The following is a 55,498-nucleotide window of genomic DNA, read 5'->3' as shown; positions in this document are numbered from 1 at the left end:
CGGCCCGCTGCTCTGCCGAGGACTCGCGTTCGGCCAGCGCGATGTGCAGCCGCGCGCGCGACGAGATGCCGAGCTTCCGGAACGCCTTCCGCAGGTGGTAGTCGACGGTGCTCGCGCTGAGGTGCATGCGAGTGGCGATCGCCGCGTTCGACAGGCCCTCGCTCGCGAGGCGGGCTACGACGATCTCCTGCGTCGAGAGCTCGCCCGACTCGGTCGCGGCCGGCGCGGCGGCGCCGAGCGCGGCGAGCTCTCCCTCCACGCGCCGTCGGAAGGCGTGTGCCCCCATCTCGGCGAACGCCGCGTGGGCGCGGTCGAGGTGCACGCGCGCGTCGGCACGGCGGCGTTGACGTCGGAGCCACTCGCCGTAGAGCAGCTCGCCCCTCGCCTGCTCCGCACGCAGTCCGGTTCGCAAGAGGCGGTCGATCGCCTCCAGATGCAGGCGCTCGGCCTCCTCCGGGCGGTCCGCGAGCAGTGCCGCCGACCGAGCGCGGACGCCGAGCGCCCAGTCGGACCCCGACGCCTCCGTCGACACGGCGAGGCGTTGCATCGCCTGCTCGGCCGCCGCCCGGTCGCCCCCGCGCGCCCCGGACTCCACGGCCTCGACGAGCGCCCAGGTGGAGTACACGATGACGAGGGGATAGCGCGTCGCGGCCAGCGCGTGGGTCAGGCCCTCGTCGTACCGCATACCGCCGACGGCATGCAGCGCGCGTGCCCAGTGCACGAACGGTCGTACCATGCCCTCGCCGCGCTGCTCACCGTCGTCCAGTGCCGCGCGGAGCAGGTCCTCGCCCTCGGGTTCGCCCTCCCACGCGGCGATGGCCCCCACCCCGTATGCCGCACGTGGAATCGCGATCGAGTCCCAGATCTCCAGCGCCTCGTCGGCGAGCTCCCGCGCACGCGCGCCACGCCCGCGGAGCAACTCGAGCGACACCCCGGTCGTGATCGTCGCCGCCACCGCCGTGAGCGCGCCCGCTGCGCGAGCTGTCGCGGCGCCCTCGTCGATGAAGGCGCTCCAGCGGGCGTCGTCCCAGCCGATCGCCGCCAGTCGGCTCGCGATCCAGAGCCAGCGCGCCCGGATGCCCGGCTCCTCGGAGACGTCCGAGAACTCGAGCAGGTGGCGGCGCAGCAGGGGCAGGGATGCCGCGGGCTCGGCGACGACGAGGTCGCGCATCACGTCGAGGAGCCGGTCGACGGTCCGGCGCTCCCCCGGCGCCGGCGGAGGCGCCGCCCGAGTGCCTTCGGCGATCGAGCGGATGCCACTGCCGTCCTCGCCCGATGCGGCGAGCGTCGCCGCCGACAGCGCGTCGAGGTAGGCCTCGCGCGAGGCCGCCCGGTCGAACTCGGCGAGCGTTCGGGCGGCGGAGAGGAAGAGCTCCACGGGGCGCTCGCTGCGCTCCAGCGTGAAGAGGAGCCGGCCCCGTACGACGTCGAGGCGGGCCCGGTCCGCGGGATCGTCGGCATCCCGGCGCGCCTCGGTCAGCATCCGGAGCGCCCGCGGCTGCGCTCCGGCCAGCTCGAGCGCCGTCGCGCCCGCGACCGCGCATCGCAGCCGGGTCGCGGGCGACTCCGCGAGGTGCACCGCGCGCTCGTAGAACGCGGCGGCGGCGAGGAAGCCGCCGCGGGCCCCTGCACGGCCCGCTGACTGCTCGAGCGCGGCGGCCGCCGTCTCCGACAGCCCGAACGTGCCCAACGCCTGGTGCCATGCCCTGCGATCCGGGTCGCGCTGCCGGTCGGTCGCCTCGGCGAGTGCGGCGTGCACACGGCGCAGTTCCTCGGGGCTCGCGCGCCCGTAGGCTGCCGAGCGCACGAGCGGGTGCTCGAACGTCAGCCGCCGGCCGATGCGGACGAGGCCCGCCGCCTCGGCGGCCTCGAGGTCGTCGATGGACCTTCCGATGCCGTTCGCCGCCCGGGCGATGAGCCGGGGATCGCCGGTGGGGTCCGCGGCTGCGAGCAGCAGCACGACCGCGGCGGGCTCGGGAAGCTGCGCGATCCGCGAACCGAAGGCCTGCTCCAGTCGGTTCACCACCGGCAGCGCGCGCGCGTCCGGGCCCGGCTCGCGCTCGAGCCCGTGCACGAGGCTCGCCCTGGTCCCCTCCTGGATCATGAGCGGGTTTCCCCCGGACTCGGCGAGGATTCGGGCCATCACCTCCTCGTCCATCGGACCACCGGCGATCGAACGCAGCAGCACTCGCGAGTCCGTCTCGTCGAGGCCGCCGAGGGCGAGCGTCGGGATGCCGTCCACGCCCGCGACGTCGAGTCCGGCTCGCTTGACGAAGAGCATCGCGACCGGCAGCCGCTCCACGCGGCGAGCGACGAAGCCGAGCACCTGGACGCTCGACGCGTCGAGCCAGTGCACGTCGTCGACGGCGCAGAGCACGGGCCCGTCGCGTGCCGCCTCGCGCAGCAGCCCGAGCACGGCCATCCCGAGCACGAACGGCCGCGGCGCCGGCTGGTCGGCGCCGCCGAGCGCGACGCGGATCGCGTCGCCCTGCGATTCGGGCAGTCGGTCGGCCGCGTCCGGGACGGCGCTGAGGACCCGTTGCAGCCCGGCGAAGGGGAGCTCACGCTCGGCCTGCACGCCGGTCGCCGTCGCCACCCTGAACCCCACGGCGGCGCCGACGCCGTGGTCGAGCAGCACCGTCTTCCCGATCCCCGGGTCGCCCGTGATGACCAGGGCTCCACCGGCACCCTTCCGGGTCCGCTCGAGCAGCCCCTCGACGAGCGACCGCTCGCGGGCGCGACCGAGCACTCGCATCACCCCCGGGAGCTCAGACCATACGGCCCGGCCGATGCGAACCGGACCCTGCGAGAAGACTACGCATTCCCGTGATTCGCCGACACCCTCGTGTCCTTACCGTGGGCGAGTAGGGACCGACGATCGTTCGGGAGGTGCTCATGGGCGGGAGCCACTGGACACCCGACGTGCTCGGGACGCCGTACGAGCGCCTCGAGCTCGAGTTGGCGCCCGACGCCGAGGGCCCCGTCGTGGCGACGCTCGTCCGCCGGGTGCGCGACGAGGTCATCGACGGCCCCGGCCGGTTCGACGTCCTCTACGTGCACGGGTGGTCGGACTACTTCTTCCAGCGCGAGCTCGCCGAGTACTGGGTGCGCCGGGGCGCGCGCTTCCACGCCCTCGACCTGCGCAAGTACGGTCGGAGCCTGCGGCCGCACCAGACGCCCGGCTACGTCGACGACCTCGCGGCCTACGACGAGGAGCTCGACGCGGCGATCGACGTGATCCGCACACGGGGCGTCGAACCGCTCGTGCTCATGGGGCACTCCACCGGCGGCCTCACGCTGAGCCTGTGGGCGGCACGGCATCCGGACGTCGCGGACGGGCTCGTGCTCAACGCCCCGTGGCTCGAGTTCCAGACCCGCGCGGTGGGCCGCGCCATCCTGGAGCCGATGGTGCAGGTGGGCGCGGTCATCCATCCGCACGCGCCGTTCCCCGAGGTCGACCTCGGCTTCTACAGCCGCACCGTCTCCGCGGAGCTCGGCGGCGAGTGGACCTACGAGCGCGAGTGGCGCCCGGAGCACGGCTTCCGCACGAGCCGGGGATGGCTCAACGCGGTGCTCCGCGGACATGCCACCGTGGCGAAGGGGCTCGGCATCCGCATCCCGGTGCTCGTTCTCCTCTCGGCGCGGAGCATGCTGCAGCCCGTCTGGTCGGAGCAGATGCGGTTCGCCGACACCGCGATCGACGTCGGCGGCGTCGCGAGGCGGGCCGCCGACCTCGGCTCCGACGTCTGGATCCGCCGCATCGAGGGCGCGCTCCACGACGTCACGCTTTCGGCCGCGCCCGCCCGCGCGGCGGTGTGGGAGTCGCTCGACCGATGGCTTCCGGCGGTCATTCGCGCGGCGTCACCGGCCGGTTCGGGCGTGTCCGGGTAGGGGTGGCGAGGAGCGGACATGGACATCCTGTCGATCGTCTCGACCGTGATCCAGGCGACCGTCGCCATCACGGTCTTCGGGTACGGCCTCTCCGCACAGCCCGACGACCTCCTGTCGGTGCTGCGTCGTCCTCGGGCCCTGTTCGTCTCACTCGTGGCGATGTTCGTCGTGATGCCCGTTCTCGCCCTCGCGGCCCATGTCTACCTCGACTTCCCGCATGCGGCCGAGGTGGCGCTCGTCGTGATCGCGCTCACGCCGATCCCGGCGCTCCTGCCGCGCACCGAGATCGGCTCCGGCGGCCGGGCCCGCTACGCCTACGGGCTCGCGTTCGCGGTCGCGCTGGTCTCGCCCGTCCTCATCCCGATCCTCTCCGACCTCATCGGGCGCCTCATGGACCGCCCGTTCGGCCTCTCGCCGCTCACCATCGCGAGCGCGATGCTCGTCCAGGTGCTGCTGCCGCTCGCGGTCGGATTCGTCGTGGGGCGCCTGTGGCCGGTCTTCGGGGAGCGGTTCGGCGGCCGGCTCGTCGGCGTCGCGAACAGCCTGATGCTCGTCGCGCTGCTCGCCCTGCTCGTGCTGGTCTTCCCCGCGGTCCTCAGCGCGCTCTCGCTCGTGACCCTTGTGGTCATGTTCGCGTTCACGGCCTCGGGACTCGCGGTCGGCCACGCGCTCGGCGGCCCCGACCGCACCGACGCCGTCGTGCTCGCGATCGCCTGCGCGAACCGCAATCCCGGCCTGGCGATCGGACTGGCCGCCTCGATCTTCCCGGCCGAGAGCTTCGCCGGCACGGCGATCATCTATGCACTCGTCTCGAACGTCGCCGTGACGCTGTACACGCGCGTGCAACGCCGCCGTGCCGCGGAGACCGGCGAGCGGGCCCCCGCCTCCGAGGAGCACGCATGACGAACAGGATCGAGACGTGGTTCGCCCGCCTTCCGCGGTGGGTCCGCGGCGTCATCGGCATCGTGGCCGTGCTCCTCGGCGCGGTCATCCTGACCCGGCCGACGACGTCGCTGGGGGTCCTCGCGATCCTCATCGGCGCGGGCCTGATCCTGAGCGGCATCCTCGAGCTCGCCGGTGGGGGCGATCCCGACGACGAGGAGCGGATGCCGCGGTGGCGAGTGGTCACGGCGATCCTGTGGATCCTGGCGGGCCTGTTCGTCCTCGTGTTCCCCGGCCTCACCGTGCGCACGGTCGCGCTCGTCGTCGCCGTCGCCCTGGTCGTGAACGGCGTGCTGTCTCTGGTCGCGGCGTTCCGGCGCGGCGCGACCTGGGACGCCCGGATCGCCGCGAGCCTGCTCGGCGTCGCCGGGATCGCGTTCGGCTTGCTCGCGCTCCTCTGGCCCGACATCACCCTGCTCGTCGTCGCCGTGGTCTTCGGCGCGCGGCTCATCATCATCGGCCTGCTGCTCGTGTGGCACGCGGTCCGGGGCACGCGACCGAAGCCCCGGGACGCCGCTGAGCCGACGGGGCTCCGCCGCTGGACTCGGACGATCGCGGCGGTCGTCGCCGTGCTCCTGGCCGTGATCGCGGGATCCGTGAGCGCGACCCTCCGTGGCGGCTCCCCGGTCGTCGACGACTTCTACGCGGCACCGCGCGATGTGCCCGGCGAGCCCGGGCGCCTCATCCGGGCCGAGCCGTTCGAGCGCGGGGTGCCCGAGAACGCCGTCGCCTGGCGCATCCTCTACACCACCACCGATGAGGAGGGCGAGCCCGCGGTCGCCAGCGGGATCGTCGTCGTGCCCGCCGAGGGCGAGGACTTCCCGGTCATCGACTGGACGCACGGCACGACCGGGTTCGCGCAGCCCTGTGCGCCGTCGCTCGCCGAGGAACCGTTCGAGTCGGGTGCGCTGTTCCTGCTCCCGGACGTGATCGACAACGGCTGGGCGCTCGTCGCGACCGACTACCTCGGGCTCGGGACGCCCGGCCCGCACCCGTACCTCATCGGCCGGCCGAGCGCGCACGCGGCGATCGACGCCCGCCGCGCGGCATCCGAACTGGAGGAGGCGAAGCTCGGCGAGCAGACCGTCGTCTGGGGGCACTCGCAGGGCGGCGGCGCGGCGCTCTGGACGGGGGCGCTGGCCGACGCGTACGCACCCGAGCTCGACCTCGCGGGCGTCGCAGCCCTGGCGCCGGCGTCGAACCTCGCCGGGCTCATCGAGAACCTCCCGAACGTCACGGGCGGGTCGATCTTCGAGGCGTTCGTCATCGCCGCCTACACCGCGATCTACCCGGATGTCACCTACCGGGAGTACGTGCGCCCGGGCGCCGAGGTCACGGTGCGGCGGATGGCCGAGCGCTGCCTCGCCGAACCCAGCAGCTTCGTGTCGGTGCTGAACGTGCTGGGCCTCTCGCGCGACCCGGAGATCGGATCGGCCGACCCGACCACCGGCCCCTTCGGCGAGCGCCTCGTCGAGAACACGCCGCCGCCCACGATCAGCGCCCCGCTCCTGCTGGGCCAGGGCGCGGCCGACCAGCTCGTCGTGCGCGCGGCGCAGGACGCCTACGTCGAGGACCTCTGCGCGGCCGGCCAGCAGGTCGACTACCGCGTGTACGCGGGTCGCGACCACGTGCCGCTCGTCGAGCCGGACTCGCCGCTCGTGCCCGAGCTGATCGAGTGGACCGCGGCGCGGTTCGCGGGCGAGCCGGTCGAGCCCGGCTGCGTCACGTCCGAGCGCTGAGGCCCATCAGCGTCAGCAGTTCCCACGCGGCGTGGGCGGCGGCGAGGCCCGTGATGCCCGCGTGGTCGTAGGCCGGGGCGACCTCGACGACGTCGGCGCCGACGACGGGCAGCTCCGCGAGGCCCCGGAGCACGGCGAACAGCTCGCGCGTCGTGATGCCTGCGACCTCGGGCGTGCCCGTGCCGGGCGCCTGCGACGGGTCGAGCACGTCGATGTCGATCGAGACGTAGACGGGCCGGGAGCCGACACGGCGTCGGATGTCCGCCGCGATGTCCTCCATCGGGCGCCGCTGGAACTCCTCGCTGCGGATGAGCTCGAAGCCCGCGCGCCGGTCGTCGTCGAGCTCGTCCGGCCCGTAGACGCCGCTCCGGATCCCCACGTGCTGGCAGTGCTCGAGGTCGAGCAGCCCCTCCTCGGCGGCGCGCCGGAACGGCGAGCCGTGCCAGAGGCTCGCGCCGTGCAGCACGTCCCAGGTGTCGAGGTGCGCGTCGAAGTGGACGACGGCGAGCGGGCCATGCGCTGCCGCCGCCGCGCGCAGGAGCGGCAGCGCGACCGTGTGGTCGCCGCCGAGCGCGAGGACCCTCGTACCCTGCCGCACCAGTCGGTCGGCCCCCGCGTGGATGCGCTCGACCGCCTGCGCGATGTCGTACGGACCCACCGCGAGATCGCCCGCGTCGACGACCTGCTGGTCGCCGAAGGGGTACGTCTCGTGGAACTGGTGGTACGGATGCAGCTGGCGCGAGTGCTCGCGGATGTGCGCCGGGCCGAACCGCGCGCCGGGCCGGAAGCTCGTGCCCGAGTCGAACGGGATGCCGACCACCGCGAGGTCGGCGTGCTCGACCTCCTCGAGCCGCGGCAGCAGCGCGAACGTGGCGATGCCGGCGTACCTCGGCATCTCGGGATCGTTCCGCTGGCCGATGATCTCGCGCTTCGCCACGGTCGGCTCCTCCTCGCCTCGTCGGTCGACCGGGCTCACGCGGCCCGGCCGTCACCGCATCGTGTCACAGGCGGGTCCCGCGCCATCGGAATTCCGATGGCCCGCATCGACCGTCCGGTTGGTTCCGGATGGCGCCGCCTCCGTACCGTCGACATGTCCATCCAGAACCGAAGCGAACGAGGGAGACAGTCCGATGACCGAGAAGCGAGTGCTGCTGGTGCTGACGAGCCACGACGACCTGGGCGGCATCCGGAGGACCGGATACCACGCCGGCGAGGCGGCGCACCCCTGGCGGGAGTTCGCGAACGCCGGGTTCGCCGTCGACATCGCGTCGATCGCCGGCGGCATGCCCCCGCAGGTCGGCCGTGACGAGTCGGACGCCGCGCAGAACGAGTTCTTCGCCGACGCGTCGATCGCCGCCCAGCTGGCCGACACCCCGAAGCTCGCCGACGTCGACGCGTCGCGCTACGACGCCGTGCTCTTCGTGGGCGGGCACGGCACGATGTGGGACTTCCCGGACGACGCGGCCGTGAACGCGGTCGGCCGCGCCGTGTACGAGCAGGGCGGCGTGGTCGCCGCGGTCTGCCACGGCCCCGCGGCGCTCGTCGGCATCACGCTCGGCGACGGCACGCCGCTCGTCGCCGGGAAGCGCGTGGCCGGGTTCACCAACGCCGAGGAGGCCGCGGTCGAGCTCACCGAGGTGGTCCCGTTCCTCCTCGCCGAGGAACTCGAGGCGAAGGGCGCCACGCACGTCCCCGGTCCGGACTTCACCGAGCAGGTCGTCGTCGACGAGCGGCTCGTGACGGGCCAGAACCCGCAGTCGGCGACCGGGGTCGGCCGCGAGGTCGTGGCGCTCCTGTCGGCCTGACCTCTGCCGGTCAGGCGCGCAGCATGGCGTGGAGTCGCTGCGCCGCGGCATCCGTCGCGGGGTTCGCCCCCGGACGCGACCGGCGCCTGGCGAGGTACACCGTGTTGAGCGGCGGGTCGGCCGGTCCGACGGGATCGACGAGCCGGCCCGCCGCGAGGTACGGATCGGCGAGGTAGGTCGGCAGCACGGTCATGCCCACGCCGTCGGCCGCGAGTCCCGCGAGCACCCGCAGGTCGGGCACGATCGCGGCCGGCCGCAGGCCGGACGGGCGCCGGTCGAACACGGAGCGCCAGTACCGTCGGATGATCGGCAGCTGCTCGCCGTACGCGACGACCGGTACTGCGTCGGGATCGTCGCGGAACGCCCCGAGGAGGGCGGGCGGCACGACGAGCACGAACCGCTCGTCGAACAGTGGCGCGAACTCGATCCCGCGGATGCGCGGCTGCGTGGTGCTCACGACCAGGTCCAGCTCCGCGGCTTCCAGCGCGGCCAGGAGCTCCGGCGTCTCGCCGAACCGCACCCGCACGTCGAGCTCGGGATCCGCCCACTCGCGCAGCCGCGGCAGCACCACCGTCGAGAGGAACTCGGCCGGGCCGCCGAGGACGACGGTGTGCGCGCCCGCTCCGGCACCGGTCGCATCCGACGCCGCCTCCACGGCGGCGTCCATCGCGCCGCCGATGCGGGCCAGCAGCGCCCGGCCGCGGCTCGTGGGCGTCACCCCGCGCGGCGTGCGGTCGAACACGCGATAGCCCAGTTCGCGCTCGAGCGCCTGCAACTGGGCGGAGACCGTCGACTGGGTCAGGCCGAGCTCGTCGGCTCCGCCGGTGACCGACCCGGCGCGCGCCACGGCGACGAACGTCGCCAGTGCGTCGAGCGACGTCCTCCGGATCGGCGGCATGTCGTGATCCTACGGCTCGGCCGCTGGCTCGGCGCGGCTCAGCGTCGCGGGGTCCACCCGAACGGCAGGGGCCCGTCGATCGCGGCGCGCTCGAGGTCGGCCTGCGCGGACCAGCCCTGCGCGGCATCCGTCGCGTCGAACCCGCCGCGCGCGACCCGCACGCCGACGTCCTCGTGGTGCATGCGCGGCGCACCGCCCCGTCGCGTCGACGCGCGGACGCTCCACGCGTCGTCGGCGAAGCCGCCGCCGCGGAAGACCCGGTAGTCGTCGTACCGTGCGGGGTCGAGCAGGTCCCAGCACCACTCCCACACGTTGCCGAGCGTGTCGAACAGGCCGTTGAGGTTCGGCAGCCTGCCGCCCACATCCTGGGGCGTCGACACGCCGTCGGCGCTGGTCCATGCGATGTCGGGCAGCGGCCCGTAGTGCGGCCCGGTCGAGCCCGCCCGGCACGCGAACTCCCACTCGGCCTCGGTCGGCAGTCGGTACCCGTCGGCGTCGACGTGCCAGGTGACCTCCTCGCCCTCGAACGTGTACGCCGGGTCGAGTCCCTCCCACTCCGACGCGGCGTTGCAGAAGCGGATGGCGCGCAGCCAGCTCACCCCGGTCGCGGGCCGCCGCGGGTGCGTCGCCGTCTCGCCGATGAGCTCGGCGAGCTGCTCCTGCGTGACGGCGTACACCCCGATCTCGAACGGCTCGAGCTCGACGGTCCAGCGCACCTTGCGGCGGGCGTCGTGCAGGGCCACCGTGCCCCCGGCGATGCGCGCGAGCTCCAGGTCGGTCATCGGGGCAGTCTGGCACGGCGAGCGGGTGCGGCGCCCGATGCTATGGTTCGGCCATGCTGGGGCGCTGGTACTTCGCCGCGCAGGCGGTCGCCGGCGGCGCCTGGTGGATCGCGGTGTTCGCCTCGCCGGTCGTGCGCGAGGCCACTCTCGGTCGACTGGATCCCGTCCTCGTCGCGGTGCTCGACGTCCCGCTCTTCGTCCTCGCCTCCGCGGTGGCGGCCTTCGGCGTGCGGTCCGCCGCGGCCGTCGCCACCGCTTGGACCGTGCTCGTGACGGCGGGCCTGACGATCTACGGCGCGCTCACCGGGGAGGCGGGCTGGGGCATCCTGCTCATGGCCGCCGCCACGGGCGGATCCACGATCGCGCTGTGCCTGATGGCCTGGGGCCGGGTGCCGACCGAGTGGATCACGTCCCGCGGGCCGTTCGCGTTCCGGCCCGCGGACTCGCGGGCGCCCACCGCCGCGCACGTCCTGGCCACGGCCGCCCAGATCGTGGTGTTCTGGGGCTTCTTCCTGGCGGTCGTGCCCCTCGTGCTGAGCGCCGCGGAGCAGCATCTGCGGCTGGCGGTGCCCTTCCCCCCGGGGGCGCGAGCGGCGGGCGTCGTCGTGTTCCTCCTTGCGAGTGCGCTCGGAGTGTGGTCGGCGGCGGTGATGTCGACGCGCGGCGGCGGCACCCCCCTGCCCGCGGCCATGACGAACCGGCTGGTGATCGCCGGCCCCTACCGCTCCGTGCGGAACCCCATGGCGTTGGCGGGGATCGTGCAGGGCGCCGCGGTCGGGCCGATGCTCTCGTCGTGGCTGGTGATCGCGTACGCGGTCGCCGGGTCGCTCGTGTGGAACTTCGCGGTGCGGCCACTCGAGGAGTCCGACCTCGAGGCGCGCTTCGGCGACGACTACCGGCGCTACCGCGCCGCGGTCCGCTGCTGGTGGCCCCGGCTTCCGCTCGCGACGGTTCGCCAGCATGGCGAATAGGGCGCCCGCAGTTTCGACACCGTGTCGGTCCTGTCGGCCGCGCCGGTGACGTAGCGTCACCCCGCTCGACAATGGCGACGACAGGATCCACCATGACCACTTCCGCACTCGCGGCCCACCCCACCCGGCTCCGGCGCTCACTCGGCCTCTGGTCCATCGTCGGCCTCGGCCTCGGCTACATGACGCCCATGACGGTGTTCGACACGTTCGGCTACGTCTCCGACGAGAGCGGCGGCGTCGTGCCGCTCGCCTACCTCTTCGCGCTCGTGGTGATGCTCTTCACCGCGATCAGCTACGGCCGGATGACGCGGGTCTACCCCTCCGCGGGGTCGGCGTACACCTACGCGTCCGAGACGATCCACCCGAACGTCGGCTTCCTCGTCGGCTGGACGGCGCTCCTCGACTACCTGCTCCTCCCGCTCGTGAACGCGCTGCTCGTTCGCCAGTACTTCGAGTCGTTCTTCCCCGACGTCTCCGGCTGGGTCTGGGTCGGCGGCTACGTCGCGCTCATCACGCTGCTGAACCTGTGGAGCATCACGTCGACCTCGCGCGTCAACGCCGCGCTCCTCGTCTTCCAGGTCGTGCTCATCGGCGTGTTCGTGATCCTCGCGTGGGGCGCGCTGCAGCAGGGCGCGGGCAACGGCACCGCCTTCAGCATCGAGCCGCTGTACCACGCGAACGTGCAGATCGCGACCGTCATCAGCGCGGCCACGATCGTCTGCTTCTCCTTCATCGGGTTCGACGCGATCACGATGTACACCGAGGAGGCGAAGGACGCGCACACCGTGCCGAAGGCGATCGTGCTCGCGCTGCTCCTCGGCGGCCTGATCTTCTTCACCGCCGGGTGGTTCGCCCAGTCGCTCTTCCCCGCCACGGAGGGCTTCACCGAGGGCACCGCGCTGCCGGAGATCGCGTTCTCGGTGGGCGGCATGCTGTTCCAGATCTTCTTCGTGTCGGCGGCGATCGCCGCGGCGGCCGCGTCGAGCCTCGCCTCGCACGCGAGCGTCTCGCGCATGATCTACGTCATGGGCCGCAACGGCACGGGCCCGATCTCGCGCCGCCTCTCGTACGTGCACCCCCGCTTCCGCACGCCGGCGGTCGCCGTCGTGCTCGTCGGCATCGTGTCGCTCGGCGCCGCGATGGCCGACCTCGACTTCGTCTTCTCCCTCATCAACTTCGGGGCGCTCATCGCCTTCACGGTCGTGAACCTCGCCGTGATCATCCACTTCGCGATCCGTCGCCGCGAGGTGACGACCGTGAAGCAGGTCGTGCGGAACATCGTGCTCCCCGCCATCGGCGTGGTGCTCACGATCGTGCTCTGGCTCAACGTGAGCGGCGACGCGATGACGTACGGCCTGCTCTGGCTGGGGATCGGCGTCGTCGCGCTGCTCGTCATGACGCGCCTGTTCCGCCGCCGGCTCCGGATGTCGCTGGAGGAGGACGCCGTCATCGCCGAGGGCGACGAGGGCGCCGACGCGCTGCTCGAGGAGGACCGGCAGCGGCTCGCCGCAGGCGAGTAGCCGCGGATCGGGAGGCGCCGTCCGCGTGTCGACGCGGGCGGCGCCGTCGCCGTGCACGCCGTGGCGGAACGACCTAGCCGATCGCCGCCGCGTACTCGTTCGCGACCCGCGCCACGTCGTCGACGTAGTCGTCGTCGTGGTTGTACGAGAAGACGGCGGCGCGCCACCCCTCGGAGCTCCGCATGGGGCCGGACGCGCACAGGTAGCGCGCCGTGGTCTGGGCGGCGTCGTCGATCTGGTGCGGGTCGGCGAGCCCGTCGCCGTTGCCGTCGGTGCCCCATTCGGCCCACGTCGACGGGATGAACTGCATCGGCCCCACCGCGCGATCCCACGTGGCGTCCCCGTCCAGCAGGCCGCCGTCCGTGTCCTCGATGCGCGCGACGCCGTCGCCGTCGAGCGCTCGCCCGATGATCGCCGGCAGCGCGGTGCCGTCCTCGCCGAGCGTGGCGTCGCCGTGGCGCCCGTGGTCCGACTCGATCGCTCCGATGGCGGCGATCGTCGCCCAGTCGACCCCGCAGTCGGGGTCGGCCTGCGCGACCAGGCCGTGCGCGAGGGCGTACGCCGACAGCGCCCGTTGCGGGATGCCCGTGGCCGCCGCGGTCTCGGCCGTCCAGTCCGGGTCGATCGGGCCGGTGTCGGTCCCCGTGACGACCGGCGGCCCCGTGACGTCGGCCTGGGCGTCGTCGGCCGGAGGACCCGGCGGTTCCGCCGCGGCATCCGGTTCGAGCGGTTCGACCAGCGGCGGCATGGCCACCCGCGGGCCGTGCGCCGGCCCCGAGGCGAATCCGCCCGGGTTCGCGGCGGTGCCGAACACGCCGGAGAAGGCGATCACGCCGACGATCAGCGCGACGACGCCAACCACGAGTCCGACGTAGGCGCCCACGTGCACCGCGACCTGCCACGCGGTGGGGCGGGCGCGGCCGGGATGACGCTCGCCGAAGTCATCGGCGAAGGAATCGTCATCCCAGGTCATGGGTCGGCCGCTCCGGTGTTGGCACAGGTTCCGAGGCGGCGACGTCGGTGGACGCTCGACGCCTCGGCGGCGACGCGTGAGCGCCACCGGGTCTCAGGCTACCCCCGCCGCGCTCAGCGGGGAACCGGCCGGTTCATCGCATCGGGCACCTTCGGGAAGCGGCGCTCGACGTGGTCGCGCAGCGAGGTGGCGTCGTCGCGCTCGAGCCATTCGTGGAGTGCGCCCGTGTACAGGGCGAAGCCGATGGCCGCGAGGATCTCGGCGTCGTCGCGGTCGAATCCCCGGTCGCGCAGCGCGTCGACGACCGCGCCCTGCCACCGCGCCTGCTTCGCGAGCTCGCGGCCCGTGAGGCCGACATCCCGTTCGATGATGCGCTGCCGCTGCTGCAGCCGGGGGCGCCCGGGTTCCATCCGATCCGCGAGGGCGCCGAGCGCTGCGCGCATCATGCCTCCCGCGTCGGCGGCGGTGCTGTCGGCGATCGACGAGACGAGGGCCGGCAGCAGTTCGTCGTCGTCGGCGAAGAGCACCTCGTCTCATGACACACTCTGACATCAATCCGCCCACGGTGCTGCTGACCGGTCCCACGAGCGGGATCGGAGCGAGCATGCTCCGCCACCTCGTCCGCCATCCGTCCCGGCCCCGCCTCGTGCTGCTCGGCCGCGATCCGGCGCGACTGGATGCCGCGACCGCCGTCGCGCGCGAGGCCGGCCTGACGGCGCACGGCGTTCCGGCCGACCTCGGCGACCTCGATTCGGTGGGCCGCGCCCTCGACGAGGCCCGGCGCCTGATCGACGACCGGAGCGCCGGGGCCGTCGACGCGGCCGTCCTCAACGCGGGCGCGCAGTACACCGACCGCCGACGCCACGGCGCGCAGGGCTGGGAGCTCACGTTCACCGTGAACGTCATCGCGCAGCACCTCCTCCTGCGCGGCACCCGGCCGCTGCTCGCGCCCGGCGCCCACGTCGTGCTGCTCGGCTCATCGACGCACCGCGGCAAGCGCGCGTCGTTCAACCTCGTGCCCGACCCCGTCTGGCAGACGCCCGCCGACCTCGCCACCGCTGCGCCGCCCGCGACCGGCGCCGAGCGGTTCGCCGACGAGCGCGAACAGGGCGGCATCGCGTACGCGTCGAGCAAGCTCGCGCTGGTCACCCTTTCGCATCGCTGGGCCGAGCGACTCGGCGCCGAGGGGCGACGGCTCAACACCTACGACCCGGGCCTCGTCGCCGGCACGGGGCTCGGCCGCGACATGCCCGGATACATGTACTGGGGGTGGCGTCGGCTCATGCCGGCGATGAGCATCCTGCCCGGGGCGACGACGCCGACCACGACGGGCCGGCACGCGGTCGAGCTGGCGCTCGGCGACGTGCACCCCGACCTGCACGGCGGCTACGTCGAGATCGGCCGGGTCACGACCGCGGCGCCGAGCACGCGGCTGCCGGCCCGCCAGGCGGAGCTGTGGTCGTGGCTCGAGCAGGTGACCTCGCCGTTCGTGCCGCGATGGGCGATCGACGAGGTGGCGCGGTGAGCCCGGCCGGGGCCCGGCGCCCGGCGTGCCGAGCCGAGATCACAGCAGCGACGCGGCCCGTCGGAGGGTCGGTGCCGTCTCCGTCGCCCACCGGGCGACGATGCGTCCGGCCCGGTCCGACTCGCGGCGGTCGAGCCGCGCCAGGAGCGGCCCGACGACGTCGTGCACCAGCGGATCGACCAGTTCCGGCACCCGGGCATCCCGCAGGAACCCCTCGAGGCGGGTCAGGTCGCTGACACGGAGCAGGCCCACGCGCCCCTGAAGCAGCACGACGGCCGCGAGCCGACGCTCGTAGACGGGCTCCGACCAGAGCTCGGATGCCAGGGCGGTCACGTCGTCGTGTCCGAGGCCGGGATGCCGGCGGTGCAGGTCGCGGACCGTGCCGCGAACCGCTCCGACCGAGGCGCCCACGAAGCGCAACCCACCGCCGATCCGACCCGCGTGCTCGGCGGCGCGCTCCTCCGACCCCTCGGCGTGGAGGGTGCGGTCGACGAACTCGGCGGCCGGTGAGGGCATGCTCCGATTCTGCCCATACGGATCCCTAACGCATCCCGGCCGATCGCTCACGGACCTCGTGCGCCTGCGGCGGCGCGGCCGCACCGGGCCGGTGCGAGGATCATCCGGTCGGCTGGAACGTCGAGGACGGGAGGGATGCCGGATGCCGGTGGTGGAGTGGGATCGGTTCGTGTTCCCGGCGAGCGTGCCGGGCCCGCAGCCCTCCCGACCGACGGCGCCGTTCACGCGCTGGCTGTTCGAGCACACCGTGCCGCCCGCGGGGCCGGAGACGGCCGAGCGGACCGCCGAGCAGAGTCCCTGGTGGAAGGTCATGTGCCTCACCGGCGTCGACTACTTCTCGACCCTCTCGTACCTGCCGTCGATCGCGGTGCTCGCCGCCGGGGCCGTCTCGCCGATCGCGACGCTGCTGATCGTCGCGCTCACCCTGCTCGGCATGCTGCCCATGTACCGTCGCGTCGCGAAGGAGAGCCCGCACGGGCAGGGCTCGGTCGCCATGCTCGAACGGCTCCTGCCGTTCTGGCAGGGCAAGATCTTCGTGCTCGTGCTGCTGGGCTTCGTGGCGACCTCGTGGATCGTCACGATCACGCTCTCGTCGGCGGACGCGACGGTGCACCTGCTCGAGAACCCGCTGGCTCCCGAGTTCCTGGACGGGCAGGCCGTCCCCGTGACCGTCGTCCTCCTGCTCATCCTCGGCGGGGTGTTCCTGCTCGGCTTCCGCGAGGCGGTCGGGGTCGCCGTCCCGCTCGTGCTGGTCTTCCTCGGGCTGAACGCGATCATCATCGTCGAAGGGATGGCACGTCTGGTCGCCGACCCGGTCTCGGTCGAGCAGTGGTGGTCGGCGCTGACCTCCAGCGGTGCCGGATGGGGCGGGATGATCGTGCCGGCGCTGCTCGCGTTCCCGCTGCTCGTGCTGGGCCTGTCCGGGTTCGAGACGGGCGTCAGCATGATGCCGCTCGTCGCGGCGAAGGGCGACACTCCCGTGCGACGTCAGGCGTCGCGCATCGGGAACACCCGCAGGCTGCTGACGACCGCCGCGGTCATCATGAGCGCCTACCTCATCAGCAGCAGCCTGGTGACGACCGTCCTGATCCCGAGTGAGGCGTTCCAGCCCGGCGGCGAGGCGAACGGCCGCGCGCTCGCCTACCTCGCGCACGAGTTCCACGGCGAGGCGTTCGGCACGATCTACGACCTCAGCAGCGTGCTGATCCTCTGGTTCGCCGGGGCCTCGGCGATGGCGGGGCTGATCAACATCGTGCCGCGGTACCTTCCCGCCTACGGGATGGCACCGGAATGGAGCCGTTCGGTCCGTCCGGTCGTGCTCGTCTACACCGCCATCAGCATCGTCATCACGATCGTCTTCAAGGCCGACGTCGATGCGCAGGCCGGCGCCTACGCGACGGGCATCCTGGCGATGATGGTCTCGGCGTCGTTCGCGGTGCTCGTGTCCGCCATCCGGAAGCGGCAGCGGGCCGCGTCCGTCGGATTCGCCGCGCTCACCGCGATCCTCGGCTACGCGCTCATCGCCAACGAGATCGAGAAGCCCGAGGGGATCGTCATCTCGCTGTGCTTCGTCCTCGGCATCGTGGTCGTCTCGGTCGTCTCACGACTGTCGCGGACGACCGAGATCCGCGCCGACCGCATCGAGTTCGACGACGCCGCACGCCGCTTCATCCAGGACTCGCTCGCCTACGACTCCCGCCTCAACATCATCGCCAAGCGGCCCGGTGCCGGCGACGACGCCGAGTACCGCGAGAAGGAGGCCACGCAGCGTCGGCTCAATCCGGTGCCGGGGCCCGCGGACGTGCTGTTCCTCGAGATCGACATCGTCGATCCGTCGGAGTTCCGCGAGCACCTCCACGTCCGCGGCGTCGAGGTCGACGGCCACCGGGTGCTGCGGGCCCAGAGCCCGGCGGCGCCGAACGCGATCGCGGCGATCCTGCTGGCGATGCGGGATGCCGCACGCATCCGGCCGCACGCCTACTTCGAGTGGTCGGAGGGCAATCCGCTCCTGCACATGCTCCGGTACATCCTGCTCGGCCGCGGCGACACGGCTCCGGTCGTCCGCGAGATCCTCCGCGAGGCCGAGGTCGATCCCGAGGCGCGGCCGGTCATCCACGTCGGCGGGTAGCGCGCCGACGCGGCCCTCCGCTGGTCGGCGCGCCGACGCCGCTGCGGATGCCGCTGGGCGCTCGATTCGGGCCGTCGCCGGGTCAGGGGCGGAGCCGCACCCCGCGGGATCGCAGGTCGTCGGTGAAGGCCTGTCGGAGGTCGTCGTCGACGGCGAGCCCTGCCGCGGCGAGCGAGTCGAGCACCGACTCCACGCGCGTGGATCCGATCACCGGCCAGGCGCCGGGCATCGCGTCGAGCATCGCGGCGAGCGCCGCTCGGTGCACGGAGACGTCGCGTGCCCGGGCGAGGGCGGCGACGCGGGGCACGTGCGTGGCGAGCGGGTCCGCCCGGGGTCCGCCGAACGGGGCGTATGCGAGGAAGGGGATGCCCGCGTCGATGCAGTAGCGGTACTCGGCGGCGGGGTCGATCCCGAGGGCGAAGCGGTTCTCGACGGCGTCGAGCGCCGTGATGGCGCGGGCGCGGTCGAGTTGCTCGATCGAGGCGTTCGAGAGCCCGATCGCCTCGACGACGCCCTCGTCGCGCAGGGCTGCGAGTTCGCGCACCGAGGCGTCGAGGTCGTCGACCCGGTCGGCGCGGTGCAGGAGCAGGAGCGAGGGCGGGGCGCCCAGGACCTCGCGACTGCGCAACGCGTCGGCGCGCACGCGCTCGGCGCTGCCGTCCGAGTCCCAGGCGGCGCGCCCCAGGCGGAAGTGCCCGGCCTTGGTGATGATCGGCAGGCCCGGGGACTGCGCCCGGGCCGCCTGCGCGATCCGCTCGCCCGCAGCGTCGTCGTCGACCGTCGCGTAGGCGCGGGCGGTGTCGATCGCCGCCACCCCGGCGCCGACCGCCGCGCGGACCACCTCGAGCGCTCCCTCGAGCGTGGCGCCCTCCTTGAGCACCAGGGAGGCCACGCCGAGCACGACGCCGGGGGCGTGCAGGACGAACCCCATCAGCCCGCGCCCTCCGCCGGCGCACGGGACGACCGCTGCGTTGTCGTCATGATCCGAGGGTAGGGGAACCCGGGTCGGATCGGCCGGGCGGGGCGCTACCAGGTGACGGTGAGCGTGGTGCCCTGCCCCGGCTGGGAATCGATCCGCATCGCGCCGGGGAGCTCCCTCGCCCGGTCCCGCATGCTCACCAGGCCGTAGCCGCCCGACGCGGCGCTCGATCCCACCGCGAAGCCCGAGCCGTCGTCCTCGATGGTCAGGCGCTGCTCGAGCTCGTCCTGCGAGAGGCGCACGCGGATGTGCCGGGCGCGGCCGTGCCGCACCGCGTTGACGACCGCCTCCCGCATGATCCGCAGCAGGTCGTGCCGCTGTTCGGGGTCGACGACGATCGAGTCGTCCACGTCGACCTCGAGGTCGACGTCGTGCCGCTCCGCGAGCTCGCGCGCCGCGCGGTGCAGGACGAATCCGAGCGGTTCGTCGTCGAGGCTGCCGAGCGCGTTCACGGCGGCCCTCGCCTCGTCGAGCGCGCGCATCGCGGCATCCGTGATCTCGCCCTTCGCCCTCGTCTCGCCCGGGAGCATCGACGACGCGATGCGGATGAAGGTGAGCTCCTGCAGCAGGCCGTCGTGCAGTTCGCGGGCGAGGCGGCGGCGATCCTCGGTGACCGCCATGTGCGCCTGCGCGCGCCAGTAGATCCGCAACTCGCGCAGGGCGCCGACGAGCAGGAGCGCGTAGCCCGCGGTCCGGAGGAGGTCGCCCGTGTACAGCCAGTCCGTGTACAGCGACGGGTAGAGCAGGTAGTTGAGCCGCGCGAAGCCGGCGAGGACGCTCGCCGGGGCCAGCCATCGCAGGAGCTCGTCGTCGTTCCGGGCGGCCTGCCTGGTCACGACGAGCGAGGCGGCCAGGAAGCAGACGGCCGCGATCGAGAGCCCGGCGAGGAAGGCCGGGTGTCCCTCGAGCATGGGCGCGGATCCGGAGTCGCCGGCGAGCTCCTGCGGGAGGGCGACCGGCAGCACGCCCTCCATCGCCCAGAGCACGGTCGCCACGAGGACGATGAGGAGCACCGGTGCGGCGACCGACCAGCGACGGAGCCATCGGGGACCCGGGCGATCCCCGACGAGCGCCGCGACGAGCACCACGATCGAGCCGATCACGCGCAGGGCCAGCGGCAGCCAGACGTCGAGCCGGCCGTCCCGGATGCCGAGGATCTCCTGGACGGCGTAGGTGACCACGAGGCTCGCCAGGCCGAGGATCACGAGCCCCACGCAGAGGAGCCAGTCCTGGAGCCGCTGGCGTCGGACGTAGCGATTGTGCAGCAGGTAGGCGACGAGGAGGGCGATGCACGCGTCGACCGAGTCCAGCACGAGGTGCAGCGATCGGTTGGGGTACCCGACCGCGAGGGACGGGTTCAGGAGCACCCAGGCGGTGATCGCGATGCAGGCCACCCACGTCGCCGCGGTCAGCGCCGGCCAGGAGAATGCGTTCGGTCGTGAGGAGGCGGATGCGGTGGATGCGGCCGCGCGCTCGGGTCCCGGCGTGCGCGGCGCGTCGCCATGAGGTGTGGACGCCTCGACGTCGTCACTCACGAACGTACCCCCCGGTTCGCTCGGTCGCGGCGGCGACGCCGCGTACTGGGGCGAGTCTACTGCCGGGTGCGCCGGGAGCGATCGGACGGCGCGCGCTGCCGAACGTCTTCGGGTCGCGGGGCCCGGGCCGGCCGAGGACGGCCCGGTCCCGCGGCGACGTCTCCGCTCAGGGGAGGAGGAGCGCCTCGAACGGCGCGACCGCGACGACGCCCTCGGCGTGGCGCGCGAGGCCCGGGTCGAGGGCGACGAGGGCGTCGGCCTGCAGCCTGGCCACGGCGAGGAACTCGGCGTCCGCCGTGTCATCGAGGTCGAGCTGCTCCGCGAGTTCCCAGGCCACCGCCCGTGAGACGCGATCGCCGAGCAGCCGCATACGGAGCGACGCGAGCCGCTCGAGCCGGACGCGAGCGGCATCGCGGCTCAGGTCGCCGCGACGGACGGCGCGGTACAGGAGCGAGAGCACCTGCGATCGCAGCACGTTCGGCGCGACGAGCTCGTGGCCCTCGGCGACCGCCACGTCGTCGGCGACGAGCCGCAGTGCCGTGTGGGCGTCGATCGCGAACCGGGTCATGACACGCTCCGTCGGGGGCGGCCGCCCTATGGACCGGGCTCGCGCCGGCGGCGCGTCGACGCCTCCGGCAGGGTCGAGGCGCGCTCGTGGTACTCGAGGTCGAGCATCTCCGTGAGCGGCCCGCCCTCCGCCGCCCGCGGGACGCCCCCGTCGAGGAGGGAGACGAGCAGTCGGCCGGCGCGCAGGCCGGCCTCCCGGGGCCGCAGGTCGAGTGCGCTGATCGGCGGCTGGACGATGGGGAGCGTCGCGCCGTCGACGTACGAGACGATCTGGATGTCCTCGGGCACGGCGCGGCCGAGTTCGCGGAGCGTCGAGAGGATGCCGACCGCGAGCCCGTCGGGAACGCAGACGATGGCGTCGACGTCGGGTCGGGCCGCGAGGAGCCCGTCGACGATGCGGTGCAGCTCGGTCGCGGCGGGCACGCCGACGAGGGGCAGGAACGACAGCCCCACGCCCTCCGCGGCGGACCAGGCCGCGGTCGCGTCGTGCACGGCGCTGACCCAGGTCTGGTCGATGTCGGGGATCAGGACGACGATCGACTCGGCGCCGCCGCGGCGGAGGCGGTCGAGGAGCAGCCGGGTCGCGGCGGCGTGGTCGGCGGTCACCGAGGCGGTGGGCGCCGGCACGCCGGGCGGCACGAGCTCGGACGTGACGACGGGTCGTCCGGTCGTGAGGATCGCCCGAGCGAGCTCGTCGTGACCGTCGACGTCGGCCATCACGAAGCCGTCGACGTGGAGGCTTCGCGCCTTGCCCGGCGGGAAGTCGCCCGGGATGAGCGAGACGGTGAGCTCGCGGTCGTTGGTCGCCTCGACGACGCCGAACGTGAAGTTCATGTAGTAGTCCATGAAGCGCAGCCCCTGGGGCAACCAGAGCCCGATCGACCCGGCGCGAGCGCGGCGGAGGTTCCGCGCGCCGCTGTTGGTCGTGAAGTCCAGCTCCGCCGCCGCGGCGGCGACGCGTGCTCGCGTCTCGGCCGAGACGCGACCCCCTCCGGAGAGCGCCCGCGAGGCGGTCCCCCGTGAGACTCCCGATCGGTCGGCGACGTCCTGCAGCGTCGCCGGGCGTGTGACGGCCATCGGCGCCTCCCCTCCGGCTCGATCCTAGTGATGGGAATCACGGTACGGACATCTTTGCACAATCGATTGCGCATTCGTCCGGGATGAGGCAGACTCAGCGCAGTCACCCCGTCGCCCACGTCGGTCGGCACGGGTCAGCATTCAACGAAGGAGTTGCTCGTGACCCTGGATTCGACCCTCCTCGACGACGAACCGAAGACGGGAACGCTCAAGACGGCGGCACTCGGCACCTGGGGGGTCGTCTTCCTCGTGGTCTCGGCCGCGGCGCCGCTCAGCGTGCTCGCCGGGATCGGACCGCTCGCCGTCCTCATCGGCGGCGTCTCGGCGCCGCTGGTCTACGCGATCGCGGGCGTCGTGCTCGCGGTGTTCTCGATCGGGTTCCTCTTCACCGCCCGCAACCTCGCACCGATGGGCGGCTTCTACACCTACATCGCGGTCGGGCTCGGCAAGGTCGTCGGGCTCGGCGCCGGCTTCCTCGCCTGGGCGTCGTACAACCTGCTGCAGATCGGCCTGTGGGGCCTGTTCGGCGTGATGGCCGAGGGCATGCTCGCCCAGGTGTTCGGCGTCCTGCTGCCGTGGTGGGTGCTCGCCGTCGTCGGCGCGGTGCTCGTCTTCGGGCTCGCCGCGGCCGGGGTGGATGTCGGCGCCCGGGTCCTCGGGGTCCTGCTCGTGCTCGAGACGGCGCTGCTCGTCGTCCTCGCCGCCGCGATCCTGGGCGCGCGCGCCGGCGACCTCGGCTTCGGGACCTTCGCGCCCGAGAACATCTTCACCCCGAGCATGTTCGCCGTCCTGGGCTTCGGGTTCGCGGCGTTCATGGGCTTCGAGTCGACGGTGCTGTACCGCAACGAGACCCGCGACCCGGTCCGCTCGATCCCGCGCGCGACCTACATCGCGGTGGCGTTCCTGGCGGTGTTCTACACGGGCACGCTCTGGCTGGTCATCCAGGCCTTCGGCGACGCCGCCGTGCAGGGCGTCATCGCCGAGGACCCGGCGGCGTTCTTCTTCACCGCCATGGGACGGTACGTGGGCGACTGGGGGGTCGCGGCGATGTTCATCCTGATCGTGTCGAGCATCTTCGCCGGCCAGCTCGCGTTCCACAACGCCATCAACCGCTACAGCTTCGCGCTCTCGCGCGACGGCATCCTGCCGTCCTTCTTCAACCGCACCAACCGCTTCGGCGCCCCGTGGCCGGCGGGCCTGCTGCAGACCCTCGTCGCCATCGCGGTCGTGCTCGCGTTCGGCGTCGCCGGGCTCGACCCGCTCACGCAGCTCGTGATCCTCGTCAACTCCCCCGGCGTGTACGGCATCATCACGCTGCAGCTGCTCGCCTCGATCGCGGTGCTCGTCTTCATCCTCCGGAACCCGCAGCTCGAGCGGAAGTGGTACGTGCTGCCGGCGGCGATCTTCTCGATCGTGGCGATGGCCGTGCTCCTGGCGATCCTGGTCTCGACCATCGACTACCTCACCGCGGCCGGGCCCGCGATCAACGCGGTCATCCTCGCGGTGGTGCCGATCGTGCTCGGCGCGGGGATCGCCTACGCGATCGCGCTCCGCTCGAGGCGGCCCGACCGGTTCGCGTCGATCGGCGGACAGGGGGCCGAGGCGGCATGAGCGGCAACCGGATCGCCGACACCGTCGTCATCGGCGGGAGGGTCGTCACGATGGCCGACGCGGAGGTCGCGCCCGCGGGCGTCACGGGCATCGCCGTCGCCGGCGGGCGGGTCGTCGCCATCGGCGAGCGCGGCTCGCTCGGGGAATGGATCGGCACCGGCACGAGGGTGATCGACCTGCCGGGCGCGACGATCCTCCCCGGTTTCGTCGACAGCCACATCCACCCGGTGTTCGGTCTCGCGCTCACGCGCGGCGCCGACCTCACGGGCTGCCGCACCCTCGCCGAGGTCGGGCACCGGCTGCGGGCCGAGGTCGCCGCGCTCGGCGACGACGACTGGCTCCTGGGCTGGGGCCTCGACCCGAACGCGTTCGAGGGCGCCGAGCTCACGAACCGGGTGCTCGAGGCGGCGGCGCCGGGCCGCCCGGCGTTCATCCGCCTGTTCGACGCGCACGCCGCGCTCGCCTCGACGCGGGCGCTCGAGATCGCCGGATGCCGCGGCGACGAGCGCTTCACCGACGGGTCCCGGGTCGTGACCGACGCCGACGGCAGGCCGACCGGATACCTGCTCGAGCTGCAGGCGATGGCGATCGTCGAGCCGTTCGTCCCCGAGCTCACGTTCGACGAGCGGGTCGACGGACTGTACGACGTGCTGTCCCACATGGCCCGGGCGGGCTTCACGAGCGGGCAGGTCCAGGACCTCGCACCCGGCACGATCGAGCTCCTTCGCGCCATCGAGGAGACCCGCGACCTGCCCGTCAGGCTCCGGATGTCGCCGTGGTTCGAGCCCGGCACCGCGGTCGACGAGGTCGACCGCCTGGCCCGGCTCCAGGGCACGCGCGGGCGTCGGTGGGTCGTCGGCGGCGTGAAGCTCATGATCGACGGCACGATCGACAACGGCACCGCGTGGCTGCACGAGCCGGACTGCCTCGGCGAGTCGACGAAGTCCCTGTGGCTCGACCCCGGGCAGTACCGCGAGGCGCTCGCCGAGCTGGACCGCCGCGACATCCCGACCACGACCCACGCGATCGGCGACGCCGGCATCGACTACGTCGTGCGCGCCATCGCGGGGCTGCCGCACCGCCGCGCGACGCACCGGGTCGAGCACATCGAGACGATGACGGATGCCGCGCTCGAGCTCTTCGCGTCCTCCGGGATCATGGCGAGCATGCAGCCGACGCACTGCACCCTCTTCACGAGGGCGGACGGCAGCGACAACTGGTCGACCCGGCTCGGCGGCGAGCGCGCCGCGCGGGGCTTCCGCACGGGCGACCTCGTCCGCGCGGGCGTGCCCCTGGCGCTCGGCTCGGACTGGCCGGTCGCTCCGAGCGACGCGGTCGGGATCCTCGCCGACGCACAGCTCCGGCGGCCGCACGACGACCCCGGAGCCGCGCCGGTGACCCCCGACCAGGCGCTCGGCCCCGTGGATGCGCTGCGCGGCGTCACGCGGCATCCGTTCACGACGATCGGGGAACGCGGCGGGGTGCTCGAGGTCGGCGCCGTCGCGGACGTCACGGTGCTCGACCGCGATCCGCTGACGACCGACCCCGACGAGCTCGGACGCGCGGACGTGCTGCTCACGCTCGTCGACGGGCAGGTCGTGGTGGATGCCGCGGCCCACGCCTCGGCCGTGCTCGAGTCGTCTCCGCACTAGCCCCAGATCCCACCGGGCCGACGTCCGGACCACGAAGGAGTTGTCACATGCGCATCGTCATCGCCGGCGCGGGCATCGGCGGCCTCGCGACCGCACTCAGCCTCGAGGCCGCCGGCTTCCGCGACATCCGCATCTTCGAGCGCGCCGACCGGATCCGCGGGCTCGGGGTCGGCATCAACCTGCTGCCGCACGCCGTGCGCGAGCTCACCGAGCTCGGGCTCGCCGACCAAGTCGCCGCCCTGGGGGTCGCCCCGTCGACCCTGAGCTACCACAACCGCCACGGCCAGTCGATCTGGAGCGAGCCGCGCGGGCTCGTGGCCGGCTACCGGTGGCCCCAGTTCTCGGTGCACCGCGGCCGGCTGCAGCTGACGCTCCTCGAGGCCGTCGCGGAGCGCCTCGGCGACGTCGTGCACCTCGGCCATCGGCTCGTCGGCATCGCCGACGGCGAGCGCACGGCCACGGCGACGTTCGCGACCGCCCGCGGCCACGTCGAGGCCGAGGCCGACGTCGTGATCGGCGCCGACGGCATCCACTCGGCGCTGCGGGCACTGCGCCACCCTGACGACGGCGAACCGGTGTGGAGCGGCCTCACCCTCTGGCGCGGCACGGCGACGATCGCCCCGTTCCTCGATGGCCGCACCATGGTCATGGCCGGCGACGGCGATCAGAAGTTCGTGGCGTACCCGCTCGAGGAGCCGCGACCCGACGGTCGGCAGCGCGTGAACTTCATCGCCGAGCGCCGCGGCGCCGGAAGCCCCGACGTCGACTGGAACCGTTCGGTCGACCCCGCTCCGATCGTCGAGCTGTTCCGGGACTGGCGCTTCGACTGGCTCGACGTCCCCGCCGCGATCGCCGCGGCCGACGGGATCCTCGAGTACCCGATGGTCGACCGGGACGCGCTGCCGCGCTGGAGCTTCGGGCGCACGACGCTCCTCGGGGACGCGGCGCACGCCATGTACCCGAACGGCTCGAACGGCGGGTCGCAGGCGATCCTCGACGCGCGCACCCTGGCGTTCCAGCTGGCCACCGCGCCGTCGCCGGAGGTCGCGCTCGAGGAATACGACCGCATCCGCCGCACCGCCACCGAGCGGCTCCTCGAGCTCACCCGGCGGACCGGCCCCGAGCAGGTCATGCTGCTCGCGCACGAGCGCGCACCGCAGGGGTTCGACGACATCCACGACGTCATCCCGCGGTCCGAGCTCGAGCGGATCGCGGCGGACTACAAGGCCGCCGCGGGCTTCCACCCCGACGCCCTGAACGCCCGGTCCTCCCTCACCGTCGCGCTGGAGCCCCGATGACGCACGCACCCGCCGTCCCGGCGCTCGAGGCCGCGTTCGACGTGCTCGTGCGGCTCGGTCCGCTCGCCGACCACGGCCGCACTCGCGCCGGCCATCGGCGCGTCATCCCGATCGTCGGCGGGCGGGTGACCGGCCGAGTGGACGCCGAGATCCTCCCCGGCGGCGCCGACTGGCAGGTCGTCCGCGACGACGGCGCGATCGAGGTCGACGGCCGGTACACCGCGCGCACGCCCGACGGTTCACTGCTGTACCTGCAGGTCCATGGCATCCGCACGGGGCCGCCCGAGGTCCTCGAGTCGCTGCTGCAGGGCCGCGACGTCGCGCCCGAGCAGTACTACTTCCGCACCGCCGTCACGATCGAGACCGCCTCCGAACCGCTCGCGCACCTCGAGCACGCCCTCTTCGTCGCCTCGTGCGTGCGGGATGCCGACGCGGTGCGCTACACCGCGTACCGGGTGACCTGACGCGGGTCAGATGAATCCGTCGTACGTGCGACGGACGACGCTCGAATGGATCCAGTCGATGAGGGTGAGGTAGTCCCAGACCGGCAGGCCGGTGGCATCCTGGACCGGCTTCGCGTACGGCGGCATGTCGCTGCACTCGAGCAGCAGGCCGCCGATCCCGGGGTGGTCCTGGACCAGCCGCACGGCGGCGCCGACGACCTCGTCGCGCACCTGCTCGAGGTCCATCCAGCCCTGGTCCTCGAGGATCGCGCCGCGGAACCCGGGGCTGTGCTCCATGCCGGCGACGACGATCGGCGCGTCCTCGCCGATGCCCACGGCGGTCAGCACCGCCTGGTCGAGGCTGCTCGCCTTCGCGCACAGGATGCCGAGCTCCTGCTGGGGCTGCAGCGCGCCGAGCAGCATCGGGACCTGGCACAGGCTGGACAGGAAGACGGGCACGGGAAGCGCCTCGGCGAGTTCGCGCTGGAAGCGGGCGAAGTACCCGCACGCCCCCACGATCGCCCGGCAGCCGTCGTCGACCAGCTCGCGGGCGGCGGCGAGGATGGGGTCGAGCAGCGTCGGGTCGCCGCCGATGAGCCGGGGGCTGTCGGCTCCCTCGACGACCTTGAACCGCACCGGGTAGGCGTACGACGACGCGTTCGCCACGTTGCCCGGGATGATCGGATACCCCGTGTTCAGCAGCAGGATCCCGATCGCGTGCCCGGCCATCATCTGCGCAGCGGGTTGGTGGATGATCGTGCCCATGGCGCCCCCTCGCTCGCGTCGCCGTCGACGGCCGGACTCGTCCACCGTACAAGCCGACCGTCCGAAGTCAGCCGCCGGAGCCCGCGAGACGCATCGTCTCCCCCGCCCGCCCGGCGAACGCGGTCGCGGTCTCGGCGATGGTGCGCTGCATCACGTCGACCGCGGCGGTCATGGCCAGGTCCGCCGGGCGCGCGAGGCTGATGGTGCGGGTGAGCGTCGGCGCCTCGAGCCGCACCGACCGTAGGCCGGGGCGATCGATGAGCACCATCGCGGGCACGATCGCGACGCCGAGCCCGCGCTCCGCGAAGCGCAGCACCGCGTCCATCTCGGCGCCCTCGAGCACGACCTCGGGCGTGAGGTCGGCGGCCCGGAACGCGGCATCCGTCGCACCCCGCAGGTCGTAGGTCGAGCTGAAGACGACCTGGGGCAGGCCGGCCACCACCCGGAGCGGGATCGCACTGCCCTCGCTGATCGGCGGCGCGGCGGCGGATGACACGACGACGAGCTCCTCGACGAGCAGGGGCGTCACGGTGAACCGTTCGGCCGCCGTGGCATCCGTGGTGGTGATGAGGGCGAGGTCGAGCTCCCCGCTCGCGAGCTCGTCGAGCAGCCGGCGCGAGCCCTGCTCGGAGAGGTGCAGTTCGATGGCCGGATGCTCGTCGTGGAACGCGCTGAGCACCTCGGCGACGAGGCTGATGCACAGAGTGGGCGTCGCACCGAGCCGCACGCGACCGCGCTCGAGGCCCGCGAGTTCGGCGAGCTCGCGGCGCACCGACTCGGCGTCGGCGAGCATGCGCCGCGCGAGCGGCAGCAGCGACTCCCCCGCCGCCGTCAGCGTCGAGCCGCCGCGGGCCCGGTGGAACAGCTCGGCGCCGAGGCTCTGCTCGAGCGCGGCGATCTGGCGGCTGAGCGACGGCTGCGACAGGTAGAGCTCCTCGGCGGCGCGGGTGAAGTTGCCGAAGCGCGCCACCTCGACGAAGGACCGGAGCTGTTCGAGGTTCACGTCCATAGCCTAAGCGCATGGCGGTGACGCACAAGATGCATTGGACGCATCGCTACCACGCACCTACCGTGGAACGCATGAGTACCGCAGAGCGCCAGATCTCCACGACCGTCCTCGTGATCGGCACCGGCGGGTCGGGCCTGCGCGCCGCCATCGAGCTCGCCGAGGCGGGCGTCGACGTGCTGGCGCTGGGCAAGCGCGCGAAGTCCGACGCGCACACCGCGCTCGCCGCCGGCGGCATCAACGCCGCGCTCGCCACGATGGACCCCGACGACAGCTGGCAGCAGCACGCCGCCGACACGCTGAAGGAGAGCTACCTCCTCGCGAACCCGCACACCGTCGAGATCGTGACGAAGGGCGCGGCCCGCGGCATCCACGACCTCGAGCGCTACGGCATGCCCTTCGCCCGCGAGGAGGACGGCCGCATCTCGCAGCGCTTCTTCGGCGCGCACAGGTATCGCCGCACGGCCTTCGCGGGCGACTACACCGGCCTCGAGATCCAGCGCACGCTCGTGAACCGGGCCGCGCAGCTCGGCGTTCCGATCCTCGACACGGTCTACGTCACCCGCCTCCTCGTCAACGACGACGGCGCGGTCTTCGGCGCCTACGGCTTCGACCTCGAGGACGGCACGCGCTACCTCATCCACGCCGACGCCGTGATCCTCGCCGCCGGCGGCCACAACCGCATCTGGCGCCGCACGTCGTCGCGCCGCGACGAGAACACGGGCGACTCGTGGCGCCTCGCGGTCGAGGCGGGCGGCCGGGTGCGCGACCCCGAGCTCGTGCAGTTCCACCCGTCGGGCATCCTCGAGCCCGAGAACGCGGCCGGAACGCTCATCAGCGAGGCGGCCCGCGGCGAGGGGGGCATCCTCACCAACGGACTCGGCGAGCGCTTCATGTCGAAGTACGACCCCGAGCGCATGGAGCTCTCGACGCGCGACCGCGTCGCCCTCGCGGCGTACACCGAGATCAAGGAGGGCCGCGGCACCCCCAATGGCGGTGTCTGGCTGGATGTCTCGCACCTGCCCCGCGAGACGATCATGACCCGCCTCCCCCGCGTCTACCAGACGATGCTCGAGCTGCAGATGCTCGACATCACGACGCAGCCGATCGAGATCGCGCCCACGGCGCACTACTCGATGGGCGGCGTGTGGGTGCGCCCCGACGACCACGGCACCGACGTCCCCGGCCTGTACGCCATCGGGGAGGCGTCCTCGGGCCTGCACGGCGCGAACCGCCTCGGCGGCAACTCGCTCATCGAGCTGCTCGTGTTCGGACGCATCGTCGGGCAGGCCGCGGCCGCGTACTCGCGCGGGCTCGCCGCGCAGCGCCGCTCGTCGGCCGCGGTGCAGGCGGCGCGCGCCGAGATCGACGACCTGCTCGCCGCGGACGGCGCGGAGAACGTGCGCGCCCTGCAGCGCGCCATCCGGAACACCATGACCGAGCACGCCGGGGTCGTGCGCGACGAGGTCGGCCTGCGCACCGGCCTCGCGGAGCTCGACGCGATCGAGGACCGCATGCGCGACGTCGGCGTGCACCCCGACCTCGCCGGCTACCAGGACCTGGCCCACGCCTTCGACCTCAAGTCCGCCGCCCTCGCCGCCCGCGCGACCCTCGAGGCCGCGCTCGAACGACGCGAGACCCGCGGATGCCACAACCGCAGCGACTACCCCGACACGGATGCCGCGCTGCAGGTGAACCTCGTCTGGTCCCCCTCGACCGGCATGACCCGCGAGGAGATCCCGCCGATCCCCGAGGAGATCGCCGCGCTCATGGACCGCGAGGTGTCGGTCGCGGGCAAGCTGCTCGAGTAGCCGGCGGAGCCGGGCCGCCCGCCCCCGAGCACGCGCTGCGGATCGGGTCAACGGGTCGCCGCACCCGCGGTCGACGCCTAGTGTCGGTGATCCGTCAGGTCCTGGATCCGGGAGGGGTGACATGACCCACCACCACATCGCCGTCATCGGAGGGGGCAACGCCGGCCTCTCGGTCGCGGGCCGGCTCCGTCGCCGCGGGATCGACGACGTGGTGGTGATCGAGCCGCACGAGGAGCATCGGTTCCAGCCGCTCTTCTCGCACGTCGCGGGCGGCGTCGCGCGGATGCGCGAGGCGGTGCGCCCCCAGGCCGCCGTCATGCCGGAGGGCGTGGGCTGGATCCGCGAGACCGTCGTCGACATCGATCCCGTCGGTCGCCGCATCGCGTTCGAATCGGGCGGGAGCCTCACCTACGACCACGTGGTGGTGTGCCCCGGGGTGCAGCTCGACTGGGAGGCCGTGCCGGGTCTCGCCGAGGCACGCCGGACCCCCGCGGTCGCGTCGCACTACGAGTACGAGCTGGTCCAGAAGGCGTCCCGGCTCCTGCGCGACCTGCGCAGCGGCACGGTGGTGTTCACGCAGCCGCCGGGCACCGCGAAGTGCGCGGGCGCGTCGCAGAAGCCCATGTACCTCGCGTGCGACTACTGGCGCGCGACCGGGGTGCTCCGCGACATCCGCGTGGTCATGGTCGTCCCCGACCCGACGGTGTTCGGCATCCCGGAGATCGATCGCGAGCTCGAGCGCAAGATCGACGAGTACGGGATCGAGCTGCGCTGCGACACCGAGGTGCGCTCGGTCGACGGCGAGCGTCGAACCGTCGAGATCGGTCCGGTCGGCGGTCGCGGGGGCGGTGAGCGCGTGCCGTACGACGTGCTGAACGTCGTGCCGCCGCAGTCCGCGCCCGACTGGCTGAAGGCGACCCCGCTTCCGGCGGAGGGCGACCCGGACGGGTTCGTCGAGGTCGATCCCGAGACGCTCCGCCATCGGCGCTTCGAGAACGTGTGGTCGCTGGGCGACGCGGCGGCGACGCGCAACTCGAAGTCGGGCGGCGCGCTGCGGAAGCAGTCCAAGGTGCTCGCGACCAACCTGATCGCGGTGCTCGACGGACGCGAGCCTCGGGCCCGCTACGACGGCTACACCGTCTGCCCGTTCACGGTCTCGCGGTCGACGGTCGTCTTCGCCGAGTTCGACGACCGGTACCGCCTGAAGCCGACCGTCCCGTTCTGGCGCACGCTGTCGCGCGAACGTCGCCTGTCGTGGCTCTTCGACCGGCGCATCCTCCCCTGGGTGTACTGGCACATGATCCTGAAGGGGCGGGCCTGACCTCCGGGTCACGGCGGGACGTCGCAGGTCGATGGCGCGCGGCGCGCGGCGCGCGAGCGCCCTCCGGAACGCTGAACGGCGCCGGAGGTCTCAGTCGCCCGGTCGGAACGTCAGCCCCTTCTCGGCCAGAGCCTCGGCCAGGATCCGGATCGCCTTCGGCCCGACGCCGTGGATCGCCAGGAGCTCCTGTTCCGAGTAGCTGCTCACCCGCGCCAGCGAATCGATGCCGGCCGCCTGCAGCGCGCGGGGCGCGGTCCGGCCCAGTTCGTTCGGTAGGTCGCCGACCGGTCGTACGTCCGGTGCGCTCATCGTCCCTCCTCTCGTTGCGACATCGTGCCAGAACCCGACGACGGCACCCTCGCGTCGAGGGTCGGCCGCCATTAGGATCTCCCGGTGCCCCCCTTCGACCCGACGGCAGCCGTGACTCCCGTCACCGGCGTGACTCCCGGCGGCATCGCGTTCGATCGCGCCGCGTCATCCGGGGCGCCCGTCGTGCTGCTGCATGCGGGGATCGCGGATCGCCGCATGTGGGATGCGCAATGGCCGGAGCTCACCGCGGCACGCGCGGCCGTGCGGCTCGACCTGCGCGGGTTCGGCGACTCGGCGACCGAGCCGCAGGGCGAGTGGTCGCACGCCGACGACGTGATCCAGACCCTGCGGCACCTGGGCATCGCGCGCTGCCACCTCGTGGGAGCGTCCTTCGGTTCCGGAGTCGCGGTCGAGGTCGCGCTGACCGCGCCCGAGCTCGTGGAGTCGCTGCTGCTCTGCCCGCCCGGCGGGAGCCTGCTCGCGACGATGACGCCCGACCTCCGGCGCTTCTTCGACGCCGAGAACGACGCCCTCTCCCGCGGCGACCTCGACGCAGCGGTCGAGGCGAACGTCGACGCCTGGGTGGTGGGCCCACGGCGCAGCGCGAGCGAGGTCGACCCCGGCATCATCACGGCGGTGCGGACGATGCAGCGCCGGGCGTTCGACCTCGCCGAGTCGTGGCGGGCGATCGCGGCGACCGAGCTCGACCCGCTCGCGCTCGACCGACTCGGCGACCTTGCTGTGCGCACCCTGGTGATCGTGGGCGGGCACGATCTCGACACCACACAGGATGCCGCGTCGCGGGTCGTCGCCGGCATTCCCGGCGCACGGCGAATCGACTGGCCGGATGCCGCGCACCTGCCGTCGCTCGAGAAGCCGCAGACCTTCCTCGACCTGCTGCTCGAGTGGACCGCGGCCGGTCCGAACCTCATCCCGACGAGCGGCGCGACCGGTTCGATGCGGAACCATCCGCCTCACGGGGGAGGCGGACCGGCTCGCGAGGCCCCAGACTCCCGGGCATGAGCAGCACTCTCTTCACGCCGGGAGCCGACGTCGTCACCCCGGACGGACGCGGCGCCATCGTCGACGTCCGGGCCACGCCATCCGGCAAGTTCGTCTTCGGAGTCGAGGATGCCGACGGCGAAGTGCGCTACTTCACCGAGAAGGCGCTCCGGCTCGCGCCGAGCTAGGAGCGCGCCGGTGGGGTGCCCGCTCCGCTCCGCGCGGCAGCGGGTTCGGCCGGTCGCCGTCTCGCCGGGGGCCTTGTTACGCTCGCACCGGGCGACGCCTCGGAATGTGCACGCCCAGCGAGGGAGCTCGGCATGGGCGACATCCACGTGATCTTCGGCACGGGTCCGGTGGGGCGGGCGACCGCCCGCGCGCTGCTCGACCGCGGTCACGAGGTGCGGCTCGTCAACCGGCGGGGCCGCAGCGCGCTCGACGGCACCGCCGAGGCGGACGCGCTCCGCGAGGTCGAGGTCGTCGCGGGAGATGCGACCGACCGGGAGGTGGCGACGCGCGCGGCCCGCGGCGCGGCATCCGTCTACCAGGCGCTGAACCCGACGTACGACCGGTGGGTCGCGGAGTTCCCCGCGATGCAGGCCGGCGTGCTCGGCGCCGCCGAAGCGGTCGGCGCGCGCTTCGTGAGCATGGACAACGTCTACTCGTACGGCCGGCCGAACGGTCGCCCCCTCACCGAGCGGAGCCCGGAGCAGCCTCACACCACGAAGGGCCGGCTGCGCAAGCGGATGGCGGACGAGGTGTGGGCCGCACACGCGGAGGGCCGGGTCGAGGCCGTGAGCGGGCGGGCCTCCGACTACTACGGGCCGGGCGGCGGCGAGGCCTCCCCGATCGGCGACCGGGTGCTCGCGGCCGTCGTGGCCGGCAGGCGGGCGATGCTGCTCGGCGACCCCGACCAGGTGCACAGCTACACCTTCATTCCCGACATCGGCAACGCCCTCGCAGAACTCGGCACGCGTGACGGGGTGACCGGCCGCGCCTGGCACCTGCCGAACGACCCCGAGCCCTGGACGAGCCGCGCCATGGCGGCGGAGTACTTCCGGCTCGCCGGAGCCGAACCCCGGATCGGCGCGCTCCCGAAGATCGCGCTGCGCCTCGCGGGCCTGTTCGACCCGGTCATCCGCGAGATCATCGAGATGTCGTACGAGTTCGAGGAGCCGTTCATCGTCGACTCCGCCGACATCGCCGCGCTCGGGCTCACCGCGACCCCGATCCCCGAGGCGCTCGCGCAGACCTACGAGGCGTACCACGCCGCGCGGCCGGCCTGAGTGCGCTCAGGCCCGCTCGACCGGCAGCCACAACTCGGTCGTCGCGGTGCTGAAGTCGGCCGCGCGCTCCAGCACGGCGACCATCGACGGGCCGGGCCGGAGGCGCCACGGGTTCGACGGCAACCAGTCGGAGGCGGTCGCCGCCCACGTCGCCTGGAGTGCCGCGGGGTAGGCGCCCGAGGTGCGGAACACCGCCCACGCGCCGGCGGGAACCTCGATCACGTCGAGGTCCTCAGGCACGGACGTCCCGTCGGCGACGGCGACACCGTGCAGGTAGGTCAGTTCGCTGCCCTCGGCGTAGTCGGGATCGACGTCGTCGCTCACCTGCAGCAGCCCCGTCGGTTCGGTGTCGCCCAGCTCCTTCAGGCGGGCGTGCTCCCCCGCCGGCAGTGCGGCGATGTGCGACTGGATGTGCGGGTTGGGCCCGTCGTGGATGAGCGGCACGCGCGCGGCGTGACCGACGAGGCGGAAGGCGGGTCGATCGGCGATGCGAGTGTCCATTGGGGTGTTCCCTTCGATCGTCAGGCGGAACCTGAGCTGCGGTTGACTGCGAAGGGGTCCACCGTCTCGGCGCACGTCGCCGGGAGCGACGCCGTGCACCGAGCGGAACGCGCGGCCGAAGGCCTCGGTGGAGCCGTACCCGAATCGCACCGCGACGCCCAGCAGGTCGCGACCCGCGAGCACGTCGGATGCCGCGACCGTCATCCGCCGTCGTCGGATGTACTCCGACAGCGGCATTCCCGCGAGCGACGAGAACATCCGGCGCAGGTGGTATTCGGTCGTCCCGGCTTGGCTCGCCAGCCCGGTGAGGTCGATCTCCTCGGTCAGGTGCTCCTCGATGAACTCGACGAGTCCGTTCAACGCTCCGATCACGGTGACCCCCTTTCGACCTCCAGCCTGCTCGTCGCGCAGGGCGCGCACCCGACTCTCGAGGATCGGTCCGATCGGTTCGATTCCGGACGCGGCGGAGGTGGTGACCCGCGGGTCGGACGTGACCGGGGCTGCCTAGGCTGTCGGCGTGACCCCACCGCTGGACGACGGGCCGTTCTACCACGGCACGAAGGCCGACGTGCGGCCCGGTGACCTGCTCACGCCCGGGTTCCGCTCGAACTACCGGCCCGAGATCGTGATGAATCATATCTACTTCACCGCGACGCGCGACGGCGCCGGTCTCGCCGCGGAGCTCGCCTCCGGCGACGCTCCACCGCGGGTCTACCTCGTCGAGCCGACCGGACCGTTCGAGGACGACCCGAACGTGACCGACAAGAAGTTCCCGGGCAACCCGACGCGCTCGTACCGGAGCGCATCGCCGCTCCGTGTCGTCGGCGAGGTCACCGACTGGACGCGGCTGACCTCCGAGGCGCTGCAGGAATGGCGCGACCGGATCGCGAAGATCGATGCCGAGCGGGGCGAGATCATCAACTGATCCGGCAGCCGCGCGTCACCTGCGCGCCGGCAACTCCACGCGCGCGGTGAGCCCGCCGCTCGGCCGCGGCGCGAGCGCGAGCCGACCGTCGTGCGCCTCTGCGATGCTCTTCGCGATCGCCAGGCCGAGGCCGACGCCCGCGCCATCCGCGTGGATGCGTTCGGTGCCGCGCCGGAACGGCTCGGTCAGCGTCGCGACCAGCCCCGCGCTCAGCTCGGGGCCGGTGTTCTCGACGCTGAGCACCGCCCGCGAGTCGCGGACGCCGGTGACGATCCAGACCGTACCGCCCTCGGCGAGGTTGTGCACGATCGCGTTGTGCACGAGGTTCGTGGTCAGCTGCAGCAGCAGCGCCCGCGAGCCGACGGTCGGGGCGGGAACGCCGGTGGCCCGGATGGCGACGCCCCGCCGTTCCGCGAGCGGCAGCAGGGTTTCGGCGGCCTCCTCGGCCAGCAGCGAGAGATCGACGTCCTCGCGGGTGAAGGAGCGTCGGTCGGCGCGGCTCAGGGTGAGCAGCGCCTCGGTGAGGCTGATCGCCCTGGCGTTGACGGCGTGGAGGCGCTCGACGAGCTCGGGCGTGACGCTGTCGGGATCGTTGCGGGCGACCTCGAGCAGGGTCTGCGTGATCGCCAGCGGGGTCCGGAGCTCGTGCGAGGCGTTGGCCGCGAAGCGCCGCTGCTCGGCGACCTGCGCCTCGAGGAGGGCGAGCATCGAGTCGAAGCTGTCGGCGAGCTCACGGAACTCGTCGTCGCGGCCCTCCAGCTCGATGCGATACGAGAGCGATCCGTCCGCGGCCCGGCGCGTGGCATCCGTGATCTTCGTCAATGGGGCGAGCATCCGGCCGGCCAGGAGCCATCCGCCCAGCAGGCCGAACAGCAGCAGGAAGAACAGCACCCACGCCGCCGGCGGTGCGAACGCCCGGATGAGGTCGTCGCGGCCGGGGACGAACCCGTCGATGGTCTGGATGGCGCGGGTGGGCACGTATCGGAGGAGGAACAGCCACACCACGGCCAGCAGCAGCACTCCCGCGACCATGAGGAAACCCGCGTAGCTCAGCGTGAGCCGGAGGCGGACGCTCATGCCGGGAGCCCTAGCCATGCTCGTCGCCCGCCGCCCCGTCGTCCGGTCCGGTGTCGATGCGGTAGCCCACGCCGGGCACGGTCGCGATCACCCACGGCTCGCCGAGCCGCTTGCGCAGCGCCGACACCGTGATGCGCACGGCGTTCGTGAACGGGTCGGCGTTCTCGTCCCAGGCGCGCTCGAGCAGCTCCTCGGCACTGATGACCCCGCCCTCGGCGGCGACGAGCACCTCGAGGACCGCGAACTGCTTGCGGGTGAGGGCGACGTAGCGGCCGTCGCGGTACACCTCGCGGCGGAACGGGTCCAGCCGCAGGCCGGCGATCTCGCGCACCGGCGGGCGGCTGTGCGCGCGCCGGCGGTCGAGCGCCCTGAGCCTGAGCACGAGCTCGCGCAACTCGAACGGCTTGGTGAGGTAGTCGTCGGCGCCGAGCTCGAACCCCGAGGCCTTGTCGTCGAGGCGATCGGCGGCGGTGAGCATGAGGATCGGCATCCCGCTGCCCGACGCGACGATGCGCTCGGCGATCTCGTCACCGGACGGCCCGGGGATGTCGCGGTCGAGGACCGCGATGTCGTACGCATTGACATCGAGCAGCTCGAGCGCGGCGTGCCCGTCGCCGGCGATGTCGGCCGCGATCGCCTCGAGCCGGAGCCCGTCGCGGATCGCATCCGCCATGTACGGCTCGTCCTCGACGATCAACACGCGCATGGGCTCATGCTACGAACCGCCGCATATCGCCGGCATATGGAAACCCGCATACGCCCTGGCAACACGCCCGCGCGTTGACTGGCGGGCATGCATCGGAACCGACCTGTCAGCGCAACGACGTACCGGATGCGGCGGCGTGCCGTCGCCGGTCTGCCGGCTGTGGTTGCGGTTGCGGTTGCGGTTGCGGTTGCGGTTGCGGTTGCGGCGATCGCGAGCACGGCCGGCTTCGCCGCTCTCGCCTCTTCGTCGTTTGCCTCGCCTTCCTCGACGGTGACGGATGGCGCGGCGCCGCCGCTGCCCGGTGAGGCTCATGGCGAGCTCGACGACTCGGGTCGCCTGGGCGACGGGGTGTCGGTCTTCGACTTCGGGATCGCCGCAGTCGACAACCTCGACCCGGAGCTGCTCGCCGCGCTCCGCCTGGCGGCGAGCGACGCGGCCGTCGACGGAGTCGAGTTCGTGATCAACAGCGGATGGCGCTCCCCGGAGTACCAGGACGCGCTCCTGCGCGAGGCCATCGCCGAGTACGGCTCAGCCGAGGAGGCGGCCCGCTGGGTCGCGACCCCCGCGACCTCGCCGCACGTTTCGGGCGACGCGGTCGACCTCGGGCCATTCGATGCCACGCGGTGGCTGTCCGAACGCGGGGCCGCCTACGGCCTGTGCCAGATCTACGACAACGAGCCCTGGCACTACGAGCTCCGCCTCGAGGCCGTCGAGCACGGTTGCCCGACGCCGTACGCCGACCCCACCGAGGACCCGAGGATGCAGCAGTGACCGGCGATCCAGAACTTCGGATGTCGCGGACCGAGCGCGCTCGTCTCCCCGCTCGCCGTTCGGCGGCGGGCGGCGGTCGCCGATGGCTGGGTCGGGCTGTTCGTGTCCCCTCGCCCTGCTCACGGAATGCGCCGCCGCGCCCGGCGTTGAAGCCCTGTATGAAGCGCATCGGTTTCCTCTCGTTCGGCCACTGGTCGAATTCGCCCGGCTCGCAGACGCGATCGGCGTCCGACGTGCTGCTGCAGTCGATCGACCTGGCCGTCGCGGCCGAGGAGGTCGGTGCCGACGGCGCGTACTTCCGCGTGCACCACTACGCGAACCAGCTCGCGAGCCCGTTCCCGCTCCTCGCGGCGGCTGGGGCGAAGACGAGTCGCATCGAGCTCGGCACGGGGGTGATCGACCTGCGCTACGAGAACCCGATGTACATGGCCGAGGATGCCGGCGCCGCCGACCTCATCGCGGGCGGCCGCCTGCAGCTGGGCATCTCGCGCGGGTCACCCGAGCAGGTCATCGAGGGCTACCGCTACTTCGGCTACGAGGCACCCGAGGGCTCGACCATGGCCGACGTCGCCCGGGACAACGCGACGGTGTTCCTGAAGGTCATCGACGGGGCACGGTTCGCCGAGCCGAATCCGCGGCCGATGTTCCCGAACCCGCACCCGGGCCCGCTCGGCATCCAGCCGCAGTCGCCGGGGCTGCGCGACCGCATCTGGTGGGGCGCCGGCTCCGACTCGACCGCCGTGTGGGCGGCCGAGCAGGGCATGAACCTGATGAGTTCCACGCTCAAGGAGGACGAGTCGGGCGAGCCGTTCCACGTGCAGCAGCGCAAGCAGATCGAGGCGTTCCGCGGCGCTTGGGCCGAGGCCGGGCACGAGCGCGAACCGCGGGTCTCGGTGAGCCGGTCGATCTTCGCCATCGTGAACGACATGGACCGGAGGTACTTCGTCGGCGGCGGCGACCGGTCGGACCAGTTCGGCGTGATCGACGACTTCCGCGCCGTCTTCGGCCGCAGCTACGCCGCCGAACCCGACGTGCTCATCGAGCAGCTGCGCGAAGACGAGGCGATCGCCGCCGCCGACACGCTGCTGCTCACCGTGCCGAACCAGCTGGGCGTCGACTACAACGCGCACGTGCTCGAGTCGATCCTGACGCACGTGGCGCCGGCGCTGGGGTGGCGCTGAGCACACTCGGCCGGCAGAGCGCGTGCTCGAGGCGCCGTCGGGGGATCGCCGGCACGATACTGGACGCATGTCTTCCTCTGTCGACCAGCGCTCCAATCCGACCGCCTGGGCCGCCTTCTGGGTTGCGCTCGCCGGCCTCGTGCTCATGCCCATCCCGCTGTTCATCGGGCTCATCCTCGGTGGCGGCCTCTCCGTGATCGCCGCGATCCTCGCGGTGATCGCCCTCCTCAAGGGGCTCGCGCGCAACGGCAAGGGCATCGCGCCCGTCGTCTTCGCCGGGATCTTCATCGCGCTCACGTGGGGCGGCATCTCGGTCGGCGGCGGCACCGTCTGGTAGTGGGCCGGCGGGGCGACGCCGCGGCGCCGCCCCCATCGGCTCAGGGTGCGATGATCAGCCTCGAGATCCTGTCGTGTTCGAGGCTGAACCGATGGCGCAGGTCGACGACGCCTCCGGGGAAGTCGCCCTCCAGGTGCGCGACGACCGTCCAGTGGTCGGGACCCTCCTGACGCTGACCGATGAGCGCCGTCGTGGAGGCGTACGCGCTGCCGGACTTGTCGAGCCAGGCGCGGATGCCGTCCCGGCCGTCGTGGTCGATTCCCTCGTCGGTGACGCGGGCGTCCGCGGTGAAGACCTCGACGACCTCCTCCCTCCGCTCGTCGTCACCTTGAGCGCTCAGGTACCGGGCGACGACCGGGGGCACGGTCGCAGTGTCGTACGCGTCGAATTCGTCAGTGCGCGACACGGGTGTCCTCCGATCCCACGAGTTCCATCGAACGCTCGGCTGCGGTGACGATGACGTCGGCGACCACCTCGGCCCGGGTGATGAACGCCGCGTGGCTCCCCGGGACGTTGGTGATGTCGGCGCCGATGCGCGTGGCCATGTGCTGCAGCATGGCCTGGTCGAACGCCTTGTCCTCGGTCGCGATGACGGCCCAGCTCGGCTTGTCCCGCCAGGCGGCCGCGGTCACCGGGGTTCCGAACCCGGCCATGTCGATGGGCACCTGGCTGTCGGCGAGGAAGGCGGCGTCGGCGTCGCTCACGTCTGCGGCGAATCCGGCGTGGAAGGCGTCGCGGTTGAGGGAGCCGTACCCGTCGTCGCCGACGTCGATGACGAACTCGGGCGTGGGCGCGAACCCCTCGTACTGCTGCGAGGTGGTCTCGCCGGCGTCGGGCGCGAGCGCGGACACGTACACCAATCCGGCGACCTTGGGGTGGACGCCCGCCTCGGTGATGACGGTGCCGCCCCACGAGTGGCCGACGAGGATCGCCGGCCCGTCCTGAAGGTCGAGCACGCGGTTGGTGGCCGCCACGTCGGCCTCGAGCGAGGTGAGCGGATTCTGCACGATCGACACGCGGTAGCCGCGCGCGGTCAGCAGGTCGTAGACGCGGCGCCATCCGGATCCATCCGCGAACGCCCCATGCACGAGGACGACGTTGGTGATGCCGTGTTCGGTGTTCACGTCTCTTCCTTCCGTAGCGGCCGTTCGGCCGGTTGGGTTGCGGTCATGTGGTGTAACACCGGCGATGTGCAATATATTGCATGTCGCATGGAAGGGGCGAGCGAGGAAGGGCCGACTTGCGCCCTCGCGCTGGAGTGTGGGCAATATATTGCATGCCCATCCCTCGGAGCGTCCCCGGTGTCGACCGGTCGCTGCTGCGCGACGACGTGTTCCGTCGGCTCCGCGACGCGATCGTCGACGGCACGTTCCTGCCTGGGGAGCAGCTGAAGGATGCCGAGCTCGCAGAGTGGCTCGGCGTCAGCCGGACCCCGGTTCGCGAAGCCCTCCTTCGTCTCGGCGCGAGTGGACTCGTGGTCGCGGTGCCCGGACGATCGACGACGGTCAGCGCCATCGACCCGAAGGCCGTCAGGGACGCCCGCGACGTGGTCGCCGCCATGCACGTCCTGGTCGCACGGGAGATGGCGGGCAACCTGTCCGATGCCGCGGTGGCGCGGATGCGCGAAGCGAACGAGCGCTTCGCCCGGGCCGTCAGCGCGGGCGACACGGCCGCCGCGCTCGACGCCGATGACGAGCTGCACGCGATCCCGGTGTCCATCCTCGGGAACCGCGCCATCGAGTCAGTGCTCGACCAGTTCGGCCCCGTCGTGCGTCGAGCGGAACGCGAACGCTTCGCAGCGGGCGGGCAGGCGTCGATCGAACGGCATGAACGGCTCATCCAGCTCCTGGCCAGCGGCGACGCCGAGCGGGCATCGGAGCTCACCTTCGAGATCTGGCACAGCCTGCCGGCGGAGGGCGCCACTCCCTCGGGCTGACCACCCGCACGGAGTCAGTCAGGTCGACCGCGCCCTGCCCGACCCTGACTACGCGGGACGCACCGCGCGGTCGATCAGCTCACGAATGTCGGGAACGAGCTCCTCGAGCGGTCCTTCGACGGGGAGCCCCGGCGCGACGGCCCTGACCGGCAAGACGGCGACAGCGGATGCCGCGGCGCCGCCGTCCGGTCGTCGGCGGTCAGATTCGTCGCCGCCCAGCGCGCGATCTCGAACTCCGGATGCCGCGTGGCATCCCCTGCCGTCACCTCACGGTTGCGGTCGGCGAACCGCTCGACCCCGGTCGCGTCGACGAGCCGGTCGCGTTCACCGCGGCTCCGAGGCTTCCTAGGCGATTCCGCCTCCATCCACCACGAGGGCCGAGCCCGTGACGTAGCTGGATTCGTCGCTCGCGAGCCAGACCACCGCAGCGGCGATCTCCCGCGGCTCGCCCATCCGCCTCAGCGGCCGGTCGGCCGCCTCGGCCAGGAACGCGGCCGGGTCCTCGCCGAGCTGCTGCGCCTCATCTCGAAGCATCCCGGTGTTCACGTCTCCGGGGTTCACGGAGTTCACGCGGATGCCCTGCGGGCCGTGGTCGATGGCGAGCGCACGCGTCATGTTGACGACCGCGCCCTTGGAGGCGCAGTACGAGATGGCCCGTCCGCCACCCTTCAGACCCCATCCGGAGCCGGTGTTGATGATCGAGCCACCACCGGCCGCGGCCATGATCGGCACGACGTGCTTGCACATGAGGAAGATCGACCGCACGTTCACGCCGAACACGCGGTCCCATTCCTCGGCGCTCGTCTCGACCGCGGTCGTGCGGCGGATGATGCCCGCGTTGTTGAAGACGACGTCCACGCCGCCGAACTCGGCCACCGTGGTGGCGACGACCCGCTCGATGTCGGCCTCGCTCGAGACATCCGCCTGGATGCCGATCGCCCGGAAGCCCGCGTCGCGGATCTCGGCGACGACCGCGTCGGCGGCCTCGCCGTTCAGGTCGACCACCGCGACCTCGGCGCCCTCGGCGGCGAGGGCCATGGCCGTGGCGCGGCCGATGCCGCCCGCCCCTCCGGTGATGATCGCCTTCTTCTGCTCAAGCCGCATGGTCTGCTGTTCCTTCGTTCTCGGGTGCGTGGACTGGGTAGATGCTGGTGGTGGACGGGCCGGTGATGACGCGCACGAACCCGGCGAGCCGGGCGTCCATCCGCGTGTCGCCGGTGTCGACGAGGAGCGGACGCCCCTCGAGCTCGATGAGCTTCTGTTCGGGCGCGACCGCCAACACGGGGTCGTCGCCGATAGCCTCGAGCACGCGCGCCGAGAGCTGCTGGTTGCCGCGGCCGAGGAGGAAGCCCTGACCCCCGATGATCGAGACGATCGCCTGGGCGGGACCGGCGGCGACCTGCTCGAGCAGTTCCTTCTCGGAGGCGCCCGCGACGACGACCCGGCCGTCGAGCACGACGTCGACGCCGAGCGGGGTCTTCTCGACGCCCAGCTCGCGCGCGACCTCGGCCATCGTGCCGCCCGGACCGAGCAGGTACCTGACGCCGGGCTGCATGCGGGCGACCGCGCCGCGCGCGGCGAGGCGCACCGCCGCCCGGTCGTCGGCCGGCGTCGCGGCCTTGCGCGCCTGGGTGCGTCCGGGCCGGAACGGCACCCGGATGGTCGCGTACAGCCGCGGCTCGACGCGGGCCCGGCGCAGTTGCGCCTCGTCGACGTCGAGCACCTCGCGCTCCACGGTCGGGAGCCCGCGTTCCTCGAGCCAGGCGGCGGCGAGCGCTCCGGCGGCGCTCGGGCCGACCGCGAAGACCGGCGAGTACATCTTGACGCCGGCGGGGATGCCGAGCGCGACCGCCGACGATGGCAGGCCGGCCGCGACATCCCGAGCCGTGCCGTCGCCGCCCGTGAACAGCAGCAGCTCGACGCCCACGTCGGCGAGCGCACGAGCGGCCGCCGTCGTGTCCGACGGGGACGTCGGCGACCGCGGATGCCACACGACGATGGGTTCGAGCCCAGCGGCACGGACCACATCCGCTCCCATCGGGCCGGCCGCCGTCACGATCCGCTCATCGGGTCGCGCGGACGCCACGACGGCGAGCGCCGCGACGGCGCGCTCGGCCGCCCGCGGTCGCGCGCCCCGCTCGCCGGCTCGGCGCTGCACGTCGGCACCGTCGCTTCCGGCGAGCCCGGCAGGGCCGCCGACGCCGGCGACCGGGTTCACGATGAGCCCGATCACGTCATGCTCCGACGGCGTGCGGGTACTTGCGTCGGTACGCCCGCCAGGTGATGGCCCACCGCTCGGGGTCGTCGAGGTCGTCGTGGTGCGTGTGGTGCACGGTCTGCCGGTGCGGCGCCGTGCGCACGACCTCGGGGGTCTCGCGCGCCTCGCGGGCGACCTCGGCCAGCACGTCGGCGTACTCGTCGAGCTCGGCCTTCGAGTACGACTCGGTGGGCTCGAGCGTGAACGGCTGCGGGACGACGTAGGGGTGGTGGCTCGTCCAGTAGTGCATGCCGAAGTCGCTCGCGCGGATGCCGATCTCCTCCGAGGTGATGCCGGTCTCCTTGAAGAGCTCCTGCCATGAGTAGCGCACCTGCTCGATGCGTCGGCGCCCGGTCGCGTACGGTGCTGACGCGCCGGGGATCTCGAGGATCCGCTTCATCAGGTAGTTGTTGTTCAGCACCGCCGTCTCGGCGACGGCGCGCAGCCCGTCGGCCCCGAGGGCCATCATCCACGCGTACGCGCGGACGATGTTGGGTACGACACCGTGGAACGGCCCGATGGAACCGATCGACAGCGGGCCAGCCTCGCGGACCTCATAGCGGTCGCCCTCGCGCACGACGCGCGGACCGGGCAGGAAGGGCGCGAGCGCGGCGCTGACGCCGTTCGCGCCCGTGCCGGGCCCGCCGGATCCGTGCGGGGTGCCGAAGGTCTTGTGCACGTTGAAGTGGCAGACGTCGAAGCCCGCGTCCCGCGCCCGGGTGATGCCGAGGATGCCGTTGGCGTTGGCCTGGTCGTACGAGGCGACTGCGCCGACGGCGTGGGCCGCATCGACCCACTCCTTGATCGCCGGGTTGTAGATGCCCGTGTCCTCGGGATTGGTGACCATGATCGCGGCCGTACGCGGCGAGAGCGCCCGCCTGAGCGCCTCGAGGTCGGGGTAGCCGTCCGGGTCGGGGTGGAGGGTGATCACCTCGTATCCGGCCGCCTTCGCTGCGGCAGCGTTCGAGGGGTGGCTGAACATGGTCGTGATGACCTCGCGGCGCTGCGCGCCTTCGCCGTTCGCCTCGTGGTACGCGCGGATCATCGCGATGTTCGCCCAGATGGCGGCGGAGCCGCCCTGGGTGTGCAGCGAGACCTCGTCCATTCCGGAGATCTCTGCGAGCATCCGCTCGGTGCGCCAGATGATCTCGAGCGCACCCTGCGCGTCGGCGGGGTCCTGCAGCGGATGCATCGCCGAGAGCTTCGGGGTCGCGATCAACTGCTCGTTGACCTTCGGCGCGTACTTCATCGTGCAGGTGCCCTGGCCGACGTCGACGTTGAGGTCGGCGCCGAGGTTCTCCTGCGAGAGGCGCAGGTAGTGCTTGAGTACCCGCATCTGGCCCATCTCCGGCAGGGCGGGCGGGGTCGTGCGGGCGAGCCCCTCGGGCAGGGCGGCGGTCGGGTCGCCGACGGCGTCGCGCACGCCGGGCTCGACCTGGGTGACGAGCACACCCCGTTCCCCGGGGGTGGAGAGCTCGAAGATGAGCGGTTCGTCCCAGCGCGCCTGGTGGAACCGGCGGTGGGCGGGCTTCGGGGCGATGGGCAGGCTCATGCGCGGTGCTCCTCGTGGTCTGCGATGGGGTCGAGCGTGGATGCGGCCTCCGCGGCGGATGCCGCCACGAGACCGGTGACCGCGGCGGCGAGCCGGTCGATGTCGCGCTGCGAGGTCATCTCGGTGACGCACACGACGAGCTCGTGCTCGCCGGCGGCGACGCCGGGCTCGATGCCGTCGGCACGCAGCGCCGCGACGATGCCCGGGGCGGTGAGGCCGGCGCCGGAGACGTCGATCGCGAACTCGCGCAGGTGCACGGCACGGTCGGTGAGGCGGATGCCGGGGATGGCGCCGAGTGCGCGCTGCGCGTAGGCGGTGCGGGCGAGCAGCACCTCGCCGAGCTCCCGCATGCCCTGCGGCCCCATCAGGGCGAGGTGCACGCCGGCGGCGATGCCCCAGAGTGCGGCGGCGGTGCCGACCCACTCCTTCCCCTCCTCGCGGAGGGCGAACGAGGTGCGGTCGTAGGCGACGTCGCCGAAGCCGATCTCGCCGGGCACGTCAGTCGTCGCGAGGCCGAACAGGCGCGAGGGCATCTCCATGACGAAGCGGGGGTCGTCGTGCACGGCGATGAAGCCGCCGTGGGCGCCGCCGTACCACTGATGCAGGCCGAGCGACTGGATGTCGCCGCAGACGATGTCGGCGCCCTGCTCGGCGGGCGGGGTCAGGATCCCGTAGCCGACGGGGTCGGTCCCGACGACGAGGATCGCGCCGACCGCGTGCGCGGCGTCGGCGAGCGCCTGCAGCCGGTGCTCGACAGCCCCGGTGCGGCTCGGGGTCTCGACCCAGACCGCGGCGACATCGTCGCCGAGCCGCTCGGCGATGGCGGCGACATCCGCCGTGCCGTCGACGGGGTCGACGAACTCGAGGTCGAGGTGCACCCGCACGTAGTCACGGACCCTGGAGAGCTTCGCGGGCAGCACGTCGCTCGCGACGAGCACGCGGCGCCGGCCGGTGATGCGTCCGGCCATCGACAGGCCGGTCGCGGTGGCCTGGAACCCGTCGTAGGTGGGCACGTTGACGACGTCCATCGAGAGCAGTTCGCCCATGAGCGACTGGTACTGCCAGAGCGCCTGGAAGCGGCCGTGGTCCTCGTAGGGCTCGCCCGCATAGGCGGTGAGGAACTCGCTGCGGCCGATGACCTCGTCGACGACGGCGGGCACGTGGTGGTGGTAGGTGCCCTGTCCGAGGAAGCTCAGCCGTTCGGTCGTCGGCACGTTCTTCCCGAGCAGCCCCGAGACGTGGCGCACGAGGTCCTGCTCGGCCACGAGCGGCTCGGGCAAGTCCAGGGCGCGGCCGAGACGCAGTCCGTCGGGCACGTCGGCGTAGAAGTCCTCGACGGATGCCGCGCCCACGGCGGCGAGCATCTCGGCGCGCACGTCGGGCGCGGTGTTCGGGATGTACGGATGCACGAACGGTCGATTCATGGGTGGTGCCTCACTCGGTGGGGTCGGACAGGGTGATGAAGGGAGGCTCGCTCGCGCGTGGCGAGGCGAGGACGGCGGCGCCGAGCGGCGGGAGGACGAGCCGCGCGGCGACGTCCCGGTCGGCGAGCAGGTCGGTCGCGCCCTCGGGCACGTCGACGACGAGCTCACTCGGGCCGTGGTTCAGCACGAACGTGTAGTCGGTGCGGTCATCAGCGCGGGTGACGGCCTCGAGGTGCGGGTCGGTGCGGTCGCGCGCGGGCAGTCCGGCGTCGGCGAGGGCCCGTCGCATGGCGGCGACGAGGCCGTCGGGGTCGAGCACCGCGCCGAAGTACCAGGCGGTGCCCGCGCCGTGCGGGCGGCGGGTGATCGCGGGTCGTCCGTCGAGCACGCCGTCGGCGAAGCGGGCGACGACGGATGCGTCGAGGCCGGCCTCGATCCACTCGGCCCAGACCGGCGCCTCGTGGCGCTCGCCGTCGAGGTCCAGCTGCTCGACCGAGCCGTCGGGCACGGGCCACGGCTCGTCGACCTCGATGCCGAGGAGTGCGCGGAGCGGTCCCGGCGCTCCTCCGTCGTGGACCTTCTCAGTCGGGTCGACGACGCCGGAGAACGGGCCGACGACGACGGTCCCGCCGGCGGCAGCGTACGCCTCGAGCGCTGCGGCCTGCGCGGCATCCGTCACATAGAGGTTCGGCACGACGATGAGGTCGTATCCGTCGAACGGGCCGGTCGCGCGCACGGCGTCGACGGCGTGGCCGAGCGCGTGCAGGGCGGCGTGCCAATCGCGGGCCTGCTGCAGCCAGCTCAGGCGCTGCGACGGGAGCGATTCGGTCGCGCTCGTGGCCCACCATGAGTCCCAATCGACGACGAGCGCCACGCGACTGCGCACCCGCGAGCCGCGGACCGCCGCGAGCCGCTGGAGCTCACGGCCGAGCGCCGCGGTCTCCCGGAAGGTGCGGGACGACTCGCCGCGGTGCCCGAGCATCGCCGAGTGGAACTTCTCCTGCCCGTACCGAGCCTGTCGCCACTGGAAGAACATGGCGCCGTCGGAGCCGTGGGCGACGGCCTGCAGGCTGTCGATGCGCATCCGTCCGGGCGCCTTCGGCACGTTGACGTCGCGCCAGCTCACTGCGCTCGCGGCCTGCTCGAGCAGCAGCCACGGCTGTCCGTCCTTCAGCGAGCGCATCAGGCCGTAGTTCAACGCCGCGGGGACGTGGGCGTGCGGGTCAGCCGGATCGGGGTAGGCATCGTCGGTGACGAGGTCCTCGTGCTCGGCGAAGCGCCAGTAGTCGAGGTCGCGGAAGAGGCTCATGAAGTTCGTCGTGACCGGCAGCTCGGGCGTGACCTCGCGCAGCACGTCGACCTCGACGCGGAAGAGCTCGAGCAGCGCATCGGAGCTGAAGCGCTCGAAGTCGAGCAGCTGGGTCGGGTTGACCGGGCCGGTCGCGCGACGGGGCGGCTCGATCTGCGCCCATGCCGTGTAGCGCTGGCCCCAGACGTTCACGCCCCAGGCCTCGTTGAGCCCGTCGACGTCCCCGTAGCGGGCCTCGAGCCACCGGCGGAAGTGCGCGGCCGACTCGGGGCACCAGCAGCGGGCGACGTGGTCGCCGTACTCGTTGGAGACGTGCCAGAGCACGACCGCGGGGTGCTGCCCGTAGCGCTCGGCCATCGCGCGGGCCATCCGCGCGACGTGCTCACGCCAGACGGGCGAGCTCGGGCAGTAGGCCTGGCGCGAACCGAACTCGAGGCGTCGGCCGTCGGCGTCCCACGGCAGCATCTCGGGGTGGGCGCGCACGAGCCATGCGGGCGGCGTGGCGGTCGCGGTGGCGAGATCGATGCGGATGCCGCCCGCCCACAGGACGTCGATGACGCGGTCGAGCCACGCCCACTCGTACACGCCGGGCGCGGTCTCGAGCTGCGGCCACGAGAACACGGGCAGGCTCACGAGATTCACGCCCGCCTCCTGCATGAGGCGCACGTCCTCGTGCCAGACCGCTTCGGGCCACTGGTCGGGGTTGTAGTCGCCGCCGAAGGCGAGGGCATCGAGGCGGATGCGGCGCGGTGTCGCGTCGGTCACGCGGGTCCTCTCGGTCGGATGTCTGTACAGGTGGTTCTGCGCACTGTATTCTGTATACAGATACGGTATGCCGCAAGTCGCCGGGGGTCAAGCCCTAGGCTTACGGCGTCGGCCCGACCGGCTGGAGGATGGATGGCGATCGAACGCAAGAACCTGCGTTCCCAGGTGCGCGACGAGCTGCTCGCCCGCATGCGCGCCGGGCAGGTGAGCCCCGGCGAGGGCATCAACGAGGTGCAGCTCGCCGCCGAGCTCGGCGTCAGCCGGACCCCGCTCCGCGAGGCGCTCATCGCGCTCGAGAGCGAGGGGCAGATCACCAGCGAGAACGGCAAGGGCTTCCGCTTCGTCCCGCTCTCCGCGACCGAGTTCGAGGAGCTCGCCCCGGTCATGGCCGCGCTCGAGACCCTCGCCCTCGAGCTGACCCCCCGCGACGAGCTGAAGGCCATCGGCCGGCGGCTCGAGGCACTGAGCGCGGAGTTCCAGCAGGAGGTGGTCGAGCACGCCCTCGTCGTCACGAAGGACGACGAATGGCACTCGATCATGCTCTCCGCCTGCCCGAACCGACGCCTGCTCGAGGTCATCGAGAGCACGCGCGGCGCGTTCCACCGGTACGAGTCGCTCCTCGTGCCCAACGACGTGATGATCGAGCGGGTCGCGGCCGAGCACGCCGAGATCGCCCGGCACCTCGCCCGAGGCGACGTGGCCGCGGCATCCGTCGCCCTGAAGGCGAACTGGATGAACGGCATGCGCCGCATCGTCGAGAACGCCTCGAGCGCGTACTTCAGCGCCTGACGAGGCGCGGGCCCGGCGCACCGGACCCGTCACCTCGCCGCCGCGCACGAGGTCACCCCTTCACGGCTCCCCCGAGCAGGCCCGCCACGAACTGCCGCTGGAAGACCAGGAAGAGCAGCATCAGCGGGAGCGTCGCGAGCAGCGACCCGAGCATGAGCCCCGAGTAGTCGACACGGGAGAGCCCGATCATCGTGTTGAGCGCGACGGGCACCGTGTAGTTCGACTCAGTGTTCAGCATCAACAGCGGCCAGATGAACGCGTTCCACTGGCTGATGAAGGTGTAGATGATCAGGGCCGCGATCTGCGGGCGCGCGACCGGCAGCACGATCCGGTAGAAGGTCCGCAGTTCGTTCGCTCCGTCGATGCGGGCGGCCTCGATGAGCGAGACGGGGAAGTCCAGGAACGCCTGGCGCATGAGGAAGATGCCGAATGCGTTGGCGAGGAACGGCAGGATCACGGCCTGAAAGGTGTCGATCAGTCCGGCGCTCGCCATCATCTGGAACAGCGGCACGAGCAGCACCTGCATCGGGATCATCATCGTCACGAGCACGACGCCGAGCAGCACCCCGCGGCCCCGGAACCGGTAGGTCGCCAGGCCGTAGCCGCACATGAGGCTCACGATCGAGCTGAACACGGTATAGACCACGGCGATGAGCGCGCTGTTCAGCATGACGCGCCCGAACTGCACCGACTCCTCGAGGCGGGCGAGATTGGTCCAGAACTCACCTCCCGGGAGCACGGGCAGGGGCGTGGCGAAGAGCTCGGCCGTGGTGTGCGTCGAGGCGACGATCATCCAGGCGAACGGCAGCACCGAGATGACGGCGGCCACGGCGAGCGCGACGTAGACGGGCGCGCGGAGGACCGCACGGCGGATGCGGGATCCGGGCGCTGCGGGCGGGGACGGCGCAGGCGAGGGGCTCGCTGCCCGCGCGGTCGACCGGGTCGAGACGACGGTCATGGCTTCTCCCTCATGAGCCGGAATTGGACGACCGCGATGACGGCGGTGATCCCGACGAGCAGCCACGCGATCGCGGAGGCGTAGCTGAAGTCGAACTGCCGGAAGCCGACCTTGTAGAGGTAGAGCACCGGCGTGAGTGTGGCGTCGTTCGGGCCGCCCTCGGTCAGGATCCAGTTCTCGTCGAAGAGCTGGAGCGCGCCGATGGTCGAGGTCACCGTCGTGAAGATGAGCACGGGATGCAACTGCGGCAGCACGACCCTGGTGAACGTCTGCCAGCGCCCCGCGCCGTCGATCCGTGCGGCCTCGTAGAGCTCGGCCGGGATGGACTGGAGTCCGGCGAGGATGATCACCATGTTGTAGCCCGTCCAGCGCCAGGTGATCGCCGCGATGAGCGCGACGCGCGCCCACCACTCGTCGTTCAGCCAGTCGACGGGTGCGATACCGACGAGGCCGATGAGCTGGTTGATCGCGCCGCCGTCGGTGGCGAGCATGACCCGGAACACGACGGCGTACGCGACGAGCGTGGTGACCGCGGGCAGGAAGACCAGCAGGCGGAATCCCGCCCGGAACCGCAGCCACGCCTGGTTCAGGAGGTAGGCCAGTCCCACGGCGAGCGCGATCATGAGCGGCACCTGGACCACGAGGATCATTCCGGCGTTGAGCAGGCTCTTGCCCACGAGCGGGTCCCGGAACAGTCGGGCGTACTGGTCGAATCCCACCCAGGTCGTGATGCCGCCGGATGTCGCGTGCAGGCTCTGCCACAACGAGGTCGCGAGCGGGTAGGCGAAGAAGACGGCGAGCAGCAGCGCGGCCGGAAGCGTGAACCACGCCCCCGGGCGCTGGAGCCTGCGCCCCAGCGCCCGACGGCGTGTCGTCCCGACCCCGCCTCGCTCGCGGAGCGCGAGTGAGGTGGAGGCCACGGCTACTCGGCGATCTCGCGGCCGGTCGCGGTGGCGATCTGCGCCGCCGCGTCCTGCAGCACTGTCGCCGGGTCGGCGCCGTTCAGCACGGCGGCGACGACCGCGTTGCCGACGATGTCGGTCGCTTCGGCGTTGTCGGTCGTGAACGTGATGCTCGGGATCTGCGCCGTCTGCTCGGCGAACAGCTCGTAGACCGCCTGGCCGCCGAAGTAGTCCTGCGGTGCCGAGAAGTACTCGTCCTCGAGCGCGGGCAGGTAGGAGGGGAACAGTCCCTCCTCGGCCATCATCGAGGCCTGGCGGTCGGCGTCGGCCAGCACGTACTCGATGAACGCGGCCGCGAGGTCGGGGTTCTCCGCCTGCGCGGGGATCGCGAGCCCGGAGCCGCCGGAGTTCGAGGTGCGCACGCCGCCTTCCTCGAAGGCCGGCAGCTCGGTGACGCCGTAGGTTCCGGCGAGTTCGGGCGCATCCCCGAGCAGCGTCCCGATCCACCAGACGGCCTCGGGCGTGACGGCGGAGTCGCCGCTCTTGGCGGAGGTGACGCGGCCGTCCCAGCCCTTGACGTTCTTGAGCAGCCCGCGCTCGTTCATGGTCTGCAGGAGGGTCAGCGCTTCGACCGCCTCCGGCGAAGCGACGGTGATGTCGCCGTTCTCGTCGAAGAGGCCCTGGCCCTGCTGCTGCAGGAGCATCTGGAATCCGCCGCCGGTGGCGACGTCGAGCGAGAGCAGCGTGTGGCCGGTCTCCGCCTTGATCCGCTCGCCCGCCTCGACGAGGTCGTCCCAGGTCTCGACGTCGGCCGGATCGATGCCGGCCGCCTCGAAGTAGTCGGCGCGGTAGAACAGGGCGACCGTGCCCGAGTCCCACGGCACGATCTTCAGTGCCCCGTCCTCGTCGGAATGGGCCGACCACTTGAACGGGTCGAAGTCCGACTCGTGCTCTGCGAAGACCGGCGTGAGGTCGACGAGTCCGGCCGGGAACTCGGCGATGTAGCCCGGGGCCCGGTCGGTCTCGATGGTGACGACGTCGGGCAGTCCGCTTCCCGCCTGCAGACCGACGGAGAGCTTGTCGTAAGCGTTGTCGTAGCCGACGTCGACGACCTCGACCGACGTACCCGGGTGCTCGGCCTCGAACTCCTCGGCGAGGCGGTCGAGCGCGGTTGCGGCGACATCCCACGACCACACCGTGATCTCGCCGGCCGGCGTCGCATCGGGATCGAGCTGGACGGGTGCGGCGCTGCCCGTGCCGCCCATCGCGCAGCCGGAGAGCAGGGCGAGTGCGGCGACGGGTGCGAGCAGGGTGAGGCGTTTCATGTGACTCCTTCGTCGGTGGGGGGATGCGTCGGCGGGCGCCGGCGCGGGTGCGGGTGCTCAGGCGTCGTGCGACAGCGCAACCGCGAGGTCGATGAAGAGGGCGGCCGACCAACCGAACGCAGTGGTGGCGCTCGCGGCGCGTTCGCCGGTGTACGGGTCGAAGTACTCGTGCGGTCCGCCGGCGTGCATGACGAGCTCGACGGTGCGCTCGGCGAGTCGGCGAGCACGGTCCGAGTGGCCGGATCGCTCGAGACCCTCCACGATCAGTGCGTTGGTGTTCACCCAGACAGGACCGCGCCACATCCGCTGCGGGGTGTGGTCGGGATCGCCGACGGCCACCGTCGGGATCGGCCAGGGCGTGGCGAACCGGTCGGGGTCGTCGAGGGCGGCCACGAGCACGTCGACGACCGTCTCCGGCAGCTCGCCGGTCAGCAACGGCATCAGTCCGACGATCGTGTCGCTCTCGATGGGCGCGCCCGCGGCGAGCGACCGGAACCGGCCACTGGGCTCGTCCCAGAGCGTGAGCAGGCATTCGAGCGTCCGCCTCGCGCGCTCGCGGTGAGCGGATGCCGCGGCCGCGCGGCCTGCGGCGGGCTCCGGCTCGGCGCCCCACCGTTCGACGAGCGCGGCGAGCTCGAGGTCCTGCCGGATGAGGTAGGCGGCGAGGTCCGGCGTCGTCGTCGGCAGCGGACCGTCGAACACCGGGCTGTCGTCGAGACCCGACGAGTACGGGTGCCCGTACTCGGGCAGTCCGTCTCCGTCGAGGTCGGAGTGGGTGAACCACCAGTCCTGCGAGCGGCGGATGGTGGCGATCATGCGTCGCGCCCAGTCGGCGGACGCGTCGCGGTCGGCCTCGAGTACTTTGCGCAGCGCCCACGCCGCCAGCGGCGGCTTGGTCAGCGGGACCGGCGCCGACGGGTCGGCGACGGCGGAGCCGGCGCGCCGGAGCGTCTCCCGGTCGGCGGCGGGCAGGTCGTCGCTGCTCGCCAGCACCCCCTCCTCGTGGACCACGTCCGGCAACTGCCCCTCGGCGGTGGGGAACCGGAGTGCGAGGTCGAGCTGCTCGCGCGCCAGTTCCGGGTCCCCGTGGCGCAGGCCCACGGCGATGAAGTAGGCGTCCCACTGCCACAGGCCGACGTACCCGATCTTCGACGGGACGACGGCGCGCGCGTCGCCGAGCTGCGGCAGCTCGACGATGTTGGCGCCGAGGACCCACCAGCAGAACGCCGCCATGTCCTGAAGGCCCGGTCGCACGATCGGGCACGTCGCGAACCAGTCGAGCCACACCTGCCGGGTCGCTTCGAGGTGTTCGGCGTGGTCGTCCGACCGCGTGAACTCGACCTCGCGCGACCGATCGAGTCTGAACATGACGGACGCCGGGTGCCGCCCGCCGATCGGGAGCTCCTCCGGCTCCTCGCCGGCCCGTCGCGTCCACCGCACCAGGGCACGATCGCCGCTCCCCACGCCGACCGACCACGCCGACGGGCCGGCGAAGGTGAGCGTGACGCTCTCACCGAACTCGATCGCGTGCGGCAGCACCCGCGTGACGGGCATCGTCACGCCGGCGGCGTCGCACATCTCGAGCGCATCCATCGCGACGCACTCGGCCAGCGAGCGTTCGTACTCCGAGGTGTGCACGCGCAGCCGGTCGCCGTCGCGCAGGATCAGGATGCGCGAGCGCGGCAGCGTGAACGGTGCCCCGACGAGGTCGAGGTGGGCGCCCGCGTGTTCGGCGGCGGATGCGGCATCCGCTCGCCCCACGACACGACGCGTCGACACCGGCGTGACGCTCATCGGCCGCCCAGCCCGGACGCGGCCATGCTGTTCAGGATTCGGCGCTGCCCGATCACGAAGGCCACGAGCATGGGGATCGTGGCGAGCGCCGACGCCGCCATCACGAGCCCGTAGTCGACCGAGCCGAACTGACCGCGGAAGCTCGCGAGCAGGAGGGGCACGGTGAACAGGTCGGGCGAGTTCAGCAGCACGAGCGGGAACAGGAAGCTGTTCCACACGTCGAGCGCGACGATGATGCCGAGCGCGCCGAGGCCGGGCTTGAGGTTCGGCAGGATGATCGTCCAGAACGTGCGCCAGCGACCCGCGCCGTCGACGAGCGCGGCCTCCTCCAGCTCCTTCGGCAGGCTGAGCACGAACTGGCGCATGAGGAACACGGCGAAGGGGTTCACGAGCATCGCCGGCACGATGAGCGAGAGGTGGGAGTCGACCCATCCGAACTCGGCCATCAGCAGGTAGAACGGGATCAGCGTGACCTGCTTGGGGATCATCTGCGTCGCCAAGAACACGATGAAGAGCACGCGGCTGCCGCGGAAGCGGATCCGGGCGAACGCGTAGCCCGCCATCGACGCGGTGAGCAGCGTGCCCACGACGGCCAGCACGCAGATGTAGATGCTGTTCAGGTACGCCTGCGCGAAGG

Annotated in this window: 52 protein-coding genes (2 of these 52 cut by a window edge); 23 read left to right on the top strand and 29 right to left on the bottom strand. The window is 72.5% G+C overall.

Going from position 1 to position 55,498, the window contains the following annotated elements:
• Nucleotides 1-2,755, bottom strand: the 5' portion of a protein-coding gene (locus WBQ80_RS11945; protein ID WP_336571809.1) for a helix-turn-helix transcriptional regulator. Its footprint begins 17 nt before the window's first position; only the first 2,755 of its 2,772 coding nucleotides appear in the window; the start codon lies at nt 2,753-2,755; its stop codon lies off the left edge, out of view.
• Between the two features lie 140 nt (nt 2,756-2,895).
• Between WBQ80_RS11945 and WBQ80_RS11940 the strand changes: the two genes are divergently transcribed.
• From WBQ80_RS11940 to WBQ80_RS11930, 3 genes are read left to right on the top strand one after another with little or no spacing between them, the layout of a single operon-like run.
• A complete protein-coding gene (locus WBQ80_RS11940; protein ID WP_336571756.1) occupies nt 2,896-3,891 on the top strand; it encodes an alpha/beta hydrolase in 996 nt (331 codons plus the stop codon).
• Nucleotides 3,892-3,909: 18 nt separating this feature from the next.
• Nucleotides 3,910-4,794 carry a bile acid:sodium symporter family protein gene (locus WBQ80_RS11935; RefSeq protein ID WP_336571757.1) on the top strand — a complete coding sequence of 295 codons (885 nt, stop codon included), beginning with the start codon at nt 3,910-3,912 and terminating at the stop codon, nt 4,792-4,794.
• Nucleotides 4,791-6,572 carry a lipase family protein gene (locus WBQ80_RS11930; RefSeq protein ID WP_336571758.1) on the top strand — a complete coding sequence of 594 codons (1,782 nt, stop codon included), beginning with the start codon at nt 4,791-4,793 and terminating at the stop codon, nt 6,570-6,572. Before WBQ80_RS11935 ends, WBQ80_RS11930 begins: the two co-directional genes overlap by 4 nt.
• On the opposite strand, the gene speB is transcribed toward WBQ80_RS11930, so the two are convergent.
• Nucleotides 6,556-7,509 carry an agmatinase gene (speB, locus tag WBQ80_RS11925; RefSeq protein ID WP_336571759.1) on the bottom strand — a complete coding sequence of 318 codons (954 nt, stop codon included), beginning with the start codon at nt 7,507-7,509 and terminating at the stop codon, nt 6,556-6,558. The two genes, WBQ80_RS11930 and speB, sit on opposite strands and share 17 nt — an antisense overlap.
• 193 nt (nt 7,510-7,702) lie before the next feature.
• On the opposite strand from speB, the gene WBQ80_RS11920 reads away from it, so the two are divergent.
• Nucleotides 7,703-8,377, top strand: coding sequence for a type 1 glutamine amidotransferase domain-containing protein (locus WBQ80_RS11920; RefSeq protein ID WP_336571760.1), 675 nt, complete (start codon nt 7,703-7,705; stop codon nt 8,375-8,377).
• Nucleotides 8,378-8,387: 10 nt separating this feature from the next.
• Here WBQ80_RS11920 and WBQ80_RS11915 read toward each other — a convergent pair whose 3' ends face one another.
• Nucleotides 8,388-9,275 (bottom strand): LysR family transcriptional regulator, encoded by an 888-nt coding sequence (locus WBQ80_RS11915; RefSeq protein WP_337282565.1) that lies wholly within the window; start codon nt 9,273-9,275, stop codon nt 8,388-8,390.
• 38 nt (nt 9,276-9,313) lie between these two features.
• Nucleotides 9,314-10,057, bottom strand: a complete 744-nt coding sequence (locus WBQ80_RS11910) for a formylglycine-generating enzyme family protein (RefSeq protein ID WP_336571763.1) — start codon at nt 10,055-10,057, stop codon at nt 9,314-9,316.
• Between the two features lie 53 nt (nt 10,058-10,110).
• Between WBQ80_RS11910 and WBQ80_RS11905 the strand changes: the two genes are divergently transcribed.
• Nucleotides 10,111-11,028: a methyltransferase family protein gene (locus WBQ80_RS11905; RefSeq protein ID WP_336571764.1), complete on the top strand. Its 918-nt coding sequence runs from the start codon at nt 10,111-10,113 to the stop codon at nt 11,026-11,028.
• 92 nt (nt 11,029-11,120) lie between these two features.
• Nucleotides 11,121-12,548, top strand: a complete 1,428-nt coding sequence (locus tag WBQ80_RS11900) for an APC family permease (RefSeq protein ID WP_337282564.1) — start codon at nt 11,121-11,123, stop codon at nt 12,546-12,548.
• 73 nt (nt 12,549-12,621) lie between these two features.
• Here the strand turns inward: WBQ80_RS11900 and WBQ80_RS11895 are convergent, their stop codons facing one another.
• Nucleotides 12,622-13,521, bottom strand: a complete 900-nt coding sequence (locus WBQ80_RS11895) for a lytic transglycosylase domain-containing protein (protein WP_336571766.1) — start codon at nt 13,519-13,521, stop codon at nt 12,622-12,624.
• A gap of 113 nt (nt 13,522-13,634) precedes the next feature.
• Nucleotides 13,635-14,048 (bottom strand): acyl-CoA-like ligand-binding transcription factor, encoded by a 414-nt coding sequence (locus WBQ80_RS11890; RefSeq protein WP_336571767.1) that lies wholly within the window; start codon nt 14,046-14,048, stop codon nt 13,635-13,637.
• Between the two features lie 8 nt (nt 14,049-14,056).
• On the opposite strand from WBQ80_RS11890, the gene WBQ80_RS11885 reads away from it, so the two are divergent.
• Entirely contained in the window at nt 14,057-15,046 is a 990-nt protein-coding gene (locus tag WBQ80_RS11885; RefSeq protein WP_336571768.1) for an SDR family NAD(P)-dependent oxidoreductase, read from the top strand.
• A gap of 39 nt (nt 15,047-15,085) precedes the next feature.
• Here the strand turns inward: WBQ80_RS11885 and WBQ80_RS11880 are convergent, their stop codons facing one another.
• Nucleotides 15,086-15,562: a DNA alkylation repair protein gene (locus tag WBQ80_RS11880; protein ID WP_336571769.1), complete on the bottom strand. Its 477-nt coding sequence runs from the start codon at nt 15,560-15,562 to the stop codon at nt 15,086-15,088.
• Between the two features lie 142 nt (nt 15,563-15,704).
• Here WBQ80_RS11880 and WBQ80_RS11875 point away from each other — a divergent pair, with 142 nt between their 5' ends.
• Complete coding sequence (locus WBQ80_RS11875; protein WP_336571770.1) at nt 15,705-17,690, top strand: amino acid transporter; 1,986 nt, start codon at nt 15,705-15,707, stop codon at nt 17,688-17,690.
• Nucleotides 17,691-17,772: 82 nt separating this feature from the next.
• Here WBQ80_RS11875 and WBQ80_RS11870 read toward each other — a convergent pair whose 3' ends face one another.
• The 4 genes from WBQ80_RS11870 to WBQ80_RS11855 form a co-directional block, all read right to left on the bottom strand.
• A complete protein-coding gene (locus tag WBQ80_RS11870) occupies nt 17,773-18,621 on the bottom strand; it encodes an aldo/keto reductase (protein WP_336571771.1) in 849 nt (282 codons plus the stop codon).
• Between the two features lie 95 nt (nt 18,622-18,716).
• Nucleotides 18,717-20,204, bottom strand: a complete 1,488-nt coding sequence (locus tag WBQ80_RS11865; RefSeq protein ID WP_336571772.1) for an ATP-binding protein — start codon at nt 20,202-20,204, stop codon at nt 18,717-18,719.
• A 166-nt stretch (nt 20,205-20,370) separates the two neighbouring features.
• Nucleotides 20,371-20,772 (bottom strand): type II toxin-antitoxin system VapC family toxin, encoded by a 402-nt coding sequence (locus WBQ80_RS11860; protein ID WP_336571773.1) that lies wholly within the window; start codon nt 20,770-20,772, stop codon nt 20,371-20,373.
• A gap of 26 nt (nt 20,773-20,798) precedes the next feature.
• On the bottom strand, nt 20,799-21,848 hold the full coding sequence (locus tag WBQ80_RS11855) for a LacI family DNA-binding transcriptional regulator (RefSeq protein ID WP_336571774.1): 1,050 nt from the start codon (nt 21,846-21,848) through the stop codon (nt 20,799-20,801).
• Between the two features lie 159 nt (nt 21,849-22,007).
• Here WBQ80_RS11855 and WBQ80_RS11850 point away from each other — a divergent pair, with 159 nt between their 5' ends.
• The 4 genes from WBQ80_RS11850 to WBQ80_RS11835 are packed head-to-tail and all read left to right on the top strand — an operon-like array spanning nt 22,008 to nt 26,873.
• Nucleotides 22,008-23,459 carry an APC family permease gene (locus WBQ80_RS11850; protein ID WP_336571775.1) on the top strand — a complete coding sequence of 484 codons (1,452 nt, stop codon included), beginning with the start codon at nt 22,008-22,010 and terminating at the stop codon, nt 23,457-23,459.
• Complete coding sequence (locus WBQ80_RS11845) at nt 23,456-25,111, top strand: amidohydrolase (protein WP_336571776.1); 1,656 nt, start codon at nt 23,456-23,458, stop codon at nt 25,109-25,111. Before WBQ80_RS11850 ends, WBQ80_RS11845 begins: the two co-directional genes overlap by 4 nt.
• Nucleotides 25,112-25,158: 47 nt before the next feature.
• The gene (locus tag WBQ80_RS11840) at nt 25,159-26,409 is read left to right on the top strand and encodes a flavin-dependent oxidoreductase (protein ID WP_336571777.1); all 1,251 of its coding nucleotides are present in this window, start codon (nt 25,159-25,161) and stop codon (nt 26,407-26,409) included.
• Nucleotides 26,406-26,873: a DUF3237 domain-containing protein gene (locus WBQ80_RS11835; protein WP_336571778.1), complete on the top strand. Its 468-nt coding sequence runs from the start codon at nt 26,406-26,408 to the stop codon at nt 26,871-26,873. Before WBQ80_RS11840 ends, WBQ80_RS11835 begins: the two co-directional genes overlap by 4 nt.
• 6 nt (nt 26,874-26,879) lie before the next feature.
• Here WBQ80_RS11835 and WBQ80_RS11830 read toward each other — a convergent pair whose 3' ends face one another.
• The gene (locus WBQ80_RS11830) at nt 26,880-27,617 is read right to left on the bottom strand and encodes an aspartate/glutamate racemase family protein (protein WP_336571779.1); all 738 of its coding nucleotides are present in this window, start codon (nt 27,615-27,617) and stop codon (nt 26,880-26,882) included.
• A 67-nt stretch (nt 27,618-27,684) separates the two neighbouring features.
• The gene (locus WBQ80_RS11825) at nt 27,685-28,626 is read right to left on the bottom strand and encodes a LysR family transcriptional regulator (RefSeq protein WP_336571780.1); all 942 of its coding nucleotides are present in this window, start codon (nt 28,624-28,626) and stop codon (nt 27,685-27,687) included.
• Between the two features lie 71 nt (nt 28,627-28,697).
• On the opposite strand from WBQ80_RS11825, the gene WBQ80_RS11820 reads away from it, so the two are divergent.
• The gene (locus tag WBQ80_RS11820) at nt 28,698-30,434 is read left to right on the top strand and encodes an L-aspartate oxidase (protein ID WP_336571781.1); all 1,737 of its coding nucleotides are present in this window, start codon (nt 28,698-28,700) and stop codon (nt 30,432-30,434) included.
• Between the two features lie 121 nt (nt 30,435-30,555).
• Nucleotides 30,556-31,755 carry an NAD(P)/FAD-dependent oxidoreductase gene (locus WBQ80_RS11815; protein ID WP_336571782.1) on the top strand — a complete coding sequence of 400 codons (1,200 nt, stop codon included), beginning with the start codon at nt 30,556-30,558 and terminating at the stop codon, nt 31,753-31,755.
• Between the two features lie 90 nt (nt 31,756-31,845).
• Here the strand turns inward: WBQ80_RS11815 and WBQ80_RS11810 are convergent, their stop codons facing one another.
• On the bottom strand, nt 31,846-32,064 hold the full coding sequence (locus WBQ80_RS11810) for a hypothetical protein (protein ID WP_336571783.1): 219 nt from the start codon (nt 32,062-32,064) through the stop codon (nt 31,846-31,848).
• An 84-nt stretch (nt 32,065-32,148) separates the two neighbouring features.
• Here WBQ80_RS11810 and WBQ80_RS11805 point away from each other — a divergent pair, with 84 nt between their 5' ends.
• The 3 genes from WBQ80_RS11805 to WBQ80_RS11795 all read left to right on the top strand — a co-directional run bounded on the left by WBQ80_RS11805 (nt 32,149) and on the right by WBQ80_RS11795 (nt 34,352).
• Nucleotides 32,149-33,087: an alpha/beta fold hydrolase gene (locus WBQ80_RS11805; RefSeq protein WP_336571784.1), complete on the top strand. Its 939-nt coding sequence runs from the start codon at nt 32,149-32,151 to the stop codon at nt 33,085-33,087.
• Nucleotides 33,084-33,254 carry a hypothetical protein gene (locus WBQ80_RS11800; RefSeq protein WP_336571785.1) on the top strand — a complete coding sequence of 57 codons (171 nt, stop codon included), beginning with the start codon at nt 33,084-33,086 and terminating at the stop codon, nt 33,252-33,254. The genes WBQ80_RS11805 and WBQ80_RS11800 overlap by 4 nt, the downstream gene beginning before the upstream one ends.
• Nucleotides 33,255-33,386: 132 nt before the next feature.
• Nucleotides 33,387-34,352: an NAD-dependent epimerase/dehydratase family protein gene (locus tag WBQ80_RS11795; protein WP_336571786.1), complete on the top strand. Its 966-nt coding sequence runs from the start codon at nt 33,387-33,389 to the stop codon at nt 34,350-34,352.
• Between the two features lie 6 nt (nt 34,353-34,358).
• Here the strand turns inward: WBQ80_RS11795 and WBQ80_RS11790 are convergent, their stop codons facing one another.
• Complete coding sequence (locus tag WBQ80_RS11790; protein WP_336571787.1) at nt 34,359-35,225, bottom strand: AraC family transcriptional regulator; 867 nt, start codon at nt 35,223-35,225, stop codon at nt 34,359-34,361.
• Nucleotides 35,226-35,370: 145 nt separating this feature from the next.
• Between WBQ80_RS11790 and arr the strand changes: the two genes are divergently transcribed.
• The gene (gene arr / locus WBQ80_RS11785; RefSeq protein ID WP_336571788.1) at nt 35,371-35,778 is read left to right on the top strand and encodes an NAD(+)--rifampin ADP-ribosyltransferase; all 408 of its coding nucleotides are present in this window, start codon (nt 35,371-35,373) and stop codon (nt 35,776-35,778) included.
• 15 nt (nt 35,779-35,793) lie between these two features.
• On the opposite strand, the gene WBQ80_RS11780 is transcribed toward arr, so the two are convergent.
• On the bottom strand, nt 35,794-36,855 hold the full coding sequence (locus WBQ80_RS11780; protein ID WP_336571789.1) for a sensor histidine kinase: 1,062 nt from the start codon (nt 36,853-36,855) through the stop codon (nt 35,794-35,796).
• A gap of 10 nt (nt 36,856-36,865) precedes the next feature.
• Entirely contained in the window at nt 36,866-37,561 is a 696-nt protein-coding gene (locus WBQ80_RS11775) for a response regulator transcription factor (RefSeq protein WP_336571790.1), read from the bottom strand.
• Between the two features lie 270 nt (nt 37,562-37,831).
• Between WBQ80_RS11775 and WBQ80_RS11770 the strand changes: the two genes are divergently transcribed.
• From WBQ80_RS11770 to WBQ80_RS11760, 3 genes are all read left to right on the top strand, one after another.
• Nucleotides 37,832-38,332 carry a M15 family metallopeptidase gene (locus WBQ80_RS11770; RefSeq protein ID WP_336571791.1) on the top strand — a complete coding sequence of 167 codons (501 nt, stop codon included), beginning with the start codon at nt 37,832-37,834 and terminating at the stop codon, nt 38,330-38,332.
• 158 nt (nt 38,333-38,490) lie between these two features.
• Entirely contained in the window at nt 38,491-39,513 is a 1,023-nt protein-coding gene (locus tag WBQ80_RS11765) for an LLM class flavin-dependent oxidoreductase (protein WP_336571792.1), read from the top strand.
• A gap of 67 nt (nt 39,514-39,580) precedes the next feature.
• A complete protein-coding gene (locus tag WBQ80_RS11760) occupies nt 39,581-39,850 on the top strand; it encodes a hypothetical protein (protein ID WP_336571793.1) in 270 nt (89 codons plus the stop codon).
• 40 nt (nt 39,851-39,890) lie between these two features.
• Here WBQ80_RS11760 and WBQ80_RS11755 read toward each other — a convergent pair whose 3' ends face one another.
• Nucleotides 39,891-40,256 carry a nuclear transport factor 2 family protein gene (locus tag WBQ80_RS11755; protein WP_336571794.1) on the bottom strand — a complete coding sequence of 122 codons (366 nt, stop codon included), beginning with the start codon at nt 40,254-40,256 and terminating at the stop codon, nt 39,891-39,893.
• Nucleotides 40,243-40,974 carry an alpha/beta fold hydrolase gene (locus WBQ80_RS11750; protein WP_336571795.1) on the bottom strand — a complete coding sequence of 244 codons (732 nt, stop codon included), beginning with the start codon at nt 40,972-40,974 and terminating at the stop codon, nt 40,243-40,245. Before WBQ80_RS11750 ends, WBQ80_RS11755 begins: the two co-directional genes overlap by 14 nt.
• A 152-nt stretch (nt 40,975-41,126) precedes the next feature.
• Here WBQ80_RS11750 and WBQ80_RS11745 point away from each other — a divergent pair, with 152 nt between their 5' ends.
• On the top strand, nt 41,127-41,786 hold the full coding sequence (locus WBQ80_RS11745) for a GntR family transcriptional regulator (protein WP_336571796.1): 660 nt from the start codon (nt 41,127-41,129) through the stop codon (nt 41,784-41,786).
• Nucleotides 41,787-42,131: 345 nt separating this feature from the next.
• Here WBQ80_RS11745 and WBQ80_RS11740 read toward each other — a convergent pair whose 3' ends face one another.
• From WBQ80_RS11740 to WBQ80_RS11720, 5 genes are read right to left on the bottom strand one after another with little or no spacing between them, the layout of a single operon-like run.
• Entirely contained in the window at nt 42,132-42,890 is a 759-nt protein-coding gene (locus tag WBQ80_RS11740) for an SDR family NAD(P)-dependent oxidoreductase (RefSeq protein ID WP_336571797.1), read from the bottom strand.
• On the bottom strand, nt 42,880-44,019 hold the full coding sequence (locus WBQ80_RS11735) for an ATP-NAD kinase family protein (RefSeq protein ID WP_336571798.1): 1,140 nt from the start codon (nt 44,017-44,019) through the stop codon (nt 42,880-42,882). Before WBQ80_RS11735 ends, WBQ80_RS11740 begins: the two co-directional genes overlap by 11 nt.
• Before the next feature lies 1 nt (nt 44,020).
• Nucleotides 44,021-45,595: an aminomethyl-transferring glycine dehydrogenase subunit GcvPB gene (gcvPB, locus tag WBQ80_RS11730; RefSeq protein WP_336571799.1), complete on the bottom strand. Its 1,575-nt coding sequence runs from the start codon at nt 45,593-45,595 to the stop codon at nt 44,021-44,023.
• Nucleotides 45,592-47,019 carry an aminomethyl-transferring glycine dehydrogenase subunit GcvPA gene (gene gcvPA, locus WBQ80_RS11725; protein ID WP_336571800.1) on the bottom strand — a complete coding sequence of 476 codons (1,428 nt, stop codon included), beginning with the start codon at nt 47,017-47,019 and terminating at the stop codon, nt 45,592-45,594. The genes gcvPB and gcvPA overlap by 4 nt, the downstream gene beginning before the upstream one ends.
• 10 nt (nt 47,020-47,029) lie before the next feature.
• Nucleotides 47,030-49,093, bottom strand: coding sequence for a beta-galactosidase (locus WBQ80_RS11720; protein ID WP_336571801.1), 2,064 nt, complete (start codon nt 49,091-49,093; stop codon nt 47,030-47,032).
• Between the two features lie 132 nt (nt 49,094-49,225).
• Between WBQ80_RS11720 and WBQ80_RS11715 the strand changes: the two genes are divergently transcribed.
• Nucleotides 49,226-49,882: a GntR family transcriptional regulator gene (locus tag WBQ80_RS11715; protein ID WP_336571802.1), complete on the top strand. Its 657-nt coding sequence runs from the start codon at nt 49,226-49,228 to the stop codon at nt 49,880-49,882.
• A gap of 52 nt (nt 49,883-49,934) precedes the next feature.
• On the opposite strand, the gene WBQ80_RS11710 is transcribed toward WBQ80_RS11715, so the two are convergent.
• The 5 genes in view from WBQ80_RS11710 to WBQ80_RS11690 are tightly spaced (at most 57 nt apart) and all read right to left on the bottom strand, a layout consistent with a single transcriptional unit that may run on beyond the window.
• On the bottom strand, nt 49,935-50,840 hold the full coding sequence (locus WBQ80_RS11710; RefSeq protein WP_336571803.1) for a carbohydrate ABC transporter permease: 906 nt from the start codon (nt 50,838-50,840) through the stop codon (nt 49,935-49,937).
• Nucleotides 50,837-51,760 (bottom strand): carbohydrate ABC transporter permease, encoded by a 924-nt coding sequence (locus WBQ80_RS11705; protein WP_336571804.1) that lies wholly within the window; start codon nt 51,758-51,760, stop codon nt 50,837-50,839. The genes WBQ80_RS11710 and WBQ80_RS11705 overlap by 4 nt, the downstream gene beginning before the upstream one ends.
• Nucleotides 51,761-51,762: 2 nt before the next feature.
• Nucleotides 51,763-53,067 (bottom strand): ABC transporter substrate-binding protein, encoded by a 1,305-nt coding sequence (locus WBQ80_RS11700; RefSeq protein WP_336571805.1) that lies wholly within the window; start codon nt 53,065-53,067, stop codon nt 51,763-51,765.
• A gap of 57 nt (nt 53,068-53,124) precedes the next feature.
• On the bottom strand, nt 53,125-54,861 hold the full coding sequence (locus WBQ80_RS11695; RefSeq protein WP_337282563.1) for an amylo-alpha-1,6-glucosidase: 1,737 nt from the start codon (nt 54,859-54,861) through the stop codon (nt 53,125-53,127).
• Nucleotides 54,858-55,498 carry the 3' portion of a carbohydrate ABC transporter permease gene (locus WBQ80_RS11690; RefSeq protein ID WP_336571807.1) on the bottom strand. 286 nt of this gene lie beyond the right edge of the window, so 641 of the gene's 927 nt are visible here — the last part of the coding sequence; its start codon lies beyond the right edge, outside the window; it ends in the stop codon at nt 54,858-54,860. The genes WBQ80_RS11695 and WBQ80_RS11690 overlap by 4 nt, the downstream gene beginning before the upstream one ends.

The organism is Agromyces sp. CCNWLW213, from assembly GCF_037199545.1.
Classification (GTDB): Bacteria; Actinomycetota; Actinomycetes; order Actinomycetales; family Microbacteriaceae; genus Agromyces.
This window is presented reverse-complemented; position numbering and strand designations above follow the sequence as displayed.

What these genes read in the sequence shown, in the direction of transcription:
- WBQ80_RS11875 (WP_336571770.1), top strand. Translation starts at nt 15,705, where the DNA reads ATGCCGGTGGTGGAGTGGGATCGGTTCGTGTTCCCGGCGAGCGTGCCG.
- WBQ80_RS11900 (WP_337282564.1), top strand. Translation starts at nt 11,121, where the DNA reads ATGACCACTTCCGCACTCGCGGCCCACCCCACCCGGCTCCGGCGCTCA.
- WBQ80_RS11795 (WP_336571786.1), top strand. Translation starts at nt 33,387, where the DNA reads ATGGGCGACATCCACGTGATCTTCGGCACGGGTCCGGTGGGGCGGGCG.
- WBQ80_RS11845 (WP_336571776.1), top strand. Translation starts at nt 23,456, where the DNA reads ATGAGCGGCAACCGGATCGCCGACACCGTCGTCATCGGCGGGAGGGTC.
- WBQ80_RS11740 (WP_336571797.1), bottom strand. Translation starts at nt 42,890, where the DNA reads ATGCGGCTTGAGCAGAAGAAGGCGATCATCACCGGAGGGGCGGGCGGC.
- WBQ80_RS11895 (WP_336571766.1), bottom strand. Translation starts at nt 13,521, where the DNA reads ATGACCTGGGATGACGATTCCTTCGCCGATGACTTCGGCGAGCGTCAT.
- WBQ80_RS11930 (WP_336571758.1), top strand. Translation starts at nt 4,791, where the DNA reads ATGACGAACAGGATCGAGACGTGGTTCGCCCGCCTTCCGCGGTGGGTC.
- WBQ80_RS11820 (WP_336571781.1), top strand. Translation starts at nt 28,698, where the DNA reads ATGAGTACCGCAGAGCGCCAGATCTCCACGACCGTCCTCGTGATCGGC.
- WBQ80_RS11840 (WP_336571777.1), top strand. Translation starts at nt 25,159, where the DNA reads ATGCGCATCGTCATCGCCGGCGCGGGCATCGGCGGCCTCGCGACCGCA.
- WBQ80_RS11940 (WP_336571756.1), top strand. Translation starts at nt 2,896, where the DNA reads ATGGGCGGGAGCCACTGGACACCCGACGTGCTCGGGACGCCGTACGAG.
- WBQ80_RS11695 (WP_337282563.1), bottom strand. Translation starts at nt 54,861, where the DNA reads ATGAGCGTCACGCCGGTGTCGACGCGTCGTGTCGTGGGGCGAGCGGAT.
- WBQ80_RS11915 (WP_337282565.1), bottom strand. Translation starts at nt 9,275, where the DNA reads ATGCCGCCGATCCGGAGGACGTCGCTCGACGCACTGGCGACGTTCGTC.
- WBQ80_RS11870 (WP_336571771.1), bottom strand. Translation starts at nt 18,621, where the DNA reads ATGGGGTTCGTCCTGCACGCCCCCGGCGTCGTGCTCGGCGTGGCCTCC.
- WBQ80_RS11765 (WP_336571792.1), top strand. Translation starts at nt 38,491, where the DNA reads ATGAAGCGCATCGGTTTCCTCTCGTTCGGCCACTGGTCGAATTCGCCC.
- WBQ80_RS11710 (WP_336571803.1), bottom strand. Translation starts at nt 50,840, where the DNA reads ATGACCGTCGTCTCGACCCGGTCGACCGCGCGGGCAGCGAGCCCCTCG.
- WBQ80_RS11860 (WP_336571773.1), bottom strand. Translation starts at nt 20,772, where the DNA reads ATGACCCGGTTCGCGATCGACGCCCACACGGCACTGCGGCTCGTCGCC.
- WBQ80_RS11700 (WP_336571805.1), bottom strand. Translation starts at nt 53,067, where the DNA reads ATGAAACGCCTCACCCTGCTCGCACCCGTCGCCGCACTCGCCCTGCTC.
- WBQ80_RS11825 (WP_336571780.1), bottom strand. Translation starts at nt 28,626, where the DNA reads ATGGACGTGAACCTCGAACAGCTCCGGTCCTTCGTCGAGGTGGCGCGC.
- WBQ80_RS11830 (WP_336571779.1), bottom strand. Translation starts at nt 27,617, where the DNA reads ATGGGCACGATCATCCACCAACCCGCTGCGCAGATGATGGCCGGGCAC.
- WBQ80_RS11880 (WP_336571769.1), bottom strand. Translation starts at nt 15,562, where the DNA reads ATGCCCTCACCGGCCGCCGAGTTCGTCGACCGCACCCTCCACGCCGAG.
- WBQ80_RS11800 (WP_336571785.1), top strand. Translation starts at nt 33,084, where the DNA reads ATGAGCAGCACTCTCTTCACGCCGGGAGCCGACGTCGTCACCCCGGAC.
- WBQ80_RS11935 (WP_336571757.1), top strand. Translation starts at nt 3,910, where the DNA reads ATGGACATCCTGTCGATCGTCTCGACCGTGATCCAGGCGACCGTCGCC.
- WBQ80_RS11775 (WP_336571790.1), bottom strand. Translation starts at nt 37,561, where the DNA reads ATGCGCGTGTTGATCGTCGAGGACGAGCCGTACATGGCGGATGCGATC.
- WBQ80_RS11885 (WP_336571768.1), top strand. Translation starts at nt 14,057, where the DNA reads ATGACACACTCTGACATCAATCCGCCCACGGTGCTGCTGACCGGTCCC.
- WBQ80_RS11715 (WP_336571802.1), top strand. Translation starts at nt 49,226, where the DNA reads ATGGCGATCGAACGCAAGAACCTGCGTTCCCAGGTGCGCGACGAGCTG.
- WBQ80_RS11760 (WP_336571793.1), top strand. Translation starts at nt 39,581, where the DNA reads ATGTCTTCCTCTGTCGACCAGCGCTCCAATCCGACCGCCTGGGCCGCC.
- WBQ80_RS11745 (WP_336571796.1), top strand. Translation starts at nt 41,127, where the DNA reads ATGCCCATCCCTCGGAGCGTCCCCGGTGTCGACCGGTCGCTGCTGCGC.
- gcvPB (WP_336571799.1), bottom strand. Translation starts at nt 45,595, where the DNA reads ATGAGCCTGCCCATCGCCCCGAAGCCCGCCCACCGCCGGTTCCACCAG.
- WBQ80_RS11920 (WP_336571760.1), top strand. Translation starts at nt 7,703, where the DNA reads ATGACCGAGAAGCGAGTGCTGCTGGTGCTGACGAGCCACGACGACCTG.
- WBQ80_RS11815 (WP_336571782.1), top strand. Translation starts at nt 30,556, where the DNA reads ATGACCCACCACCACATCGCCGTCATCGGAGGGGGCAACGCCGGCCTC.
- WBQ80_RS11855 (WP_336571774.1), bottom strand. Translation starts at nt 21,848, where the DNA reads ATGGCCGTCACACGCCCGGCGACGCTGCAGGACGTCGCCGACCGATCG.
- WBQ80_RS11810 (WP_336571783.1), bottom strand. Translation starts at nt 32,064, where the DNA reads ATGAGCGCACCGGACGTACGACCGGTCGGCGACCTACCGAACGAACTG.
- gcvPA (WP_336571800.1), bottom strand. Translation starts at nt 47,019, where the DNA reads ATGAATCGACCGTTCGTGCATCCGTACATCCCGAACACCGCGCCCGAC.
- WBQ80_RS11905 (WP_336571764.1), top strand. Translation starts at nt 10,111, where the DNA reads ATGCTGGGGCGCTGGTACTTCGCCGCGCAGGCGGTCGCCGGCGGCGCC.
- WBQ80_RS11835 (WP_336571778.1), top strand. Translation starts at nt 26,406, where the DNA reads ATGACGCACGCACCCGCCGTCCCGGCGCTCGAGGCCGCGTTCGACGTG.
- WBQ80_RS11780 (WP_336571789.1), bottom strand. Translation starts at nt 36,855, where the DNA reads ATGAGCGTCCGCCTCCGGCTCACGCTGAGCTACGCGGGTTTCCTCATG.
- WBQ80_RS11910 (WP_336571763.1), bottom strand. Translation starts at nt 10,057, where the DNA reads ATGACCGACCTGGAGCTCGCGCGCATCGCCGGGGGCACGGTGGCCCTG.